The following is a 57,671-nucleotide window of genomic DNA, read 5'->3' as shown; positions in this document are numbered from 1 at the left end:
CATTTGCTCTGTGTGAACCACAAAAGGTTGCTTTTTATTTTCACTTACATCAAAAAATGCCTCTCCATCTAGATAAACATCCCTATTGCCATTATCTGAAAAAACCGTAGGATAACGCAATTTTGTGCCAGCATTAAGATGAACAATAGTACCATCTGAAAGCTCTATTACAAATCGCTTTCCATATGGAATTATCAATTTGTTATATACCAGATTATTAGTTGTATTGGCTTTAGAAGAATATTTTAGTTTATTATACTCTTGTTTTACAATTTTATCGCCTTTGTTATTCGTAATTATGGCCTTCTTACTTTCATCAAGAACTTTCAAACTACCATCTTCTAACTCTAAAACAATTTCAGTGTCAGTGGTAACAATTTGTTGTGTTGTTACATTTTTAACTTTGTCGCTATTGCTTACATAGGTATATATACCAAAGGATGTGGAAAGCAATAGTATTGCTATTGCTGCATATTTTAAAAATTGACCATAACCTTTCTTAGATTCAACTTTATTTTCTGAAGTTGCATTAATAATACGCTGGTAGGCAGTTTCTACGTCAATCTCTCTATAGGCAAAATCTAACCTTTGATTGGTTTTAATCATTTCTTTGAAATAATCCTTGTTTTTAGGATTTTCTAACCACTTCTGAAGGGTACTTAATTCTTCAGATGTAATGGTATTCGAAATAAATTTTATTATTAAATTTTTCAATACACCGAATGTTTATTTACTATATTTTTAGTTATGACGCTTAATTTCTAGTATACCCTTAAAAAAAATTCATTTTTTTTTAATTATTAATTATATATAGGGCAACTTTTACATTATTCGTTTAATTACTGTATTAGAAGAATTAATAATTAGTAGATAACTTCTTCTTTTTTTTTTGCAAAAAAAATGTTAGCTAGGTTTCGAATTCTAACCTTATCTGTTTTTAGGAATAAAACATCTCGTTATACTAAATAGAGGGTAAAAATGAATTTACTATCCACATTTGGTATTCCTTTAAAAAATGTACATTCGGACTTCTATTTCTAGGCTGAGTATTGTTTTTTAGTGTTATAGGCTTTTTACAAGAATGATTAGTATGTTAGTTTAAGTTTTAATTAAAGAATAATATATTATTCTTACTTTTCAATCTTTACTTTAACGTTGAACTGCGAACAGTATCAAATAATTATGATGTGTGAAAATGAATGAAGAAGCTATCTGGGCAAGAGTGCAACAAAACGACAGCCATGCCTTAAAAATGCTTTTTGATTTGCATTACAGACCTTTATGTGTGTATGCATTACAATTCTCACTTAGGCTACCTGATGCAGAAGACCTTGTACAAAGTATATTTATTAAGCTTTGGACCCAGCGAGAAGAGCTAAAAATTAATACCTCAGTAAAATCATACTTATATAAAGCGGTATATAATGCTAGCATACAGAATGTTCGTAAGAATAAAAGAATTGAGCATTCTTTGGTGTCTTTTAAACACAAAGTTCTTCAAGAACAAATAATTGAAGACGATTCTTTACTCTTAGATAAAGTAGAGAAAATTGAAATGGTAATGAGTTTAGTTGACTCGCTTCCTGACCGATGCAAAGAGATTCTTTTACTTAGTAAAAAAGAAGGTTACAAAAACAAAGAAATTGCCGAGAAATTGGATATTTCAATAAAAACTGTTGAATCTCAAATTAGAATAGCTTTTAAGAAAATACGCAAGGGGTACAAAAATAGCAAGCAAATATTATTTGTTTTTTTTCGCTAAAGGTTCTTTTAATCTAAGTCAATTTCAATAAATATTTTTATGTATCACCTATATTTTTATATGCAATATTTTATATTTTGTTTACAATCAACTCTAAACTGTAGTGGCCATCTAATTCTTTAAATTTGCGATATGAACAATACCATATCTATTCGTGTAGCTGATTTTTTAAGGCGCTTCCCTCCTTTTAATGCCATCGACAAAACAGATTTAGAAAATCTTGCTGCAGAAGTTTCTATAGTATATCGCGATAAGGGCAGTGCGGTTTTTCAAACGGATGAGGCGCCTCATGAATGTTTTTACGTGGTTCATAAGGGTGCAGTTATCTTAAACAATAAAGAAAACAATTCGTTACTTGACAAATGTGATGAAGGTGATATCTTCGGATTACGGCCTCTTATAGCCAACGAGAATTATAAAATGGATGCCTTTGCTTTTGAAGAGAGCATTCTATATGCGATACCGTTAAATGCCTTTCGTCCGCACACCCAAAAATATGAGGATGTTGGAAATTTTCTAATCGAAAGCTTTGCGTCCAACACGAGAAACCCGTATTCCATAAAAGAAAAAGGTCAACTGGTTAGTGGTTCTGTAGCACCAAAAATCACACCTACAAACACAGTTCTCTTTGATTTTCAACAAGTCACTTATTCTAAAAAAATAGTTAGTTGTACCAAAACCACTACTATTCAATCTTTAGCTGAACGGATGACCAAAAGAAAAGTTGGCGCAATGTTAGTTCTAGAAGACAAATTGCCAATTGGTATTATTACAGATAAAGACATTCGAAATAAAGTAGCAACCGGATTGTTACCTATTAGTGCAAAGGCTTCTGAAATAATGACTTCGCCTGTAATTACCTACCCAAAAAAAATGACAGTTGCACAGGCACAAATGGCCATGATGAAAAGTAATATTAGTCATTTATGCCTCACAGAAGATGGCACTGTAAACACAGCTGCTGCTGGCATACTTTCTAAGCATGATTTAATGTTGACCTTAGGTAATAATCCTGCGGTATTAATGAAAGCAATTAAAAGGGCTAGAAAGATTAAAAAGATAAAATTAATACGTAAAAGTATTATGAATTTATTGCAAGGCTATTTGGATCAAAATATTCCGATGACCTTGACTTCTAGAATTATTTCAGAGCTCAATGATGCTTGTGTTAAACAAGTTACCAATCTTTCATTAGAACGAATGTCTTCACCGCCTCCGGTGAAATTTTCATGGATTAGTATGGGTAGTCAAGGTAGAAGCGAACAATTACTGCATACAGACCAAGATAACGCGCTAATTTTTGAAGATGTTGAAGAATCAGAATTGGCCAATACCACCAAGTATTTTCTAAAACTAGCAAAACATATCACTAAGGGTTTAATGAAAATAGGGTATGAATACTGCCCAGCCGAAATGATGGGTTCTAACCCTAAATGGTGCCTAAGTTTATCGCAATGGAAAACTGCAGTATCGCATTGGATTGCTAACCCCGGACCTGAAGAAGTTCTTTTGTCATCAATATTCTTCGATTATAATTTAGTTTATGGCGAAAAGGAATTAATTGACCAATTGACCGAACATATTTTTGAGGAGACATCAACATACCCCATCTTTTTTAGACATTTAGCAAGTGGTGCGCTCCAAAATCCTTCTCCTTCCGGATTCTTTAGATCATTTCTCGTAGAAGACGATGGTGCACACAAAGATTTTTTCGACCTAAAACGAAGAGCTTTAATGCCTTTGGTTGATGCTGCACGTTTACTTATTCTTTCGCATAAAATAAAATCAATAAACAATACCGCAGAACGTTTTGAACGTTTAGCCGAATTGGAGCCCAATTCGCAAGAACTTTTTTTAGCCTGCTCATATGCGACAAAAGCATTGTTAAAATTTAGAACAAAACAAGGTTTGCTACATAATGATTCGGGTCGGTTTATAGCATTAGACACATTAAGCAAAGAAGAAAAAATTAAATTAAAAAGAACTTTTAAAACAATTAAAGAATTGCAAGAGCTTATTAAAGTACGTTTCATGGTTGCAAATCTTTTAGGATAATGGGCTTTTTTAAAAAGAGAAAAAAAGATGTACACCTGCCTGACTTTTGGCATACCTATGCAAAAAGTTTTAATGAACCACAACCAGATGATATCAATGCTGTTCGTTTTGTAGTACTTGATACTGAAACTACGGGATTTGACTATGAAAATGACAGAATACTTAGCATAGGAGCATTGTCAATAAAAAACAACACTATTGCAGTTCAAGATAGTTTTGAGATATTTTTAGACCAACATTTTTATCACGCTGAGAATGTACAAATACATGGTATTTTAAGAAATGAAGGCCCCAATTGCATATCTGAATTAGAGGCATTACAACAATTTTTAAGCTTTCTTGGCAACTCTGTTTTTGTAGCGCACCATGTTGGTTTTGATAAAAATATGATTAATTGTGCGCTTGAAAGACATGGCCTTCCTAAATTGCTAAACACATTTCTAGATACATCCGTACTCTATAAAAAAACATTAATCAATTCGCCATTACTGACAAGAAAAGAACAGTATTCTTTAGATGAATTAGCTGAAAAATTTGATATCTCAAAAAGAGACCGTCATACTGCTTTGGGCGATAGTTATATCACAGCAATTGCCTTTCTTAAAATAATTGAAAAACTAAAAAAGAAACCTAAGTTTAGTGTAAAGAAATTATTGAAGTAGCGCTTGTTTAATCATTTAAATACTTCAACACATTTTGTTCAATTCGATTTTGAATATTAGAAATATCTGCCTTTACAAAAGTTTCTCCCGTAATATTTTCGTAAAGCTCAATATAACGTTCAGAAACAGTTTCAATATATTCATCAGACATTTCTGGTACCTTTTGACCCTCAAGACCTTGAAAGTCATTCTTTATGAGCCATTGTCTAACAAACTCCTTAGATAATTGTTTTTGAGCTTCGTTATTATCTTGTCGTTCTTGATACCCTTCAGCATAAAAATATCGTGATGAATCTGGTGTATGTATTTCATCAATCAATACAATTTTTCCATCGCTAGTTTTTCCAAATTCATATTTGGTATCCACAAGAATTAATCCTCTTGATGCGGCTATTTCGGTGCCTCTTTGAAATAACGCTTTTGTATATTTTTCAAGAATACTGTAATCATCCTCAGAAACTATATTCCGCTTAAGAATATCTTCTCTTGAAATATCCTCATCATGATCTCCCATTTCAGCTTTCGTAGCAGGGGTAATTATAGGCTGAGGAAATTTATCATTCTCCTTCATATTATCAGGCATCGCTACTCCGCATAATATCCGTTTTCCTGCCTTATACTCTCTTGCCGCATGGCCTGAAAGATACCCTCGAATTACCATCTCAACTTTAAAAGGTTCGCACGCATGCCCAACAGCAACATTAGGATCTGGAGTCGCTAGCAACCAATTTGGCACAATATCTTCGGTTGCAGCCATCATTTTGGTTGCAATTTGATTTAAAATTTGACCCTTATACGGAATACCTTTAGGCATCACTACATCAAAAGCAGACAAACGATCGGTTGCTACCATTAATAAAAGATTGTCAGCTAAGGTGTAAACTTCACGAACTTTACCTTTATAAATGCTTTTTTGACTCGGAAAATTGAAATTTGTATCTGTAATTGTATTACCCATTCTTCAGGAATCCTTTTTAATTTAACTTTCGTGCTCTATACTTTTGTATGCTGTGATTACCTCTTTTACCAATTTATGACGAATTACATCTTTGTCATCTAAGTAAATGATTTCAATACCTTGTACATTTTTCAATACTAAAATTGCTTCTTTTAGTCCCGAAATTATACGTCGAGGTAAATCTATTTGACCTGGATCACCTGTAATTAGAAATTTAGCATTCTTACCCATTCTGGTTAAGAACATTTTCATTTGTGCATGTGTTGTATTCTGCGCTTCATCAAGAATTACAAAGGCGTTATCTAAAGTACGCCCACGCATAAAGGCCATTGGTGCTATTTGAATGGTACCATTATCTATATAATGCACTAATTTTTCAGACGGAATCATATCACGAAGTGCATCATACAACGGTTGCATGTAAGGGTCTAACTTCTCTTTTAAATCGCCAGGTAAAAACCCAAGATTTTCTCCAGCTTCTACCGCAGGCCTTGTTAGAATAATTCGCTTTACCTGCTTCTCTTTCAGTGCTTTAACAGCTAATGCAACTCCTGTATATGTTTTGCCTGTACCAGCGGGCCCAATAGCAAAAACCATATCGTTTTTCTTGGCCGCTTCTACCAATTTACGTTGATTAACTGTTCTAGCTTTTATTAATTTTCCGCTAACACCATGAACTAAAGTTTCACCGCTCTGTTCCGGAGTTTCATAATCATCCTTTCCATCACTAGTTAAAATACGTTCGATTACATTTTCATCCATCTTATTATATTTAGATACATGTTCGGTTAGCATGTGAAAACGTTTGTCAAATTCTTCTAACAATTCTTGATCGCCGTAAACTTTTATTTTACTACCACGTGCAACAATTTTAAGTTTCGGAAAGTATTTCTTTATTAAATTGATGTTTTCATTTCCCTGACCAAAAAAATCTCTTGGGCTTATTTCTGTAAGTTCTAATTCTAGTTCGTTCAAAGAGTTTATTAATTTTGAATTAATGAAAAAGATAAATTTCGGAAGGCTGTTTTTTTGTTATAATTTTGTTGAACAAATTTAAGTAAAAAATTAGTCTGATTACCCACAAACATATCAACATTGCTGTATGGCAATTATTACTCTTACCACAGATTTCGGATTAAAAGACCATTTTGTTGGTGCTGTTAAAGGCGCTATTTACAAAGAATTGGCTGACGCCAATATTGTTGATATTTCACATAATGTGGGGCCATTTAATATTCAAGAATGTGCTTATATTTTACAAAATTCATACAAGCATTTTCCTGAAGGAACGGTACATGTTATTGGTGTTGATTCTGAGATTACAGAAGAGACAAGGCATATAGCCGCATTATTAAACGGACATTATTTTATTTGTGCCGATAATGGTATTCTAGACCTACTTAAATCTGATGCGCCTCCAACTAAAATTGTAGAAATTGCTATACATAATGCCGATAGTGGCTCTTTTCCTTTAAATGAAGTTTTTGTTCGTGTTGCATGTCATATCGCTAGAGGTGGTACTTTAGAAGTTGTTGGTAAACCGATTAAGGAATTGCATGAAGTACGTGATTTATCACCAAGTGTCACCGATAGTGGAAATAAAATTATTGGCTCAGTATTGTATATTGATAATTACGGCAATGTAGTGACCAATATTCATAAAAACTTTTTTGAGGCATATAGAAAAGGGCGTGATTTTGAAATTCAAGCTAGAGCTAAAGTTCTGACCAAAATTTATAAAAAATATAGTGATATTGTAGATTTTTCGTTGGAGAAAAACCGTCGAAAAGGTGCTGGTGAATTACTGGCCATCTATAATTCTTCGGGCTACATTGAAATTGCAATTTATAAAAGCAATCCTAAAGCTGGCGGTAGCGCATCGTCTTTATTAGGTCTTGAGTATTTAGATGCTATTTCTATAAATTTTAAATAATGTTAGTACGCATCGTAAAACTGACATTTGAAATTGAATACATTCCTGATTTCTTGCAAATTTTTGAAGTGCATAAAGAAAGTATCAAGGATTTTGAGGGATTCATCTCTTTAGAATTGTATCAAGACAAGTCGAATCCGCAGGTATTTTTCACATACAGCCACTGGGATGACGAATCGGCTTTAAATAATTATCGTAATTCTGAATATTTCAAAGCTATTTGGTCACGAACAAAACTATTTTTTGCAGACACCCCAGAAGTTTGGAGTTTAGACAAACTTTAGTTTTTCTTATCATTGCTTTTTGATGTTTTGGTAGTGATTTATTAATTTAGGTTATAAGAAGTTAAAGAGAGTACAAGTGCATATCTATTAAAAATCGGAATAGCAACTTATAAACATTCATTTTTAAGCTAAGCTTTTTTAGAATTATAAAGCAATTAACATCCTAACACTTTTACCGGTGTATTTACAATAAATACAGTGCTTACCATTAGTTATCTGAATAGTAAACACTAGTAAATATCGTTATATTTAGAGTGAAATAATAGGCTTAAAATGTTGATAAGTTTGTTTCATAAAAAAATACAATTCAAATATCTTTGTGTGATTAGGTTGGACGTATTTTAACTTACTGAAACCTCGAAATGTTTAATTTTTCTTAGGAGAAAAAAGCCAAAAAACTAGATCATTCTGATGAAATTTATCGTATCAAGTACTTACTTACTCAAAGAACTCCAGGTTTTAGGAGGCGTTATTAATAATAGCAATACGCTACCCATTTTAGATAATTTTTTGTTCGCCCTGAATAAAGATAAATTGACTATCTCGGCTTCAGATCTTGAAACAACGATGAGTTCTGTAATTGATGTAGATTCTGATAATGAAGGTAACATTGCTGTACCTGCTCGTTTGCTTTTAGATACACTAAAGACATTTCCTGAACAGCCACTTACATTTGTAGTTGCTGATAACAATACCGTAGAGATTAGCTCAGATCATGGTAAGTATGCATTAGCATATGCAGATGGCGCAGAATTTCCGAAAGCGGTAGAATTAGCTGACCCGAGTACTACAACTATTATGGGTGATATTCTAGCAACTGCAATTGACAAAACAATATTTGCAGCGGGTAATGATGATTTAAGACCTGTGATGAGCGGCGTGTTTTTTCAATTCTCTCCAGAAAATTTGACTTTTGTTGCCACTGATGCACATAAGCTTGTGAAATACCAACGAGAAGATGTTTCTTCTTCTGAGGTTGCTGAATTTATTATGCCTAAGAAACCATTAAATTTATTAAAAGGTATTTTAGGTGGTAGTGAAGATGATGTTACAATTGAATACAATGAAAGTAATGCAAAATTTACTTTTGGTAGCACTATTCTAATTTGCAGATTAATTGATGGTAAATACCCTAATTACGAAGCAGTTATTCCGAAAGAGAATCCGAATAAATTGACAATTTCAAGAAGTCAATTTTTAAGTTCTGTTCGTAGAGTTGCAATATTTTCAAATAAAACAACACACCAGATTCGACTTAAAATTGCTGGTGCAGAATTGAATATTTCTGCTGAAGACATTGATTACAGTAATAAAGCGGAAGAACGCTTAACATGCTCGTATCAAGGTGATGATATGCAAATTGGTTTCAACTCAAGATTTCTTACTGAAATGTTGAATAACCTTAATGCTGATGAAGTTTCTGTTGAAATGAGTTTACCGAATAGAGCGGGGATTTTAACGCCAGCTGACGGACTTGATGAAGGCGAAATTGTTACAATGCTTGTGATGCCAGTTATGTTAAACGGCTAGTAAAAAATATATAAAAATTAAAAAATCCGTCTTGGTTTTAAACCTTGACGGATTTTTTGTTCGAGTTAGTAAAATTTTTATATAAACTTCATACTTAACGGGTAATGTGGATCTTCGCCTTTACTCGCTTTAATGGCATTTACTATTGGGAAAATAAAGTACAGAATACCTAACACCATAAAGCCCAATAAACCAAGACCAAAAAATAATATTAATGGAATACAAACTAGCACATAAATAAACATGCTTATTCTAAAATTGATTATTGATTTGCCATTTTCATCCATACCTAGAACGGAGTCTTTTTGAGTAAACCATATTATTAATGGAACAATTAGACCACCAATTCCGGTAACAAAGTCAAGCAATTGACTTAAATGCGTTGCAGCTAATAAACTATTATTTTCTACTTTCATGATTTGTGTTTTATAGGTTGTTCTACTAATATGACGAACAATTTGTTGAATTGTTACAAAACACTCTTATAAATCAAGAACTTATTGCTTATTTACCAGCTTGGTTAGCTTTTCTTTTTCTTTGGCAATTTTAACTTTTGATTTCTCAATCTTAATATTCATTTTATTAATATCATCGGGTGAAAGCTTACCTTTTTGTCTACCCTTTGCTATTTTCACATTGAGCTTATCAATTTTACTTTCTTCCTTTGCAATACTTTTCTTTTTCGAAGAAATGGCATCAGCTAATTTTTCCTTCTTCTTAATCTCTTTTTCAGCTTTCTTTTGAGCCTTTTCTGCCTTTTTTTGTGCTTTTTCGGCTTTTGCAACTTCTTTTTCGGCTTTCTTTTGTGCTTTCTCCTGCGCTTCTATTTTTTCAATTTTTTCTTTTTCAGCTTCTAAATCAAGTGCTTGTAATGCTAAGCTATCTTGTACTACAGCCGTGGAATCAACTACTTGAGCTTTAGCAGCTATCGCAAAAATAAGAGCTATAAAAACAACTATTTTTTTCATGGGAAACATTTTAAATTACACTGTTAACATGGCGTAAAAGTAGGAATTAATAAAATATGAAATGATTACTACTTCTAGTATTTATTTTATATAAATTGATTTTTAGCATCGAAAAATTCTATATGAACTGGTTTACCATTTGTTGTTATCGCTGCAATAAAATCTTTGGCCGGAATGAATGAATGAAGTTGCCAATTCTGCTGTGATTCTTGTGTAGAATTTATTGTAATAAAGCTTGCATTTTCATCGTCATCAATAGTAACTGTGAATGATTTTAATGGATACGACAACCCCTCGCCTACTGCTTTTATAAAAGATTCCTTACGCGTCCAACCTCGATAAAATGCTTGAAATTTTTCTGAATCATTAGTTGCAGATAGCGCTCTTATTTCGTCATCAGAAAAAACATTTTCTGCTAGTTCTAAGGGATCAAAGTCTTTTTTGATTCTTTCTATATCAACTCCTAAATTGTATTCTTTTGAAAATCCGATGATGATTCGATTTCCCGAATGCGAAACATTAAAATCTAAATCAACATTTTTTAAGTACGATGGTTTTCCAAATTCGCTGTACTCAAAAACTATTTCTTTAGGTGCTATACCTAAATAACTTCCTATTAACTTTCTCAATAAAAAACGTGCCGTTATATAAACTGAACGATCTTTATTGAAACGAAACTTACTCGCTTTTAAAAGTTCATCCTTAGATAGAATTTTTGATATTTCATTTAGCTTGTGAATATCATCAATTGCGCTGATTGACCAAATATGAATATGACCTTGCGAAATACTTAAGGGTTCACCAGAACTAATCGACATTTTTTGACTTTTTTAATCTGTAATCGCTTCATCTATTTTTTCTGAAACAAACTGAACATCAGGCTTTTCAAATAAAGTTCTATGGTTTCCTTTTGTGTAATACAATTCAATATTTCCTTCTGCTGAAAGTTCTTTCCACGAATCAATAGTTACTTTTTGAAGTGATTCATGGGGTTTCTCTGTCAAAATTAAGGAAACCTTACCAGGGTGTTTTTTCCACTCATAAGCCAAGCAAATGTTTCTCAAGTTTATTTTAACTTTTTCCAAAGCCTTCTCATTTTCTGAGCCGAACAATTTATACCACATTGGAGAAATGCGCCAAAACCGATCTTCAAAATACAATTTTATACTCGTCAATGGTTTTTTATAAAAACGTTTGAAGAATGAACGAACTCTGGCTCTTACCCGTTCAGAACTTCCCAAAGTCCACGGTGAAGCCATGGTATCCATCACTATAATATTTATTTCTTGATTTAATTTGGCTAGTTGAATTGCCATTTCATTGCCAATAGTAGCACTAAAACAATAGACTAAAACATTATACGGCCCTTCTGGTTGAACCACACGCATTGCTTTAATATAATCAGCCGTCATAGCTTCAATGCTTTCATGCATATCATCATTGCCATCTAACCCTGATGATTGCAATGCATAAATAGGTCTATTAGGCTTTAAATACTCAACAAGTTGATTATAGAAAAACACATGACCCCCACCAGAATGCACACAGAAAATTGGTTTTTTTGTTCCTTCTTTTCGCAACGGAACTAAGAAATCCCACTTCTCGGTGGCATCAACTTTTTCAGCCATACTTTTACAAAGGGCAGCAATAGTTTGATGTTCAAACAATTGATTCGGAGAAATCATCAAACCTTCTTTTCTTGCCTTCGCTATAATTTGAATGCTTAATATGGAATCGCCTCCGATTTCGAAAAAATTGTCATTAATATCTATCGGACTGAAATTCAATACTTCTTCCCAAATAGTAGAAAGTTTCATTTCTGCTTCGGAAAGATCATTATTATTTGTAGTAGGCTTCTTAGAAACCACTTCTTTATATTCTGAAAGTCTATTCTTATCAACTTTTCCATTGGGCAATGTTGGAATTTCATCCAAAGGAACAATTAAAGAAGGTATCATAAAATCAGGAAGATTCTCACTTAAATATGATTTTAACTGAGCTAAATCGAAGTTATCATTTCCCTTTACATATGCGACCAAACGTTTAGTATCACTGCCTTGGTTCTGCTCAGATTTTGACTGCAAAGATTGTTCAACCTTGTGTAGAAAAAGTTCTCTACTCATGGGTGACAATGCCTCGATTCTATTTTTTAGCGCAGTTTCTATCATTACTTTATTGCTTTCACTACTATCATGGTATCAGACCACCACATATCATGTACATCTTCTGGTATTTCTAGTGTTACCTTCTCTATTTGAAAAGATGAAAAATGTTTTAATAATTGACGCTGATGTTCACGACTCAATGAATCTATTTCATTAGAAAAATATGAAAAACTTCCACCAGGTTTAAGATGTTTAGCTGCATCAGGAAAAAAGTGTGCTGCAAAGGTTATGCTCTCATTTACATATTTCATGTATTCTTCTTGATTAAGCGGATAGGTGTGAAAAAAAACACCATCAAATAATCCTACATCATCAATAGTATCTTGCCATAAGCCCTTTACCATTTGTATATCTTTTCCAGGATATTTTCCTTTCCAAACATTATATCTTTCAATTACAGCTTCATTACATTCCATAATTACATGAGATGAAACATCATATGACTGAATCATATCAGAAGCAATACCTCTACCGAAACCTAATTCTAAAATATCACCACCTTTACCACATACAACTCTAGCCATAGCTTGCATAAGTGGAATCTGCCAGTCTTCCATTATCTGTTGATCAGATAGTTCTGCTTGCGTACGATCCGTTACTTCATTTACAGTTTCTCCTGGTACAAAGTTTTTAGCCTGTGTATCAAGTGCAACTAAATCTGCACTAAATTCTTTAATGGCTCTATTCACCATCGTGTTGCGTTGCATATCACGAGGCGGATTTATGAACTTGTCATCTGTAATAGTCAAATTGACTTCAAACTCTTTGGATCTTCTAATTCGCTTCATTTTTTTTCAACTCTTAATTTATACTTTTTCAGTCAGAATATCTCTTTTTGAATCATCTAGATTTTCTATGCTATTTAATATCGTCTCTAACGCCTCAAGACCAATACTCTTTTCAGCAATAGTCAATAATTCATCCATTTCTAGATTATCAAGTGTAGTCGTTTCATCAATGTCTTGTTGATTCTCAACGGCCACAATTACAGTTTCTACAGATTTGCTTTTCGCGATTACATCTTGAATTTCGTTTAATTCAATTCTAAAACCTCTTATTTTAACTTGTGCATCTTTTCTTCCTAAAAACTCAATAGTACCATCTGCTCTGTATCGTGCTAAATCTCCCGTTCTATAAATTCTAGTATTAAAATCTGAACCAGGTTCTAAAGTCACATTGACAAATTTCTCAGCTGTGTCAGTAGGTAAATTAATATATCCTTTAGCCAAACCTTTGCCACTAATACAAAGTTCACCGATAGCCCCAAAGGATACATTTTCTAATTTATCATTTAAGATATGAACATTAGCACCTGCCACTGCTTGGCCAATCGGAATAACTTTATGAGTATCTTTAATTTCAATTTTATGCGCTACGCACCAAACTGTGGCTTCTGTAGGTCCATATTCATTATATAAATCTGTTTGCTGCATTGTGTCAAAATGTTTTTGACAAACTTTAGCTGTACATGCTTCACCGGCAACTATTACGGTTTGAAGGCTTTTTAAATCTGTACTATCTGCATTGTCTAATAATAAGTTATATAGCGATGGCAACATTAAAGTATGACTAACACTATTTTCTTTGATTGTATTGGCCAACAAATCAATATCTTGTTCCATTCGTTTTTCAGATATGACTAGCGTTCCACCGGTACACAATGTCCAAAAAATACCTGCCTTAGAACTATCGAATGCAATAGAAGAAAGTAGTAAAAAACTTTTCGGATCATGCCCGTAAAAATCAGTTCGCCCTAAAGTAGAGTTTGTAATATTCTCATGTGAAATTGGCACTCCCTTTGGCTTGCCTGTACTTCCTGAGGTATAAATTACATACGCGATATCTTCTATTTTACTCTGAGGTAAATTGCTATTATTATTTATACTTTTTACACTGGTTTTATTAATATCAATTATTTCAATGTTGGAGGTCTTAACTATCGATATTTCATTGCCATTACTTAAGATCAAATCAACATTAGAATCTTGGAGCATAAACTCAATTCGTTGTTCAGGATATTCTGGGTCGATAGGTAGATATGCACAGCCAGCTTTTAATATAGCAAGCATACCGATAATCATTTCTGAAGAACGATTCATGCATAAACCAATGATTTTATTTTTTCCATTGGTTTTTGTTAGAATTTGCATTGCAATTTCAGTTGCTCTTTTATCTAAATCAAAATATGATACTGAATCATCCTTATAGCGCAGGGCAATTTTATTAGGATTTTCTTTAGCAACTTTTTCAATATAACTGTGAATGGGTTTTAGTGTGTTAGATTCAAAATCTTTTTCATTTGCCCTATCAAAAAAGATTGTTTTCTCTTTTTTGGTCAACATCGGAATTTGAAAAATCAGTTCATTAGGATTTTGGATTACACCCTTCAATAGCAATTCAAAATGTTCTTGTATTCTATGTATGGTTGTAGCTTCAAAAAGATCTGTATTGTATTCAAATTTTGATGACAGAATTCCGTTTTCTTCATTTACAAACAAGGTCAAATCAAATTTTGATGTGCCCGAATCATAGGTTGTACTCTCTACAGTTAAATCATCACCAAAACTAGGCATTGGCTTTACCGAATTGTACAAAAACATTGTTTGAAAAAACGGATTTGTACTTAAAGACCTTTTCGGCTTAAGCGATTTCACCAACGACTCAAACGGAACATCTTTGTTTTCAAAAGCTTCTAAAGTTGTAGTGCGAACAAGTTCAACCAATTTCTTGAATGATAAATCAGGTTTCAATTTTGTACGCAACACTACAGTATCATTAAAGAAACCCATTAAATTCTCAAGAACTTGCTGGTCTCTATTTGAAACAGGTGAGCCAATTAGAATATCATTCTGTCCGCTGTACTTTGAAAGTAAAATGTAGTAAACTGAAAGAATTAGAACATAAGGGGTGGCACCCAATTCTTTTGATAATACTAATATATTATTAGAAAGTTCAGTACTAAACTGATGCAGTTGTAATGCTCCTTTAAATGTTGGTTTTAATGGTGGTTTAAAGTCTTTGGGTAATTCTAATTGCGGAATTTCTCCTGATAACTTCTCCTGCCAATACCCTAACTGCTTTTCATTTATGGGGTTATTTAATTGCCAATATGCAAAATCTTGATATTGTATAGGCAGTTCTTCAATACCAGTTTGTTCACCTGAAGATAGCTTTAAATAGTAGGAAGCTAATTGTTTATTAAAAACTTCTAACGACCACCTATCGCCTATAATATGATGTAATGTTAAAAAAAGCACATGTTCTTCTTCACTTTTTTTAATTAAAGCTACTCTTAGTAACGGATCGGTTGACAAATCAAACGCCCCATTAGCATCTGTACTTTTAATTTGTTCTACGCTAGTACTAAAATCAGTTTCAGAGAGATTTGTGAAATCATATTCTGGAATTTTCAGCTCAAAATTTGGCGTTAATTTCTGAGATAATTGTCCGTCTTCAAGTATATAGGTAGATCGTAATATATCATGTGTTTCAAACATTAATTGTAATGCATGTTTCAGATGATTGGTATTTAACTTCCCTAAGAAAACATAGGATTCAGAATGATTGTAAAAAGGATTTTCAGGATTAAGTTGCTGAAGAAACCATAGGCGCTGTTGACCATGAGAAAGTGCCATTGGCACTCCTTCAGGAGCTTTACTTATGCCCTTTAGTACTTCTTCATTAAGCCGCTGTTTCCATTGGCTTAAGAGCGATTTTTTAGTTGTTTCTTCCACAATCTTTATGAACTTATTCGTTATGCGATTGGCTTAAGCAACCCGACAGATTCCAGAATTGTTCTAAGAAATGCTCTTATATATCCTTCAATTAAAAGATCTACATCTAATGCTCTTTCTAAGAACCAATAAAGCGATATAACAATCAATAGAATTGATCCATACACCAAAATTTTTGGGTACGATTTTCTCTTTCGTATAAAAAATAATATTGGAAAAATTAATGCTATTATACACAGCTGTCCTATTTCAACACCAATATTAAAGCCCAACAATGAAAAAGTCAAAAATTCTGATGTTAATCCTAAATCTGACAATACGCTTGCAAAACCAAAGCCATGAAATAATCCGAATACAAAAGCAATTACCCAATCCTTTCCATTAAAAATAGGACGAATATTGTGATAAGCTGCCAAACCAATTGAAAGGGCAATCACTGATTCAACCAAACGCGACGGTAGATTAATGATTTCTAAAGACGCTAAACTTAATGTTATGGTATGTGCAATGGTAAAGAATGTAACGACCTTTACAATATATAAAAATGCTGGTTTAAAGTTTTCCACTGGAAACCAATCCCATGTAATAAAACCTGATTTGGCTACTTCACCAGTTGCGACTTTCGGTTCTTTAGAATTTCTAAATCTTCTTACAACTGAAGGAAGAATTAGTGCCAAAAGAAATAAGATATGATCTAACCCAATCCATATGTGATAAATTCCTTGTTCAATCATAGCCATAAACCCTTGCCAAATTGAACTATCCGTTAAAGAAAGTGTGTCTTTAGTTTCATCTGGCGAAAATATCAGAGAAATATTTTTTTCATTATTTATCTTCCCCGCTTTCCAAAAGTGCTCAATTACCAAGATACCTCTATGTGTGTTGTCTTTTTCAAAAACTGCTCTATAGTCAACTTCAAGGTTATCTGGAACCTTTTCAGTATTTTCTAAATCAAAACTCATCAACAAGAAGTTACCCATGCCTAAACGTCTTAAGGCGACCTCTTTATATATAATTTGATGATTGCCATAAGTAGAGGAAAAATCTACTTTGTCTTTAAGATATTCTTGCACTTTAGTTACATACGGTTGTAACTCTTCAAGCGATACATCATTTGCAAAATTGGTACCAAACAATTTATTTATTTCTCTTACATTTAGCTCAAATCGAGCTTCTAGCCCACCTTCTTCGAAGACTCTTAAAAAAATATAACTCTGATTTGGTGCGTGAGCTTGTAAAGAAAATAGTGGAGCAAGAAATAATACTAGCGCTAAAATACGGATGTACTTTGCCATGGATTTGTCAATTAATTAATATTCTTTTTCAGTAGCAATTCGAAACTTTTACATCTCGGAGTTAATGCAATTAACGGATATTTTTTGAGCAATTCATAATTAATGGCTGAAAGAAATACAAAATCATTAATCAACGGCTACACAATACCTTTCATCGGATCTTCTGGAAAATACTAAAAAAATCTTAATAAAAATGATTACATTGACCCACTACTAGTTGCGCTATCAGCCAGTAGTTTAAAATTACTATGAAAAAAGAAACTCAGAAAACCCTGATTTTATCAGGCGATGACGTGAACGCCATTGTTGATAAATTCGGACTTAACAAATTGATGGACAGATTGATATCTGATCTAACGAAGGCGATTGAATCATTTGACCCTCAGCACACTAAAATTCCAATTCGTGATGGTTTTAACTATAAAGGTGAAAACCCTGGTCTAGTTGAATGGATGCCATTACACCAAAAAGGTAAAGAAATTACCATAAAAGTAGTTGGTTATCATCCAAGAAATCCTGAAACGCACTTATTGCCAACCATTTTATCAACTATCTCTTCTTATGACACTACAACGGGTCATTTAAAAGGGTTAGTAGACGGAGTTTTACTAACTGCCTTAAGAACAGGAGCTACATCTGCAATTGCAAGTACATATTTAGCGGATCCAAAAAGCAAAATTCTTGGTCTTATAGGTTGCGGTGCACAAGCTGTTACTCAACTTCATGCCATCTCTAGAGTATTTGACTTGAATCTTATATTGATTAATGATATCGATTCAGAAACAATGGAATCTTTTAAGAACCGATGTGAAATGCTTGATATTAATGCCGAAATTAGGCAAGCTTCATTACTAGAAATTGTCAAAGAAAGTGACATTGTTTGCACTTCTACTTCCATTGAAGTTGGTGAAGGCCCACTTTTTGAAAATATTGATGTCAATTCAAAAATACACATCAATGCTGTTGGCTCTGATTTTCCTGGAAAAACAGAACTCCCTTTAAGTTTGTTGAAAGAAAGTATTGTTGTACCCGACTTTCTCAATCAGGCACTGGTAGAAGGTGAATGTCAACAACTTGAAACAAGTGATATTGGTCCTGATTTAATTGATGTCATTCAAAATAAAGAAAGCAAATTGGATCCTTTCAATCAGAAAACAGTTTTTGATTCTACTGGATGGGCTTTGGAGGATCAAGTTGTTATGAATTTATTTCTTGAATTAGCAGAAAAATTCAACGTTGGTACAGAACTAGAAATTGAGAATACATCAGAAGATGCTAAAAACCCCTATCATTTTATGTTGAAAGCGGTTCAGGTTTAAGATTATTCTATAGGAATATTTATTTCCAATAGTTCCTTATTTCTAATTTCTCTAAATCCCTTTTCTTTTGAATAAAGAGTTGTGGTTTCAATGACCTTTACCTTTACAATTTCATCTTTGCCATCAGAAAATAAATCAGTAGGAAACGTTAATAACATTCTGGGTGGTTGTATATAATCCATATAATTTTCACCGGGGTAACTTTCATTCCAATTACTGACGAAGCGCTGCACAAAGTCAATAAAACTAGACTTTGATTTTTCATTGTAGTATATTTTACCATTTTCTGATTCAAAATTACTAATAGATTCTTCAGATTGTGGTACTCTTAAAAAGCTACTTGTTTGAACATTTGTAGCGCCCCAAAGAATTGGCAATCTTGGTTCATTATTCAAATATTTAAACTTACCTGTGGTAAATTGAAAAACATAAGGGGAAAAAAATTTGGGCGTTAATTGTACTACATTTCCGTTTGCTGTTTCTGCAAAAAATTTATGCGTATAATTTAATGGTGTATCTAACCATGACAATGGTATTGGACGTGACCAAAATTGCCCCATACCAATTAAAAAAAATGCAACTACAAAATACTTTTTTGTAAATAAAATTGAATTTTCCACCGCTTTTTCATTCAAAAAAAAGTATAACACAAGAATTAATATTAGTGACCATAACCAAAAAAATATCCCCGAATAAACCACAATACCCATATGCATGATTATGGCGCCTATCAAACAATATCTTGCCCATTTCAAGTTAATAAACATAAATAATACACCTATTTCAATCGACAATGTGAAGACCTTTAATGGAAAGTTAAAATATTCTAAGAAAGCAGTAGCACTTGAAATAAATTCAGGGCTAGCCCAGCTAAACCAACCATTTCCGTACATTGAAGGCACCAAATAATTAATTTTGTTATATAAAATCCATTCAAAACCTGTGAAAACCTTTCGTATTCCTGATGCAAAATAATGAACCCCAACTAGGCAGCTTACCATAAACACAAAATCTCTATAATTAAAACGTTTAAATACAATTCTGGCAAATAAGAACACTGTAAAGAGAATCAACAATCGAATTGGTAGTAAAGGCGCTGCTAGAGAAAACAATTGTATTACCTCTTCTTGACCAATAATGGGCAATAACATACTGAGAAATGAGACAACGAAGATAGGACGATAAAAAATCAATAAAGCTGTAGCACAAAGTAGAATCCTGTCATAGACATGCCATTGATCAAAATAGTAATTGTAATTATACGTTGAAAAAATCCATGTTAAAATCAAGCCAATTGCAGTTAAAAAAAGACGGATTTGATTACCTTTTTCGAATGATTTCCATGGAATAACCACATGTTTAGCATAGATAATGACTAATAAAATACATAGTATAGGAATATAAATGGTACTTCCTATTTTTTTAAGAAATTCCCAATAAATAAAAGTACTTGAATACGAATCAAAGGGAAGTGATGTGATTCTAAATAATACTTTTTCAATTAAATAAAAAGCTAATACTATTCCGGATATTCTACTAATCAAGTGTAACCAGGGTTCTCTAATCGGATTCTGCTTTTCATTCCAAAAATCAACAAAGAAATTTTTTAGATTTCCTAAAGGCGATTTTTTTTTATCTGCGGTGACATTTTCGATAACCTAAGAATTAGTTCATATTCTCGTTAAATTTAGGTATTTATTAGTTCAAGCGCTTTAGATTCATTTGATTCCCTTGAGAAGAAAATGTATTTTTATAAAAAAAATTGCTGTCAGAATTCCACTCTTCTAATAAAAGTGCTTTTTGATGGTGTTGCTATTACGTCATTAATCGACAATCAAAAATCAACACGGGATAAATCATCGCTAATTGGTGTGTTTTATTTCCCTAGACAATGGGTCGATCTAGTTTTCAGACTACCGTTTTTTAAAGCGTATAAAAATTATTTCAAGTGGAAAAGATTTCAGAAGTTGAGCTAAATACTGTGAATTCCCTTACCAAAAGTCAATCACTACTGTGGATTGGTCAAGAAATGGAACCTGAAAGTCCCATGTACAACATGGTATTAAGCTTTGACTTTAATGGTGAAATTGAAGTTGACCATTTTAAGACTGCTTTTCAAAAGGTTATTAATGAAAGTGATGCCTTGCGAACAGTATTTATTAAAAAGCAAAATAGACCAACTCAAAAAGTTCTCAATGAGTTTATATATGAAATGGAGGTTTTAGATTTCTCTTCAACATCAAAACCCGAAGAAGCATACAAAATATGGGAACAAAAAAGAACAAAACACATTTTCAATTTAGCTAAATGTCTGTTCGACAGCGTTCTAATTAAAATTTCAAATTCACAATTTATATGGTATTTTAATCAGCACCACCTAACTACTGATGCTTGGAGCACTTCTGTGATTTATACTAGAGTGAAAGATCACTATTCACAATTGTGTTTAAATAATTCAAGTAAATTACCTGAAACACCTCAATTTCAGAGCTTTATAAATTATGAAAATGAAAAGAAGAATAAGACCACAGACGTAAAAAACTATTGGAGAGATAAACTTAATTCCGAAGAAATACTTCCTCAATTTTACAATAAGAAAGTCACTAAATCCACAACTGAATCCGTTAGAATTCATCTTAATTTAGGTGCTGAACGTTCTGAAAAATTGCGTCAATTAGGACTTGAAAAAGGAGTAAGATCTTGGACTCCTCAATTAACCATATACAACATATTTCTAACTACATTATATGCTTACCTCTATCGTGTGAGTTCACAACGTAGACTAATTATTGGTTCACCTGCACATAATAGACCAACCAACGATTTTAAACAAACCATTGGAATATTTATTGAGATCTTTCCACTAATCACCGAAATTGATGATGATGAAACTTTTGTTTCTTTACTTGAGAAAGTACAATTAGAGAGTAATGGTTTTCTCAAATATGCTCAGCCAGGTGCTTCACTAGCTGAATTGAATAGAAATTTCAATGTATTTTTAAACTACATAACAGCCACTTATTCTGATTTTAATGGTATTCCAATGCATTCTGAATGGGTGCACCCAGGTCATTCTGATCCTAAGCATCATTTACGAGTGCAAATACATGATTTTGATAATTCTGGTGCAATACAGCTATATTTCGATTTAAATTGCGCAGTTTTTGAGGAGGATAAATATGAGGCTGTTCCACAACACTTTTTAGCTCTTCTTGATGCCTTTATCGAAGACAAACAAGCGAACATAGAAAAGGTAAGGCTAATCAGCCAAGCCGAATACAGAAAAACAATTGTTGAATTTAATGCAAGTTCGCATCAAAATACAAATCAAAATATTATTTCTCAATTTGAGAAACAAGCACTAAAGACTCCTAATTTAACTGCATTAGTTTTTAAGGACTTCTCTTTAAACTATCGTGAGTTAAATGAAAGAGCCAACCAGTTAGCACATTATCTTGTTAGTCAAAATATAGGTCAAGACTCGCAAATAGCATTTTTACAAAAACGGTCGCCAAATTATGTAATTAGTAATTTGGCTGCGTTAAAAGTTGGTGCAACTTTTGTGGCCATTCCAAGTAATTATCCAAAAGAACGAATTGAGTATTTATTAGAAGATAGTAAGGCTAGCCTGCTTATTGGTAGTGATGCTACGCTAGATTCATTTGTTCCTGCAAAGACAAAATCAATAAATATAGACAGCCTTGAAAAGGAGATTCAGAAATACTCTACTGCAAATTTAGAGCTGGATATTTCCGAAAATTCAATAGCCTATTTAATTTACACCTCTGGCTCAACTGGAAGACCTAAAGGAGTTAAAATCATTAATAAAGGACTGACAAATTATATAGCATGGACACATCGTACGTTTGTCAAAGCACCTAACCCAGCTGTGGCTTTATTCACAACAGTTGGTTTTGATATTACACCGAATTCTATTTTTTTACCATTGATTTGCGGAGGTGCTATTCATGTATACCAAGAAACAGATGACGCAGTAGACCTATCTCTTCTTGATGTAATGGAAGACAATAAAGTTGATTATATAAAACTTACTCCATCACATTTAAGCTTTTTAAAAGGGAAGAAATTTCCGATTAGCAAAGTGGATGTCATCGCTGTTATTGGTGAGGAATTTAAAACAGATTTAGGGCAACATATTCACGATGCCTTTGATGGAAAAGTAACAATTTTTAATGAATATGGCCCTGCGGAAGCAACTATAGGCTGCGCAGTTCATAAATTCGTTTCAGGTAGTGATTCTCCAAGTATCCCCATAGGAAAACCAATTCCGAATATGGAAATCTATATATTGGATAAATACTTGAATCCCGTACCGCAAGGTATTCCTGGAGAAATATATATTGCCGGTGTTGGCTTATCTGATGGATATTGGGAACGACCAGATTTAACGCCTATTAAATTTGTTGCCAACCCTTTTGTGCCAGGTACAAAAATGTATCGAACAGAAGATTTAGCCAGAATCAACGAAGATGGAATCTTAGAATTCTTAGGCAGAGTTGATTTTCAGGTAAAACTCAATGGTCATCGCATTGAGTTAGGAGAAATTGAGGCCTTAATAATCGATTTTGAGACTATAAATGACAGTGTTGTATTGTTAGATGAAAGAGATGGTTTAAAAAGTTTAACCGCTTATTTCACGGCTAAAGTCCCGATTGAATTACCTGAACTTCAAAAACATTTGAATCAGAAGTTACCGAGGTACATGATTCCATCTCATTTTAAACAGCTGGAAGAGTTTCCGTTGTCTTCAAATGGAAAAGTTGACCGAAAAATATTAAGAACTTTTGAGACGGCTGTAGTTGATTCGAAAAATGAATATGTGGCTCCCGCGACAGAAATAGAAGAGCTAATTGCTGCAATTTGGCAAGAAGTACTAGGAACTCCTAAAATTGGGATTCATGACAATTTCCTAGAATTAGGAGGAGAATCGCTTATGGCACTTAGAGTAGCATCTCGCATAAAAGAGGTCTTAGAACTAAATATTTCACTCGACCTTATTTTCAAACTGCCTACAGTTTTCAAAATATCTGAGCATATTGAGAACACTATAATAGAACTATTAAATAGTGAATCATCAGGGTCAGTTAAATAAATTGTAATGTAGACCCGTAAAAATATTAAATTAAAAAAAGACTAAAATTTGAATTTCAATTGGACCAAAGAACAGCTTGAATATAAACTCAAGGTTATTGAGTTTGCTAAAAATCATTTGAACAATGATTTGGTGCAAAAAGACCTGAATTGCTCTTTTGCAGCCGATAATTGGCAAAAATGTGCTGAATTTGGAATTCAACAACTAGCAGCCCCAAAGTCTTTTGGAGGGCAATTTGACGAAATTGATATACTTCATGCCACATTAGCCATGGAAGGTTTAGGTTATGGTTGTAAAGACAACGGACTGCCTTTTTCGCTTAATGCGCAAATGTGGACAGTTCAAATGCCTATTTCTCAATTTGGTACTGATTTTCAAAAAGAAAAGTATTTGAAAGGTATGGCCTCCGGTAAATTGATTGGCAGTCATGCTTTAACTGAACCTAATGCTGGTTCTGATGTTTTTAGTATGCAAACGGTGGCTGAAAAAGTTGATGGTGGGTATATTTTGAACGGAAAAAAGCACTTGATTACACTCGGTCCTATTGCTGACATTTCATTGGTTTTTGCGAATGCAAGGCCTAAAATGGGCAAATGGGGAATTACCGGCTTTATTGTTGAAAAAGGCACTAAAGGTTTCAATCAAAGTGAAAATATGGCTAAAATGGGACTTAGAACAGTGCCTATTGGTGAACTTACATTTGACAATTGTTTTGTGCCTGACGAAAACCGTCTTGGTGCAGAAGGAGCTGGCTGGGGTATTACTACGTCAACTTTAGAATATGATCGCTGCTGCATTCTGGCAAGTCAATTGGGTTCTATGGAAAGGCAATTGGATGAGACCGTTAAATTTGTTAAGCAAAGAAAGCAATTCGGTAAATCTATAGGTGACTTTCAATCCGTTTCAAATAGAATTGCGAATATGAAACTGCGGTTAGAAACTTCACGATTGTTACTATATCAGGTAGCTTGGCTGAAAAGTCAAGGAAAATCTGCTATGATGGAAGCTGCCTTACTAAAGTTGCAACTCAGTGAAAGTTTTGTAGAATCAAGCCTTGATGCGATTCGTTGTAATGGCGGTCGCGGGTATTTAACAGAAAATGAAGTAGAACGTGATCTTAGAGATGCCGTAGGAGGCGTTCTGTATGCTGGCACGTCTGATATACAACGAAATATAATCTCAAACCTTCTAGGTTTATAATTAAACTATGATATCAACCTTCCCCCAAAGTTTAAAAGCGGCTGCTTTAAAGCATCCGAAACATACTGCATTTCGTTGTGGAAGTACTGATATTTCATATAATCAACTTGACGAGAAGACGGATCAACTTGCTTCGCATCTATGTTCAATTGGAGTTAAAAAAGGTGACAAAGTAGGTGTCTATATGAATAGATGTATTGAGACTTCAATAGCCATATACGGAATAATGAAAACTGGGGCAGCCTACGTACCCATAGACGCTACCCTACCCTTAACACGTGTAGCATATTTGTTGAATGACTGTGAAATTGAACATTTAGTTAGTATTCCTCTTTTGAATAGAAAACATAGTGCGCTTGCTGCGTATCAAACTCCATTAAAATCAATACTAGGAAGTTCTGCTGAGTTAAATATTGATTCAACTACTTGGGATGACATTTTTAATACTTCTATCCATAACTTAGATGAAGTCAACATTGAAGCTGATGATTTGGCCTATATTATGTATACCTCTGGATCCACAGGGTTTCCGAAAGGAATTATGCATACGCATTATAGCGGATTGAATTATGCTAAACTTTCAATTAACCACTTTAACCTAACCAATGATGACATTTTAGCGAATCACGCTCCGCTTCATTTTGATATTTCTACACTTGGGTATTTTGCTGGACCCCTGGCTTGTGCAACTACTGTAATTGTAACAGATGCCCATACCAAAATGCCAACTAGTTTGGCTAATTTAATAGCGACAGAAAAAATTACTTTGTGGTATTCTGTTCCACTAGCTTTGGTTCAAATGTTACAAACAGGAATTTTAGAACAATTAGACTTAAGTGCATTGCGATTAGTGCTTTTTGGAGGAGAAGTTTTTACAAACAAATACTTATCTGAATTGATGCATTTGCTTCCAAAGCCATCTTTTTATAACATCTATGGCCCTGCGGAAGTAAATCAATGTACCAGTTATCATGTTAAAAATCCACCTGAAGATAAAACAATACTACCTATAGGTAAGGTCTGGGAAGATACCGACTACTTGATTTTTGACAAGAATGATCAAAATGTGGCAGATGGTGAAATTGGTGAACTTTTGATTCACTCAACAACTAGAATGAAAGGATATTGGAATAATCTTGAATTGACAAAAAAATCTTCCTATAATCAAACCTTTGAAAATTCTTTCCGTATATATCATCGAACCGGTGATTTGGTAAGGATAGATGATGCTGGAGAATTACTATTTATGGGTAGAAATGACCGACAAGTGAAAATTAGAGGCTACCGAATAGAAATAGATGAAATTGAAGCCTGTATTGCCCAGAATAATGAAGTTTCAGAGGTGGCTGTTGTTATTGTAGAAACCATTGAAAAAGAAAAGGAAATTTGTGCCATAATCATTAAAAAAGAGAACAGCACGCTAAGCGACAAAGACATAAAAACCTTTTGTAAAGCCCAAATTCCAGTATATGCCGTTCCGCAAAGAATTGAATTTATGGACAGTTTTCCGCGAACGGGTTCTGAAAAAATTGATAGAAATAGAATAATAGAGATGTTAACCAAATAAGAATGACCGAAATAATACTAGAATACATATCAAAAATATTGTCAAACGAGCAGCTAGAAGACGAATTACAAGCTGAAGATGATTTGCTCGGTGGTGGTATTTTAGATTCATTAGGTATGATGAAACTCATTTTGTTCATTGAGGAAAAATTTAATGTAAAAGTTCCACCAGAAGACATGACTATTGAAAATTTCATGACTGTAGACCATATAACCACATATTTAAATAAAAAGTAAAATTTGAATAAAAAGGAAATCATATATAAACGTATTGCCATACTCATGGCAATTTGTTATGTGCTGAACTTGATGCAATATCAGATCGCCCCTGTTTTGCATACAATTTCGCATATTATTGAAATTCCTTCAGGTTTTATCTCACATGAATCATCTTCAATCACTGAGTATGATTCTCATAATCATGTTCATCATGAAACTGAAGATGTAAAACATGAACATCAAATTATTGATGTAATTGATTGGGTTTTGGAAGTTTCCAACGACAGTAACCATTCAGATGAAACTTTGCTTTCAGAGGTTAAGTTCGAAAAACACCTATTTACTTATGAATATGTAAAACATATTGTTTTTAACGTTGAAGTGCATCCTAATTTTTCATCATTCTCAAAAAAGGAAAAAAAGGGACATCCTAATAAAAGTAAACAACCTCCGCAACTTGCCTAGACAACCTCTTTCTAATACAACTAAAAATTTTTAGAAAGCTTCTCAAAAATTTAAAATAACAACTTATTAAAACCGACGTAAAAAGCGCTTCGAGTGGTTTTACGTCTCATAATATTCTATAAATGAAAAATTATATAATTTACATAGTGCTTTCGGTTGTCTTTATGGCAAATTTAAGTGCACACGAATTATCAGGTACAGTTAAGGCACAAGATAACAAACCAATTGATGGTGTTGGTGTATACAACAAAACAACGGGTGGTTATACCTATACTAATGTTTCTGGGTATTTTGAACTGGATGACATTTCAACTGGTGACCGTATTTTTTTCTACAGCCTTGGATATAAAACCCAAGAATTAACGATTCAAGAATCGCAATTAGACAGTACCATTAAGGTTGTACTTGAAGCAGCTGCGGTTTCTTTGGATCAGGTAGTATTGGTTTCAAAAGTGAATGCGATGAGCCATTTTGTAAACGTTGATGTGAAGGCAAATCCTGTGAAGTCATCTCAAGAAATTCTGAGAAAAATACCAGGATTAATCATCGGACAACATGCTGGTGGTGGAAAAGCTGAACAAATCTTTTTAAGAGGATTTGATATTGACCACGGTACAGATATCGCTATTGATGTTGATGGTTTGCCAGTCAATATGGTTTCTCATGCACATGGTCAAGGTTATGCAGATATGCACTTTATTATCCCAGAAACAATTGATAATATTGATTTTGGAAAAGGCGCTTATTATGCTGATAAAGGTAACTTTAACACCGCAGGTTATGTTGGGCTAAAAACCAAAAAGAACATTGATGACAATATGCTTTCAGTAGAAGCTGGTATGTTTAATACACTTCGAACTGTAGGTATGTTGAAATTGTCTGAAGGCGAGTTTAGCAATGCTTATATTGCTTCTGCACTAACATTAACTGACGGTGCTTTTGATTCACCACAGAATTTTAACCGCTTAAACATTATGGCGCGTTATAATTACAACAATCAAGAAAATCAAGATCTGAGCCTTACACTTTCACATTTTCAGAGTAAATGGGATGCCTCAGGTCAAATTCCGCAACGGGCAATTGATCAAGGTTTAATCGGACGATTTGGAGCCATTGATGATACTGAAGGTGGTAATACTAGTAGATCTAACTTTTTAGTAAATCATACACGTCAATTAGATGAACATTCAAGAGTAAAATCAAAAGCCTACATTTCAAAATATGACTTTGAACTATTCTCCAATTTTACATTTTTCTTGGAAGACCCTGTAAATGCAGATCAGATTCGTCAAAAAGAAGATCGTACAATCATCGGAGCCGAAACGGCTTATGAACATTCAATTCATGTTGGTGATCACGATTCACAATTAAAATATGAAGCGGGAATAGGTTTTCGTTATGATGATGTTAATGACGTTCAACTTTCTAGAACTAAAAATAGAAAAGAGCTTTTAGAACGTTTGGCATATGGTAACGTAGACGAAACCAACGGTTATAGCTTTATTAACCTTACGTATAAGAAAAACAAGTGGACGATTAATCCTGGGTTGCGTTTAGACTATTTTAAATTCGATTATGAAAATTTGCTAACAGAAACGTATGACAGTAAAAGTCAAGACAAACTGTTTTTAGGTCCAAAATTGAATGTGCTATTTGCTGCCTCTCCTTCTGTGCAGATTTTTGGTAAAACAGGAGTTGGTTTCCATTCTAATGATACAAGGGTGGTTATAGCAAATGATGCTGATGAAATTCTACCGGCAGCTTATTCTTTTGATGTTGGTGGTATATTTAAACCAACGAACAAAATTGTAATTAATGCAGCTTTATGGAATCTGTTTTTAGAGCAAGAATTTGTTTATGTTGGTGATGCTGGTATTGTAGAACCTAGTGGAAAAACAAGACGTTATGGCGTAGATTTCGGTGTTCGTTATCAATTAACAGATTGGCTTTATGCAAATGGTGATATCAACTACACCTATGCAAGAAGTACCGAAGAACCAGCAGGCGCTGATTATATTCCATTAGCACCAGATCTTACTTCTTCAGGCGGATTATCTTTTAGAGATCTAGGTAATTTGTCTGGAGGAATAAATTATCGTTATATCAAAAATCGTCCCGCGAATGAAGATAATTCTATTGTAGCAGAAGGCTATTTTGTTACCGATATGAATATTAACTATGCCTTGAATAATTGGACATTCGGTGTTATTGTAGAAAATCTTTTCGATACAGAATGGAATGAAACTCAATTTGCAACGGAAAGTAGATTGTTCAATGAAACCAATCCAACAGAAGAGATTCATTTTACACCAGGTATTCCATTTTACCTAAGAGGAAAAGTTTCGGTAAGATTCTAATTCTGTACTTTTGATTAAAATTTGAAAGTGCATTTTAAAGAAAATATCATAGCGCTAGCAACAGCTTCAGGTGCTGGTGCAATTGCAATTATACGCTTATCGGGTGAAGATGTAATTTCTTTAGCCGATAAGCATTTTAAATCAGTACGAGGTAAAAGCTTACTTCAACAAAAAAGCCATACCATTCATTTAGGTCATATTATTGATGGTAAAAAAACCTATGATGAAGCTCTGGTCTCAGTCTTTAAAGGACCAAATTCATATACTGGTGAAAATATAATTGAGATTTCTTGTCACGGATCTCCTTTTATTCAACAACAAATTTTACAATTATTTCTTTCCAATGGATGCAGAATGGCACAAGCTGGTGAATTTACGCTACGTGCTTTTTTAAATGGAAAAATGGATTTAAGCCAAGCGGAAGCAGTGGCCGATTTAATTGCATCTGAAAACGAAGCGAGTCACCAAATTGCAATGAATCAAATGCGTGGTGGTTTTTCTTCAGAAATAAAAAAACTACGAGAACAGCTTTTAAATTTTGCTTCTTTAATTGAGCTAGAACTTGATTTTTCTGAGGAAGATGTAGAGTTTGCCGATAGAACAGCATTTGAAAAATTGCTAATGCATATTGAACAAGTTCTTAAAAACTTGATTGATAGTTTTGCAATAGGTAACGTAATTAAAAATGGAATTCCCGTTGCAATAATTGGTGAACCTAATGTTGGAAAATCAACACTTTTAAATGCCTTATTAAATGATGACCGAGCTATTGTTTCTGAAATAGCAGGTACTACTCGAGACACCATTGAAGACGAAATTGCTATAGGTGGTATCGGATTTCGATTTATTGATACAGCAGGAATTCGTGATACGGCTGATGTTGTAGAAAGTATTGGAATTAAAAAAACTTTTGAAAAAATTGAGCAAGCACAGGTAGTTGTTTATTTAATTGATAGCACCGAATTAAGTGCCAATAGACTTTCTTCCTTACAAATAGAAATCTCAAAAATAAAAAATAAACACCCGCAAAAGCCTTGTATAGTAATAGTCAATAAAATAGACCAATTAGATTCTGAAAGAAAGACTTTTATTCAAAACCAATTACCTGAGGCCTTATTCTTGTCTGCAAAAAACAAAACAGGCCTTGAAGAATTGAAACAAAAATTACTTGGTTTTGTAAATACGGGTGCACTCAGAAATAATGAAACAATTGTCACCAATAGCCGTCATTACGATTCACTTTTAAAAGCCTTATCTGAAATAGAAAAAGTGCGTTTAGGCATGTCTGAAGAGTTACCTAGTGATCTACTAGCTATTGATATTCGCGAGGCCTTACATTACTTGGGTGAAATTACCGGTCAAGTTACCAATGATGAATTGCTGGGTAATATTTTTGCTAATTTTTGTATCGGGAAATAATGATTATTAAAGAACTAATAGGAGATTTTGACATTCTGGGGAAAAACCAAGATGCGGAAGGAAGTGCCTATAAAGGATCACTGAATTTATCACTAGACGTGAATGGTCGTATTGTTGCAGTATGGACGATTGGAAAGAACGAAAGCCAACACGGAACAGGTTTTTTTAAAGATAATATCTTGGTCATTAACTTTAATTATATCGGCGCAAACGATCAAATTTATAAGGGCGTAGTAGTCTACCGCTGTTTAACTAAAGATATTTTAGAGGGGTTTTGGTCAGAAAAACATGGAAATCCGCTTTACTTGGGGACTGAAAACTGTTTTAGACGTAACGAAAATACAAGCGGTATTCATTAAATAATGCGCCCATCACCGAGTACTCCATTTCTTTAAAATCTCATTTAATTCCACAAAGTTTACTTCACCAAGCGCCATTTCTTTCGTGGCTTACGAGATAGTAGATCATTGGCTTCAGAATCACCAATACATTTTTCTTTTTCAGAATCCCACTCTAGTTTTCTTTTCAAGCGATAGGAAATCAAGCCTAAATGCATGGGTAAGGTCATTTTTCGCGCATAGGCCAAATTTGACTCTGGCTGTACTCGTGACTTTACCGCATCAACAAAATTCTGTTGGTGGCCTGGAGAGCGTACCAAGGTCTTTGGTACTTCAGGAATATCAGTTACGGTTTCGCCATTAATCGTTATTTCACGACTGTTGTAATCGCAAATTAAAGTACCTTTATCTCCTTCAAAATAGGCGCCAATACTTCGGTCTGCAGCTCCTGGAACATTCGGTGGTTTACTAGTCCAGTGAATTTTCAAATTTTCAAATTCGTAATCGATATCAATCCACTTAGGAGTGTTCGCAATACCATCGGCTTCTTCACCTCGGGCATCAATACTTTTTAATCCTTTGGGCTCTAAAGCCCAAAAAGCTACATCGGCGATATGACACCAGAAATCAGCAAAGACACCCCCTGAATAATCTAAAAAATATCTATACGTAAAGTGGCACTTTTCAGGTATATAATCAACCAAAGGCGCAGGCCCTAGCCACATATCCCAATTTAAACCTTTTGGCACCGCTAGTGATTTTGGCTGACCCAAATTGGGTGTATCACCACTTTTCCATAAGCGAACTGTTTTGACAGTACCAATGACACCAGACTTAATAATTTCTACAACACGATGGTAATTATCAGTAGCATGAATCTGATTACCCATTTGAAAAATACTATTATTTTTCTCTAGGTTTTTAAGCATCATCTGCCCTTCATTGATATTGTATGATAGTGGTTTTTCACCATAAACATCTTTTCCAGCTTGAAATGCGAGAGTTGCAATTTGTGCATGCCAATGATCGGGCGTTGCACATGTAATTGCATCAATATCTGGCCGGTCTAAAATGTGTCTAAAATCACTGTAACCTTGTACCTTTTTTCCGGGTTGTAGCGTCTCCATGGCTTTTAAACTACTTGCTAGATGCGATTCGTCAACATCGCAAAGCGCTACAACGTCTACTTCAGGAAGCCCAGTAAACCATTTCATGTGATTATTACCCATACCTCCTACTCCGATATGTGCTACGCGCAAGCGATCGCTCGGCGCAAACTTTGCAAATGCAGAAGGTACTACAGTAAGGCCCAAAAGCCCTAAACCACTTTGTTTTATGAATTTTCTTCGTGGTTGATTTTTTATCGACATGTTGTGTTTTTTGGTTCGTATTAAATATAGGTATTCCCAATTACAAAAGCCAATTGCATGATTAAATGAAAACCAAAATAATAAAAATAGTAACCGACAAATGGACTCAGAAAATCGAATCCTTTTAAAATCAATTCTAACTTCTCATAAAACTAAATCATACTTTGGTCGATAATAGAGACTTAACTAATATGATTTAAATTGCTGATTATCTTGACATCTCAGTCAAAACTGTTGAAGCTCAAATTACCAAAGCCTTTCGTATTTTAAAGCTTAAACTGGGAGAAAAATATAAAACCATTTTAATATTAATCTTTGGTGCTAACCAATCGCATTTTCAAAATAGTTTAAATTAATGTTCAAACCAACATTACTACAATAATTATAATCGTTCCATAAGAAATCATGTTTCTGTAGCTCAAAAAAATACCCTTCAATTTTTAAATTGAAGGGTATTAAAATATATTCTAAGAATTAAGATTGTTAGATGTAACTATTTAGCTGAAACACTATCCAAAGCCTTACCTATTAATGTGTTTCCTGATATAATCTCAACTGTTTTATTCTGTAATGCATCATCATGTAAAACTCGAGTTAACACCTGAGCTACATCATCTCTACTAATTGAACCCTGTTCAGTTAATGATTTTTCTAAGGTGATTTTACCTTCTCCTTTTTCATTAGTTAGTGAGCCAGGCCTAATAATTGTATAAGGAATGTTATTTGATTTTAAATATTCGTCCGCATTATGTTTTGCTTTTAAATATTCTTGTAGCTCTGATGCTTTTTCAGGGCTGTCTGCACCCATTGAGCTGAGCATAATGAATTTCTTTAATGAAGCTTTACGAGAGGCATCTACCATTTTTTTTGCTCCCTCTTGATCAACTTCAATTACTTTTTTTCCTCCAGAACCCGCAGTAAATACTACTTTGTCGATATCTTTCATAGTATGTGCGATATCTTCTTCAAGATTACCAAGTACTGTTTTAACTTTTTGAGCTTCAAATTGTGGTATTTGGCTCTCTTTTCGTACCATAGCTATGGGTTCAAAATATTGAGACGCTTTTAATAAATTAACTACTTTTTTTCCGGTGGTACCTGTGGCACCTACTACTAATATATTTTCCATTTTTATGATCTATTTTAAATTATTACGATTTGGTTATTGACTTTACATTCACAAACTCTCTAATACCAAAGCCACCATGTTCTCGTCCGTAACCTGATTCTTTTACGCCACCAAATGGCATATTCGGGTAGGCTAAACCGAAAGAATTGATATGTATCATTCCTGTATCAAAATGATTCTTTGCTAGGTCTATCGCCTTGTCTTCATCATTACTGAAAATTCCGCCACCTAATCCAAATTTACTATCATTGGCAATCCGCATAGCATCTTCATTATCCTTTGCTTTTATCAAAGAAGCAACAGGACCAAAAAGTTCTTCGCTATAAGCAGGTTGATCTGGTGTAATGTTTTCTAATACTGTTGCAGGATAATAAAACCCTGTTGTTTTAGGTATTTCGCCACCACACAAAATTTTTGCTCCTTTTTCAACACTTTTACGTACTTTATTATGGAGTTCTTTTCTTAAATCTTTGCGGGCAATAGGGCCTAAACCTGATTTTTCATTTGTAGGGTCACCGGTTACAACATTTTTCATGATTTCAACAAATTTTGACTTGAACTCCTCATAAACTGCGTCTACCACAATGAATCGTTTAGCAGCGACACAGGTTTCACCATTGTTATAAAGTCGGCCTTGTGCGCAAGTTTCAGCAGCCAAATCAACATCAGCATCATCTAAAACGATATAAGCGTCATTACTTCCTAATTCTAATACGGTTTTCTTTAGTACCTCAGCAGATTTTTTAGCCACATGTCTTCCTGCATCTGAACTTCCGGTCAAGGTAATTCCCCTCACCAATTCATTTTTAATAATCGTATCAGAGACATCATGATCAATAATTAGTACTTTAAATAAATCTTTTGGAAGACCACCTTCATCAAATATTTCTTTCAACTTTAAAGCAGATCCAGTTACGTTTTTGGCATGCTTTAATAAGACGCCATTACCTGCCATCAAATTAACAATAGAATAGCGTATGGCCTGATATAGTGGAAAATTCCATGGCTGTATTCCGTATATTACTCCTATTGGAGCATAGTGAATAGTACCTTTTCCTCCATCAAACAAATCTCTGTGTTCATCTTTTAGTTGTTGCAAACCTGCTGAAGCGGTATAGTTGCATATGCCAACACACAGCTCTATTTCTTGGTAGCTCTGTGCTAATAATTTACCCATCTCTTGGGTCATTAATTGAGCATATGAATCTTTATTCTTCTCTAAAGCTTTTGCGATAGATTGTAAAACTTTGGCGCGCTCTTCTAAAGTTGTTAATTTCCATTTTAAAAAAGCATTGTGACAATCTTCAACCGCTTTATGGGCTTCAGTTTTTGTCATATAATCATAATGTTTTATTGTTTTTTCTGTTGCAGGATTAATAGTATCAAATCCATTATTATTGTCCTTATCGCTCATTATTCACTTTCTTTAATGTTCTTAAAATTTGAACTTATTCAAAAGTAGTTTGATGCTTAAGTGTACGCTAGCTGTATCACTCAAAATGTTGCCGTAAATGGATACTCTTATCATACAAAATATGATAATACTCAATTGCGTGAACTGATATTAACTATACTTTTTTATGAAAACCTGTGAAAAATTCTGTACAAAAACCATTTGAATATCAAAAGAAGATACCTCGTTTATTATCCTTTATAAAGTTGTTAAAGAATACTCAAATCAATTTTTATTCGCTAGTTAACTATTAAAACGAAGTGTTTCAACTTTACTTTAATAGAGTAAACACCAAAAAGTAGAATGTATTTTTGAAAATAAAGCCATACTCTTTTCTCCACTAGAAAAGAGTATGGCTTTTTAAAAGGAGTGTAAATATTGCTTAGTTTTCTTCACATCTAAGTCAATCGACCTTGCTATTTTAGTCAACATTAATAAGCGATAGTCAGCACTAATTTTTACAATGAAGTGTCTAAAATTTATGTGCTTATGTTCAAATGCTTGAAATTAAAACACAATTTATTAACTCCATAATCGGTCATGTGAGCGCTTTTCATTCCATTTCGGAGTAGGCGCGAAATAACTTTTATCTTCATCGTGTAAATGTTTTTTAATTTCATCTTCATTCAGTTCAACACCTAATCCTGGAGCATCAGATGGTACATTCGCAAACCCTTTTGTATAAAGCTCTTGCTTACCTACCATTTTAACTAGTTTTGGCCACCATGGATTGTCAACGCACTGTACAGGCATTTCCAAAGCCAAAAAGTTTTGTGTTGCTGCAGCACAATGAACATTTGCCATAAAAGAAATTGGTGTTCCTGCAAAATGCATTTTCATTGAAACATCACGCTCTTCAGCATAATCCCCAATTTTTTTTGTTTCAAGAATACCACCTGACGTACCCATATCAGGATGTACAATATCTACAGCATGCATATCACATAGTTTTGCGAAACTTTCTTTGCCAAATATATCTTCTCCGGTAATTGTAGGACTGTTGATGGAATCCGTAATCATTTTCAATTGATCCATGCTATCCCATGGTACCATATCTTCCATTGAAGCCAACCGATAAGATTCTAATGCATTGGCCACACGAATACATTCGTTTACATCAAAATGACCAAAATGATCACCTGAAAGCGGAATATCATACCCTACAATATCTCTAATTGTACTAACATAATTTTTTAAAATATCAAGCCCTTTATCGGTTACCATTATTGATGTAAGTGCATGTCTTGTATTTTGATATGAAATGTAGTTATCAAGATTTCTATCTTTAAATCCGGGAATATACTTGGTATTTACTGTCGCCCCTGGTACATCGGCATAGACCTGAATTCCTGGATGCATTTTTAACCAAGTAAAACCCTGTTCTTCAATACGAACCTTGCAGTCTTTTTTAAATTTTTCGACGTCCATATTAGTAGGGTCATGAGCTGGCACATATGCATATAAACGTACTTTTTCTCGATACTTCCCTCCTAACAATTGCCATACCGGTACATTGTATGCTTTTCCTACTAAGTCCCAAAGTGCCATCTCTACTCCACTTACACCACCTGCTTTTCTACCGTGACCACCAAATTGTTTTATGATTTTGAAAATCATTTCTACGTTACAAGGATTAAGCCCGAGTAAGCGACTTTTTAAAAACAATCCGTACCGAGGATCGGCACCATCACGTAACTCTCCCAATCCATATATACCTTGATTGGTATCGATTCTGATAATTACATTCCGCGCATTTGTATAAGAAGTGCCATTATCTAGGGTTGTATAACGTAGATCCGTAATTCTTAGTTCTGACGGATTAGAATACAGGTTTACCTTGGAGGTACTTTGTGCAATGGTATCTTCCATCGACATACCATACATTGCCGATAAAGACATACCACCAAGTGCAACTTTTTTTACAAAATCTCTTCTTTGGTTATTTGGTGGATTACCTGTTGAGACATTTTGATTACTGCGATGGTTTTCTAAATCCTTAGTTTCTTTATTTAGTTTTTGGGTTAGATTTTTCATTTGGTTTTGGTATGTTCATTATTTAAATTGTGTAACAAGAATACTTAGCACTATTGTAATTTATTAATTACAATAGTCTATTTTATGATTAGTTATTTCTTAAATACTAAAAAAGCCGCAATACATGCGGCTTTTTATATTTATAAAAAGGTTAGTATCCAGTATTCTGTTTTAAAACATTGCCACTTAAATCAATGGCATTTATAGGAATAGGAAAGAGCACAAAAGCATCTTTAGCAGCTGCCGCCTTTTGGCCAAAGTTCGGTATAGTACGAGCTTCATTCGCTATATATTCATTGATAACTTCAATCGAATTTCCATATCTTCTAAGATCAAAAAGTCGTTTACCTTCCATGCTTAATTCCATTCTACGCTCATGTCTTACGGCTTTGATAGCAAAAGCTTGATCAGCAAAAGACACATATGGTTCAATTAAATAGTTAGCAGCATCTGTTGTACCATCTTCAGCCTTTATATAAGTCATGTTCTTAGCTCTAAGTCTAACACGATCAACATATGTTACTGCAGTCTCTAAGTCATTAGTTTGTGCTGCAGCCTCTGCTGCCATTAATAATACATCAGCAAAACGAATTATATCATAGTTTATACCAGATGATTGTTGACCCCAAGCACCTGTGGTACCTCTATTTGCATCTTCACCCTCTCTGTACACATTCTTTTTTGGTAAATATGGTCCAGAGATATCAGCAAAAGTAGCTCGAACCCATGAACTTCCTGGCATGGCACCAAAACCATTAAATTCAATACCTCTTCTACCTACAGAATAATCTAATCTTGGATCTAAAGTTCCTGCAAAAGGTGTAAAGGGATCTTCATCATTTAAACCAGCATCATTTGCTATATCAACGTCACTATATGTATCTAACAGTGGTAATCCACTAGCATCAGTTTCAAAAGCGTTTACCATATCTTGAGATGGCTGATAAAAACCACAACAGGTACCCAAAGCACCATCTGCTGGCTGTGTTATCGATCCTGATCTATTACCATTAAACGATTGCCCACTATCGGCAGTAAATTGAATTGCAAAAATTGATTCTATACTGTTTTCACCCGCAAGTGCCCAGTTATCGACATATTCAGCATTTAAATCATATGGGCCATTCAGAATAACATCATTTAATATAGTTAAGGCTGAATCCCATTTTTTCTGCTGTAATAGTGTTTTTCCCATATACGATTTAGCTGCCCATGAACTTGGTCTACCTACATCAGCCTGTGATGCCGGAAGATTATCGATAGCAAACTGGAAATCTGCTTCAATTTGTTCCCAAATTGGACCTGGATTTGGTTGATTAAATTCAGTTGCTGCATAATTCTCTTCGGATATGTAAGGAACATTACCGAATGATACTTGTAGTTCAAAATTAAAATGGCCTCTCAAGAATCTAGCTTCAGCAAGTTGATTGGTTAAATCAACATCTTCTATAGTCGAGATTAATGAAATAACGGCGTTTGCGCGGTTAATACCAGCAAAAAGAGCTTCCCACTTTCCTAAGAAGAATGAATTACTCGTATTCCAATTAAAAACTTCAAGTGCGAAAAGATCAGGCTGATCACTATCTGTACTTCCTTTATGTGCTTCATCAGCAATAACATCCATCCACCAGTTGTCCCCTACTACACCAAATTGATTTCCAGTTCTAGTATTACTTTCGCCATCCAAAGTAGAATAGGCACCAATTAGCAATAAATCCACTCCTTCGGCATTAGCTAAAGCCTCTTCACTTAAGGCTCCAACTGCGGGCAATTCTGTAAAACTATCGTTGCAAGCCAAAACACCCATGAAAAGGCATGCATAATAAATTATTTTCTTTTTCATTTTTTATAATTTTATGTTAAGTCCTAATGTCATAATTCTTGGTTGTGGAGAAATTCCATTATCCACACCCAATGTTAGGTTATCGAATGAAATTATTTCTGGATCCCATCCATCATATCCGGTTAAAGTAAATAGATTAGAACCCTGAACGTAAATTCTAAAAGAATCTATTCCATATTTGCCTAAAACATCGTTAGGAATGGTATAACCAATTTGTAAGTTTTTCAATCTCATGTACGAACCATCTTCTACAAAAAATGAGTTCGAATTTGCTTCGTTACCTTGAATTGTAGCACTTAATGCTGGTAAAGATGGATTCGTATTTGTAGGTGTCCAAGAATCTAAAACTCTAACACTTCTGTTTCCATTTACAAATGATGGAAAATCAGTAAATATTTTGTTTTGATTATAAATGTCATTCCCTTGTGATCCTTGTAAGAAAGCTGATATATCAAATCCTTTGTACCCCGTAGATAAATTAATACCGTAGGTGAAATCTGGATGAGGGCTACCAATGAAAGTTCTATCAGCATCTGTTATATCTCCGCTATTATCAATATCAGCAAAGGTAAATCTACCAGTATTATCATAACCTGTTTGATTAAGTCCATAGAATGAAGAAATTGGTCTACCAACTTCAGTTCTTGTTACAATGCCTGAGGTAGTAAAAGAATCACCCAATTGAAAATCTGAAATCAATTCTATTACTTCGTTCTTGTATTTTGAAATATTAGCTGAAATTCCATATGAGAAACCTGACTCCGTTTCATTGTCAAAACTTAAAGAGAAATCAAAACCTTTATTAACTACAGTTCCTAAGTTTACTAATGGAGCATTGGCATCAATAGCAGTACTACTAATTAAACTTAAATCTCTATTCACCAAATCTTTGGTTTCAATATTAAAATATTCGAATTCTAAATTTAAATTATTATTAAAAAGTCCTAATTCAATTCCAGCATTTGTGGCGACACTTGTTTCCCATTTTAAATTTGGGTTTCCAATATCTTGTAAAAAAGCACCTGTAGCAATTGAACTACCATTAATAGCGTAATTCGATTGAGATTCACTTAATACAGAAATATTTATGGTTGGATTATCAGCTGGTAATGTTTGGTTACCTAATTCACCATACGAACCTTTCAATTTTAAGCGAGAAATAATTCCATCTTGAGGAAAAAAGTCTTCATTACTTGCTAGCCATCCTGCACTAACCGATGGAAAAGTTTGACTTTGATTATCTCCTAAAAATCTAGAAGATTTGTCATTTCTCACAGTTGCGGTCAAAAAGTATTTACCATCATAGTTATAAGCTGCTGTTCCGAAAATAGAGTATAATGAGCTTGAAGTATCAAATGCATCATTAAAACTAGGTGTTCCACTACCATTGTTTAATAGGTAATAATCAGGTGTTTCAAATAAGTAGCCATTAACATTAACTTGTTTACCTCTACCTGTATTTTTTACTGCTTCTATCCCAACTAAGGCATTTAAACTATGTTTATCAAATGATTTAATATAATTCAAAGTGTTTGTCCAAGTCCAAGCATATCTTATTTCGTCTAACTCTGTTAACTTATTAGTTGCTTGTGGTTCTCCGTGTTCTGGATCTAAAGACTGAAAAATTCTTTGATTATAAACATTTGCAGTAGCACTAAGATTGGTTTTTATTGTCAACCCATCTAAAAGTTCTGCAGACGCATACACATCTCCGATAATATTTAGATTTTTATTGTAATCGTTACGTGATCTAAACAACTGCGCAGCAGGACTATTTACGTTTCCTGTGTTTGCAGATGTAAGTGAACCCGCAAAATCACCTTCATCATCATATACTGGAATAAGCGGATTCATTCGTTGTGCATCTACCAAAAAATTTGGTGTATTACCATTTGAATACGTGACACTTAAATGTTCTCCTATAGTAATCTTATCTGACAATCTGAATTCAGAATTTAATCTTGTAACTGCTTGTTTAAAACCAGTATGTAATTGTACACCTTCTCTGTCTAAATAGGAAGCGGAAAGATAGTATCTACCCGTATCAGATCCATTTTGAAGTGAGATTGAAGCGCTTTGTGTTGATGCAGTTCTTAGAATTGCATCTAACCAATCTGTTCCTCCTGGTTTAACCGTTGCAGTTCTTGCAGCACGAACAATAGGATCATAAGATTCTACTCTAGTATAATTTTGAAGGGTAGCAGGAACTACAGCAGAAGACCCACTTCCATATTGTACATGATTAAATGCAACACCATCGTTTGTAAAACTTTGATAAAGCATATCTCCATGTTGTTGTGCATTTAACAATTTCGGTACATTTACCGCTTGTGAAAACCCAGTATATGTATCTACTGAAATTACTGGCTTTGACATATTGTAGCTACCACTTTTAGTAGTAATAATAACTACACCATTAGAAGCTCTTGCACCATAGATTGCTGCTGCACCATCTTTTAAAACATTTATTTGGTCAATATCATTTGGACTAATACCGTTTAAAAAATCTGCGTTTTCGGTTTGAACACCATCTATTATATACAATGGATCAGTGTTATTACTTGATCCAAAACCTCTAATAGTAATCTTCGGTGCAGAACCTACATCTCCATTACTTACTACAGATACACCTGACACCCGACCTTGTAAAGCTTCTGCAGCGTTTACTATTGGTGCTTTGGTTGCTTCTGAAACATCTACTGTAGCCACTGAGCCAGTGATATCGCCTCTAGTTTGTGTTCCATACCCTGTAACAATAACTTCATCTAATGCTGCGGCATCCTCCTGAAGTGTCACATTTACTTCTGAATTACCATTTACTGCAACTTCTTGGGTTGCAAAACCAATGTAACTTATAACTAAAGTAACATCTGTGTCAACTTCAATGGTATAGTTACCATCAAAATCTGTTTGGGTACCATTAGTTGTTCCCTTTTCAACAACAGATGCACCGGGTAATGGTGAACCTGAATCATCGGTTACCGTACCAGAGATTGTTGTCTGAAATATATTTGCGTTAACTTCTATAGAAGTATAGATAGTGTTATTTGCCAAGACCCCTTGGGTCACAAAGCAAACCATCATTGATAAAAACCCTAACTTAAAGAAAGCGAACTTTCTTTTGGATTTAACCAATGTGAAATCATTTTTTTGGTTCATAATAGTTGTTTAGTTAATGTTAATTATTGAGTTTCAATTCCTTTTCCTGTTGCTGCGTAATAGATTCCACCGTACAAATGTTCGCGAAACCAATTATTTTTATATACATTATTAATATGCCCCAGTGCAGTATAAAATGAGCGACCTCCATCAAATTCATGATACCATGAAATAGGATGAACAGCCATACCCTCACCTACTCTATCTATGGTGCGATTTCCGTTTTTATCTAAATCTCTATTTTTCCAAGTGACTTTTGCATCGTATGAATTTTCATCAATTAATATGAGATTATGAAGACCACTAACCTTGTCTTCACTAAACTCATACCATTCGTCAGTAAACAAAAGTGTATCAGGAAAGTGTTCCAATCCTGGGAAATTATGATCAATTATTTTAAGTTTTGCCGTTTGTTGTAATGGGTGAATGTGAAACATTCTTCCGACTAGCTTGGTATACCATGGCCAGTCATATTCGGTATCTGAAGCCGCATGAATGCCAACATATCCGTTTCCTGATTGAATGTATTTTTCAAAAGCCAATTGTTCTTCGTTATCAAAAATATCTGCTGAAGTATTTAAGAAAATAACTGCATCATAATTTTGCAAAGACTCTTCAGTAATACTTTGTGCATCTTGTTGTCTTACTACCTCAAAATTATGCGTGGCCGCTAACTCATTTATAGCCACAATACCATGATCAATAGATGCATGATGCCAACCAGCAGTTTCTGTTATCAATAATACTTTAAATTGACTTTGAGCTATTATGCTTTGTGATATAAGCATACCAATTAGGGTAAAAACAATATTTCTAAATTGGTTTTTTTTCATTCTCATTTTTAAATTTTTAAGCAATTTTAATAGTAATACACGGGGCAAAACACTCCCCCGTGTATTTTCAAACTAACTTAACAAACTCACTTTTTTCATTTTGTTGACTGTTCTACTTTCTATTGTATTTTGTCAACTTTTTAAAAATTATTTTTTTGAATTACTTACAAATGCAATGTGCTTACTATCTGGCGACCATGAATTCACATTAATTGTTCCTTGCCCTCCATAGAGATGTGCTACTACTTTTGGTACACCACCAGAAACCGGCATTAATCGAAGCATTACTTGTTTATATGATGGGTGCGAATTCAATTCAATATCCGGAGCAAATGATATAAATGCGATCCATTTTCCATCTGGAGATATGTGTGGAAACCAATCATTATATTCGTCAAACGTAAGCTGTTCTTTATTGCTTCCATCGGGTTTCATTCTCCACAATTGCATAGTTCCACCATTTTTAGAACCGTTGTAATAAATGTATTTTCCATCAGGAGAATATTCGCAGCCATCAACATGCTCCAATTTTTTATTGTCTGTTAATTTAATTTCCTTACCACCTTTAATACTTTTCTTATAGATATTATATACATCACCGCCATTACGCTTTGCCACATAAACCACATCTTTATTATTTGCAGACCAGCCATGTAGATATGATGGTGCTTCTGTTGTTACTGCCTTTGGTTCGCCACCAGTTAATGGTAGAACAAAAACATTTGAGCCTTCACCATCATTATGACTAATGCCCAACAACTTACCATCAAATGAAATGCAATGGTCATTGTTTAATTTGTCGGCCGCACCTGTATTTAATTTTGAAATATCACCGCCAGATGTGGGAATTGTATATAATGACCCTTCCATATTAAAAAGTAGATTCTTACCGTTTGGCATCCAGTTCGGAGCTTCGAAACGACTCTCTTTTTCGTAAATTACTTTTCGTTTGCCATCAAAAACATTCATGGTCTCCATACGACAGCCAATCCACCCTTCTTCATTTGGATTATATGATGCTGCAACGGGCTGATCAATTCGAACATTCCAAACCTTGGCAGTCTCAATAGTATCTACCTCATGAGAGCCAATAACAATCCCCGTAAAAGCCTCTTCTGGCATAAAGGGTAAATCTTTAGAGCTAATTTCTTGTAAAGGTTCACCAGCATGTGCAGCTCTAACAATAAAAGTATTACCTCGTCTTTCTAATTGTATTATTTCATAAAAGCGTTTAGGTGCCCAAACATCATCTTCGGGGTTTCGCATATCAGCACCTTTTCTTTCGCGCCATTGGCCTGCCGTTAACCCATCACCATGAATAAAACCGCCTACCATTACAGAATTATCATCTTCTGAAGCACGCGTCATCCAACCTATTTTTCGATGTGCCTCATTATAACCTTCAAATTTAAAATTGGCAGTTACAATAAAATCACCTTTTATTTTATTGTATAAATAACGATGTTCATCACGTTGACCCCAGATATTATATCCAGCTCCTTTTATCGTATATGTTTGTGTGGCATCATCGTAAGTTGCTGAGCCCTCTAATTTTGGTTCACCAATATCTTTATTGTATTGAAAAACGCCTATTGCATTTTCTTGAGAGATTGATATTTGCCATACACAAAGGCAAATCAGAATTGAAATTCTTTTTACAAGTTTCATTAAGTGTTGATTAATTATGGTTGATTAATTATGGTTGATTAATTTTAGACAACACAATTCTAAAAATTATATCAGGCATGCAGGTAGAATTACTGTTTTTACAGGTAGAAAATATATCCAGCCCCTATAAAGCATGGTGTTTCTGGAATGTCTAATTTTATTTGGATTGAAAGATATTCCCAATACATTCAATGCCATTAGTTTGATGAAATACTTGAATTAAAATGAACACACCATTTATGAAGAAATCAAACGGAATTTATAACTGAATACTTTTAAAGTATAGCGTATGTATTGTGAAGTGAGTGAAAATTGAGGCTTAAAATTAGAAACTAGGGGTTTGACTATACATCAGAAATTTGTTCTGATTGTTCTTTTTTTTCTGCAAGTAAAACTGATGGACTTTTACCGTAATATTTTTTGAATAAAGTGCCAAAATATTTTGCATCAGAAAAGCCTACATTATAAGCCACTTCACTTACATTATAGTTTAATGTCAACAACATTGACATTCCCTTTTTCAAGCGAATGGTTCTTATAAACTCATTGGGAGAAATATCAATCAAACCTTTAATTTTATGATAAAACGAAGTTCTACTCATTCCCATTGCCTCACACATATCTTTGATCGAAAAATTTTCATCACTAATATTTTCTTCTACCAATTGCGTAAGATCATTCATGAAATTATCATCTAATTTGTTGCTAAACTCAATTTCATTGAGGTTATAATCATGGATAAGAAACTTATTTTTTAAGACGGACCTATTCTTTAATAAACCCTCCATTTTACTAAAAAGCAATTCATAATCATAGGGTTTGGTTATGTAATCATCAGCGCCACTCTCCAATCCTTGAATGACATTTTCTTTAGAACTTAACCCTGTTAAAAGTATAACAGGTATATGACAAGTGTCTATTTTTTTCTTTAAGTTCATACATAATTGCAAACCATTCATCTTTGGCATTATCACATCGCTTATCACTATATCTGGTTGCTCTTTTTTTACCACTTGTAAAGCTGATAAGCCATCACTAGCTGTCAACACTTGGTATTTATTACCCAATTTTTTCTTGCTAAATGCTAATAATTCTTGATCATCTTCAACTATCAATACTTTGATACTAGGCAATGTTTGCGGTTCTTCTATACCATGTAAAGTGTCTTGATTTTCCTCTCTATTTTCAATTTCTCCCATTGTTTTTTCAAATGGAAAAATAAAAGAAAACGTAGACCCTTTTTGTGATGATTCTTCTAAAACAACTTTACCCTCAATCATTTTAGCCAAATCTTGGGCTAAAACCAATCCTACTCCAGTACCCAAATTACCAGATTCTTTGGCAGCGGGTGTTCTATAAAACAGCTTAAATATTTTTTTGCTTTGAGATTTAGAAATTCCTATACCAGAATCTACAACGCTAATCTTACATTTCTGATTTGCTACTATTAATTTAATAGACACATTACCTCCTTCATTTGTATACTTAATTGCGTTTGAAAGTAAGTTGCCTACAATTTTGTCTAATATTTTTTCATCAGAAATTATTTTGAATTCATCGATTTCATGATTAAAAGTTAAGTTTATATTCTTCTTATCAGCCAATATTTTAAATGCGAAAATTTTATCATTTAAAAATCTAATAAGATCTATTGAAGTATTGATTACTGTTTTTTTACGTAAACGAAAATGTCTAAAATCTAAAAACTGTACCATTTGAAGATTTACCTTTTCGGTATTTTTCAATGCAATTTGAATACCTTGAAGCATAGCGCTATCCATTTTTACATTATTCAGCAAATCAGTTAATGGGGCTTTAATTAACATTAATGGTGTTTTTATTTCATGTGCAATATTTACCAAATAATGTAATTTTTCTTTTGCGTTTTTTGATTTTACTCTTAGTGTATTTAAATAACCAAATAATAACATAATTAATACGGCCAAAAGAAAATATAAAAGGTAGGCCCAATACGTTTGCCAAAATGGCGGATTGATAGTAATTATTAGTTGCCTTTCGTTGGCAATAAGTTCTTGTTGTTGACCTAATAATCGTAATTTAAAAATGTACTTTCCTGGATTTAAATTTGTATAACTAGCACGGGTTACTTCTTTAACATCAATCCAATCTTCATCAAAATTCTCTAATTTCCATTGAAAGCTACCTTGATCAGAATGTATAAAATCTATACTTGAAAAACCTATTGAAAAAGAACTCTGATCATTGTTTAAATTAATTTCTTCAGTTTCATTTAGTGGTGATTTTAATGGGGAATTTTCACCATTTAAAACTCGCTTGTGATTTAGGTAAAACTCACTAAAAACTAAGTTTTTTTGAGAAGTAGTAGAATAGACCTTTTCAGGATTGAACATTATCACCCCATCATTGGTGCCAAAGTACAATTGATTATTATTTAACAAGGCCACGTTATAATTAAAATCGATTGAAATTATTCCATCAGATTCTGAAAAGTGACTAATATTCATTTTGTTATCAATCTTACTAATGCCCTTTGAAGTGCTTACCCAAACATCTTCTTGATGTGCCGCTACAGAAAATATTCTGTTTGAAATTAACCCATCATCTGCGGTTATTCTTGTAACAGTATTCTTAAAAAAATTGATTAAAAAAAGTCCTTTATAGCGTGTGCCTACCCATAGTTGCTTATTCGCATCAATCGCTAAACTTGAAATCATTGCTGTTTTTAGTTTTGAAGACTCAATAATTTCAACATCTTCAAATATTCGTTTTTCCTTGTCAAATATTTTCAAACCAGATGATGTTCCGATTGCTAGTTTTTTTGCAGAAAAATCTAATAATGTTTGTACCTGTCCTGAGATTAACGAATAATTTTCAATAGTATCATCTTTTATTGAATATCTAGTAATTTGCTGCTGAATATCATCACTCAACCAAATTTGACCGTCATCACCCACATGAACCTTATTATAATCATGCTGGCTTAATTCTTCCGGAAAGTCTTTTGTACTATAATACAATCCATCTTGTCCACGCTTAAATAGCACTAGAGAATCAGTATATGATGTTGCCCAAATATTTCCTTGTTTATCTGAACTAATACTTTTAGCATTGGAGATATGCTTTTCATTATTTGTATAAATATCTAAATGTTGCCAAGTTTTATTAGCTGAGTTATATACATTTATGCCTTTATCTGTTCCAAAACCGATTATACCTGGCCCAATATTGCTTGATGAAAAAACTACATTGTTTGTTATTGAATTTTCATTATTTGGCATATGGCTTATAGATTGAAACTTTGCCATTTCAGGACTATATACATTTAAACCGCCACGCCAAGTAGAAATAAAAAATACACCTGCCTTATTTCGAAATACATGTTGTACAGATTTGGTATTTAAAAAACTATCATCACCAATTTCATCAGATATTTTCTTTGTTACTTTTTGATCTTCAATATTCCAAATAATTAAACCTTCGCCATCGATACCTAATATAATTTCATTTTGACTAAATCTCTCGATGCTTCTAAGGTATATCCCTTTTAACTTAGGAAATCCTTGAGGTTTAATAAAATCAAAATTCACTAAATTAAAAGCACAAAGCCCTAATTTATTTGACCCCAACCATAACCTATTATTAATTTCATCAAAAAAAAGTGAACTTATTACAGACCCTTTAATGCCCATATTTTTTGAATAGGTTACATCTAATAAATCATACAGAACCGTTTTACTGCTGTCTAATACCTGAATACCAACATCAGTTGCCAAGTAGTAACGCTTCAAATTATCTTGGGTAATAGCGGTATTTTTTTCCTTAATTGAATCTATTCTTCGTGTAAATTTCGTTTCAGGATGTAAAACTAATGTGCCATTTAAAGTACCAAACCACAAGTCGTTTTTATGGTCTATATAAAAGGTTTGAACGGCGACATCTACAATATCTGTTAATGTATGGAATAATTCAAATTCATCAATACCTGGATTATATTTATAGACTAATCCACTTAAAGTGGCAACCCAAATTTGATTGTTTGAACCGATATTAATATAATGAACTACATCATTTACCTTCCGATATTCAAATAAATTTGGTAACGTATATTGTTTAAAATTTATACCATCAAATCGATCAACGCCTTCTTCTGTGGCTATCCAAATAAAACCATCTTTATCTTCTATGGTTGAAAAAACAGTATTACTATTAAGCCCATCTCTGACACCATATTTTTGGAAATCTGAAAATTGAGGAAAGCAAAATACTGACCAAAAAAAAACAAATAAAATTAGACAACCCTTGGGCATGGTTTCAAGCTTTAGTTATATTTTAAACTTATTGAGCCAAAATAAGGCGCATTCAGTATGCTGAAAATTAGGTGTTATTCAAATAAATATAGTAGAAAAATAATCTTTACTGGTAGTTATATTATCAAACCTCATTCAATTTTCATGACATTTTAGAATGTTCATTTTTTTTTAATTGATTAAGAAAGTTTTATTAAAGCTACAATATATGGTGTAATATAATCTTTTTGAAATTCTATTGACACTAGAATAAACTTAAATCACCCATATTTATATTCTTGAAAGTTAAAGGGCACATCAACCTTCAGCGGTATATTCTACATTAGATTTCCCTATAATTATTAATCGTAAAATTGAAGGTCAAATTAAATAAAAAGAAGCTTTAAAATTGTAAAACACCACTACATAATTGTATAAAGCCATCAAATATCCCTACCACAGATTACTTCGAAAAGTCTTTTTTACCACTCTGTGTTTTTATTACTTAAAATTAGTTTACGAATGAAAATGCTTCGTTTCATATAAAACCAATATTCAAACTAAAAAGTTCTTATGTTTTCAGCGAAAATATCAGAATAAAAATAAGTGCAATTCTTACATCATTGCAGAATACCAAATATGTTAGCTTATGTGGGCATTCAAAATATAATTAATTAAAAATTAAGTATTTACTTCTTTTATAAAAAGCGAATTCTAAGGCTCAAGGTCTACAGTTAGACATCAAAAAAGTGCATTTTGACGACACTTTTGTAGGAATTTACAACAATTTGTTATTGGGTATTTCTTATAAATATACATTTGTTTTTAGTCATATATATAAGGTATTCTTTTAAATAGAATTACAGTTCTAATTCTATACTAATAAACCTACTTAACCATTCCAAAAATTAAAATAATGAGAAACTATAAGCCTCGTGCATCTTTTTCAAAAAATGTGGTTTTTTTAATCACAGGTATTACAATATTTCTAAGTACTACAATAACTACAGCACAGTCAGTAGGTATAAACACCCTCACCCCTGACCCATCCGCGGCTTTAGACATTGAATCTACTACTGGGGGATTACTAATACCTCGAATGACAACCGCGCAAATTGCTGCGCTGGTTAATCCAGCTGATGGTTTATTAGTTTTTAATACGGATATCGGTAATACTGAGATGTTTGTACAAGGTGCAAAATATGAACTATTCAATAGGGAAGTTACAAACTCCATTACTGTTCTTTCAGGTCTTGAACCTTCACTTTGGTTAGGTATTCCTATTGGTTCTAATATTGTTGAGTTTTTAGGTTTGACCGCTCATCGCTTTAGAATGGATCTATCAAATGCTAGAGAAATTAGGATTATGGCAAATGTTACAGGTTTGACACTTGGTGTTGGTGGAGGAACTCTCGATATAAAATTACAATATTCTACGGATGGAACAAATTGGAACTATGTTAATAGTACTTCGTTTGGCCCAGGCATTTCTTTATCAATTAACGGTCTAATCGATTCATCTTGGATTGAAATTGATGCTGGTGCACAACAAGATGTTCAATTACGTTTGGTTGGTGAAACTACGGGGATTATTGTATCTGCAGGACTGGGATTAGTAGTGGTAGAAGCAAGATAGCAATTTGGCTAACAGCGTCAACTAAATTTAACTTCCAACTACATTTCCATGAAAATCAATTACTTTTTAAGCCTCTTTCTATTTCTTAATATCTCTATAGCATTAGCTCAAAACGGGCTTAATGTTGTAGGTGGTACTGTTTCGGTATCTGGTGGTGCCACTATTAGTGTGGTAAATGGTAACTTTCAAGTTTCTAACGAAGGTCAAATAAAAAATGACGCCCTAATTAGTGTAGGTGGTGATTGGTTAAATAACAATACGGGTGCAGCATTCACTGCTGATTCTGAGGGAACTGTAAGTTTGAATTCCACAACTTCTGCAATTATTGGTGGTACAACATCCACCATTTTTTACAATCTAATTTTAGATGTAGATGAAGTTACCTTAGAAGTTAACACTATTGTTGGAGGTAATATTTCTGGCACCAATTTAGGTGTCTTAGATTTAAAAAATACAGCATTAAATCTAAATTCAAATACACTACAAATTACAAATGACCTAATTTCTGCATTAATTACAAATGAAGGCTTTATAGTTAGTGAAGATGTTTTAAATGAAAGTAAAGTTATTTGGCAAACATCAGCTACAGGTGGTTTATATACTGTACCTTTTGGAACTGCCATAGGCGAATCAATACCCTTAGCTATTGAACGTGCTTCTGGTGATTTAGGTACAATTACTGTATCAACCTATCCTGTAGGACTCAATATGTTGCCCTACCCCACTGTGCCGGAAGCCGTCCTTAATATGGTGGATTCTGATGCCAATGACATTAGTGGGAATGCCGTACAGCGTTTTTGGCAACTAGACAAATCAGGAGCGGGTGCAGCTAATATAACCATGACTTACGCAAACTCAGAAGAACCTGTTTCAGGAGAAAATGGTTTGTCTGCTTTTAGATATGATACCAGTGTAGATAACTGGGAATTAAAAGGAGCATTGACACGAGATTTTGCTAATAATACGGTTACAGTTTCCAACGTTAGTGAATTTTCTCCTTGGATATTGGCGGGAGGAACCCCAGAAGATATTGATGGCGATGGAATTGCTAATGCTGATGATCTTGATAATGACAATGATGGTATTTTAGATACTGATGAGGGTGTTTGTATACCAAATCAATCTGGTAACTGGGGTGGTACTGTTACAAATGTGACTTATGACTATGGTGATGGTCTAATAATACGCATGACCACCGCAGCAATTGAAGGTTTTGCCCTAGGTAGTTTTAATGCAGGTGGTGCTGGTTTTTGGTCTGAGGACTTAGCAGGTGATCCTTCTATTCAATGTGATTTTCAATTTGGTGAAAGTGTTACTATTAGTTTTGAAGATAGTTCTGGTAACCCGGTACAAGTCACCAATCCTATTATTCATTTCGACAGAATTGGTGGCTCAGCAAATAATGTTCAAAATTCCGCAGAAATTTCACTTCAAGATGGACTAACTTGGATGACCCTTGCTGGTACTAATGATTTTTCTACTACTTCTACAACAGCAAGAGACGCTGGTGCCGGAGTTACAGATGGTAATGCTGCAAATGGATACACAGCAGAATCTTCTATGAATGATGCTAGTGGTACTGCTGCGGGTAGTTTACAGATTCAAGCAACCATAAGTACTTTTACACTAAATTTTCCAGCTGCAACTACTACAACAGGAACTGCTGACGGAATAGAAATGATTGTTTTTGCTTGTAATCAAATTGATGATGATAATGATGGTATACCTAATTTCTTAGATCTTGATAGTGATGGTGATGATTGTCCCGATGCTATGGAGGGTTCTGGTAGTTATAGTTACGATGATATCGATAGCAATGGATCTTTAACAGCTACACCAAATAGTTCGGGAATTCCTGGAGGGACCTCACAAGGTATCGGTACTTCACAAAATAATTCGCAACAATCTGCTGAATGTACCGAATGTCACCCTAGTCACCCTTCATATACAAATAACGATTCAGATACGGTTGGAAATAATTGTGATCTAGATGATGACAACGATGGTATACTTGATATTGATGAATTAAATTGTGCTCCGTTCGGATTGGTTTGGTCCGACCACTATGTAGTAGGTGGAGATACCGGGTCGGGTGATGACCCTACTATTAATGCTGCTTCCCCTCCATTAGTATTTGATGGTGTTACAATTACAATAGATCGTACTTCAAATACCACTGGTAACTGGAAAGTCAATACTGGCTATGTTCCTTCCGGATATACTTGGTTACAAGCAGCTATTTTAGACGGAGAATCAGTTCACACTTTTGAATTCACAGAAAATGTCTACAACTTAGCCTTCACGCTACTTGATATTGATACTGGTCCTAACTTCACGGACCAAATGTATATCGAAGCCTTTTCAGATGGTGCCGCTTATCAAATGATGCCTGTAGACTATGTATTAGCGGGCACAAGTATATCTTATGATGGCAACAATACATTTACAGGAGGCGGAACTGATGAAGATTTACAAATAAACTTCTCCGTCCCTATAAATAAAATAGTTATCCATTATAGACAGGACGGTAGCAACCCCTCAGCTAATCAAGGTTCAGGTATAGCAGATTTATCTTTCTGTGTACCCGAAGATCTTGATAACGATGGAATTAGAAACTATTTAGATATTGACAGCGATAACGATGGTTGTAACGATGCCATTGAGGCGGGTCATTTAGATGCAGATAATGATGGCGAAGTAGATGGTTCTGGCTACGATGCAAATGGCCGAGTAACAGGTGCTGCCACAGCATATACTGGCACTAATGCTGGCGTTACCACAGCTGCAGAGACTAGCATCGACACTGCACCTACTAACCAAGAAGAACGCGTAGGTGATAATGCTACATTTACGGTTGTAGCATCTGCTTTAGAAGCTTCTACTTATTCCTCAGGAACCCCTATGTATGATATTAATGCTAACGGAGGCTTAAGCTATCAATGGCAAGTAAGTACAAATGCTGGTTCTACTTTTTCTGATATATCTGGGGCTACCAATTCCAGTTTAACAGTTTCAGATGTTACACTTCTCATGGATGGTAACATATATAAAGTATTGGTTTCGCATGATAACAATGCATGTCCTGAAGAAGCTCAGGCTACCCTTTCAGTAATCAATAATATTGATGCTATTAATGATTCAGAAATAATTACAGCAGTAGAAGGATTTTTCGGTGTAACAGATGTACTTAATGTTTTAGATAATGATGAAATAAACGGTGCAATTCTAAACCCCGCTAGTGTTACCATAACACCGGTAACAAATGGTCCATTAACCGTTAATGGTGATGGTTCTGTTGATGTTGCTAGTAATACTACTCCTAATATTTATACAGTTGACTATCAAATATGTGAGGCTTCTAATCCAACAAATTGTGATATTGCAACTGTAACCATAACTGTTGGTCCTAATAGTCTGCCAACTGCGCAAGATGATGAATTTACGGCTATAGAAGACAGCTCCAATAATGATTTAGATGTTTTAGCTAATAATGGAAATGGCGCTGATAATTTTGGCCTTGATGGTCCAAATTCTGGCACAATAACCTTGCCTTCTGTTACAACTGCTAATGGTGGAACTGTATCGGTAAATGATAATAGCACACCAAATGATCCTACAGATGATTCCATTATCTACACACCTGCACTAGATTTCGTAGGTGATGATACATTTGACTATACAATTACAGATGCTAATAATGATTCTTCAACTGCAACAGTGACTGTTACAGTTAGTACATTACCGCTAGTTGCCGTGGCCGATGACTTCTCAGGAAGTCCGGTAAACGGATTTACAGGTGGTGATGCTGGTGATGTAACCATCAATGATACCTTGAACGGTGTTGCGGTGGATGATAATGACATCAATATTACCATTACTGATATTGATGGATTAACAGGCGTAACCATTGCGACCGATGGAACGATTACCGTACCTGCAGGAACAACTGCTGGGTCTTATGATGTAGAATACAGCATTTGTGAAAAATTAAATACATCGAACTGTGATACCGCTATTGCAACTATCGTAGTTTCAGCTGCTCCTATTGTTGCTGTTGCCGATGATTTCTCAGGAAGTCCTGTGAACGGATTTACTGGTGGTGATGCTGGTGATGTAACCATCAATGATACCTTAAATGGTGTTGCCGTGGACGATAATGATATCAATATCACCATTACTGATATTGACGGATTAACAGGCGTAACCATTGCTACCGATGGAACGATTAGCGTACCTGCAGGAACAACTGCTGGGTCTTATGATGTGGAATACAGCATTTGTGAAAAACTAAATACATCTAACTGTGATACCGCTATTGCAACTATCGTAGTTTCAGCTGCTCCTATTGTTGCTGTGGCCGATGATTTCTCAGGAAGTCCTGTGAACGGATTTACGGGTGGTGATGCTGGTGATGTGACCATCAATGATACCTTAAATGGTGTTGCCGTGGACGATAATGATATCAATATCACCATTACTGATATTGACGGATTAACAGGCGTAACCATTGCTACCGATGGTACCATAACTGTACCTGCAGGAACAACTGCTGGTTCGTATGATGTGGAATACAGTATTTGTGAAAAATTAAATACTTCAAACTGTGATACGGCTATTGCTACAATCGTAGTTGCTGCTGCTCCTATTGTTGCTGTTGCTGATGATTTCTCAGGAAGTCCTGTGAATGGATTTACAGGTGGTGATGCTGGTGATGTAACCATCAACGATACCTTGAATGGTGTTGCCGTGGATGACAACGACATCAATATTACCATTACCGATATTGACGGATTAACCGGGGTGACTATAGCAACCGATGGAACGATTAGCGTACCTGCCGGAACAACTGCTGGGTCTTATGATGTGGAATACAGCATTTGTGAAAAACTAAATACTTCTAATTGTGATACGGCTATTGCAACTATCGTAGTTTCAGCTGCTCCTATTGTTGCTGTTGCCGATGATTTCTCAGGAAGTCCTGTCAACGGATTTACGGGTGGTGATGCTAGTGATGTGACGATTAATGATACTCTTAATGGTGCCCAAGTTGATGACAATGATATCAATATTACAATAACCGATATTGACGGATTAACAGGCGTGACTATTGCACCCGATGGTACGATTACGGTACCTGCAGGAACAACTGCTGGGTCTTATGATGTAGAGTATAGTATTTGTGAAAAATTAAATACTTCCAATTGTGATACGGCTATTGCTACGATTGTAGTTTCAGCTGCTCCTATTGTTGCCGTGGCCGATGATTTCTCAGGAAGTCCTGTCAATGGATTTACAGGTGGTGATGCAGGTGATGTGACCATCAATGATACCTTGAACGGTGTTGCCGTGGATGATAATGATATCAATATTACCATTACTGATATTGACGGATTAACAGGCGTAACCATTGATACCGATGGTACCATAACTGTACCTGCAGGAACTACTGCTGGGTCCTATGATGTGGAATACAGTATTTGTGAAAAATTAAATACATCGAACTGTGATACCGCTATTGCAACTATCGTAGTTTCAGCTGCTCCTATTGTTGCTGTTGCCGATGATTTCTCAGGAAGTCCAGTAAACGGATTTACGGGTGGTGATGCTGGTGATGTAACCATCAACGATACCTTGAACGGTGTTGCCGTGGATGATAATGATATCAATATCACGATAACTGATATCGATGGATTGACAGGTGTAACGATTGCAACCGATGGTACGATCAGCGTACCTGCCGGAACAACGGCTGGTTCGTATGACGTTGAATACAGTATTTGTGAAAAACTAAATACTTCCAATTGTGATACCGCTATTGCAACTATCGTAGTTTCAGCTGCTCCTATTGTTGCTGTTGCCGATGACTTCTCCGCCAGTCCAGTAAACGGATTTACAGGTGGTGATGCTGGTGATGTAACCATCAACGATACCTTGAACGGTGTTGCTGTGGATGACAATGATATCAATATTACAATAACCGATATCGACGGATTAACCGGTGTAACGATTGCAACCGATGGTACGATTACCGTACCTGCCGGAACAGCTGCGAACACCTACAATGTAGAATATAGCATTTGTGAAAAACTAAATACATCTAACTGTGATACCGCTATTGCTACGATTGTAGTTTCAGCTGCTCCTATTGTTGCTGTTGCTGATGATTTCTCAGGAAGTCCAGTAAACGGATTTACAGGTGGTGATGCGGGTGATGTAACGATTAACGATACCTTAAATGGTGCCCAAGTTGATGACAATGATATCAATATCACGATAACCGATATTGACGGATTAACCGGTGTAACCATTGCAACCGATGGTACGATTACCGTACCTGCAGGAACAACGGCTGGTTCGTATGACGTTGAATACAGTATTTGTGAAAAACTAAATACTTCCAATTGTGATACCGCTATTGCAACTATCGTAGTTTCAGCTGCTCCTATTGTTGCTGTTGCCGATGACTTCTCAGGAAGTCCAGTAAACGGATTTACCGGTGGTGATGCTGGTGATGTAACCATCAATGATACTTTAAATGGTGTTGCTGTTGATGACAATGATATCAATATCACGATAACGGATATTGACGGATTAACTGGTGTGACTATTGCAACCGATGGTACGATTACCTTACCTGCAGGAACTACTGCTGGTTCGTATGACGTGGTCTACAGCATTTGTGAAAAATTAAATACTTCTAATTGTGATACGGCTATTGCAACTATCGTAGTTGCTGCTGCTCCTATTGTTGCTGTTGCGGATGATTTCTCAGGAAGTCCTGTGAACGGATTTACAGGTGGCGATGCCGGAGATGTAACCATCAATGATACTTTAAATGGTGTTGCTGTTGATGACAATGATATCAATATCACGATAACGGATATTGACGGATTAACTGGTGTGACTATTGCAACCGATGGTACGATTACCTTACCT

The 57,671-nt window shown here is 34.3% G+C and carries 37 protein-coding genes (1 of these 37 cut by a window edge); 17 read left to right on the top strand and 20 right to left on the bottom strand.

Translation table 11 applies throughout. The features are described 5' to 3' along the window. On the bottom strand, positions 1-714 hold the 5' portion of the coding sequence (locus JQC67_RS11785; RefSeq protein WP_203253009.1) for a FecR family protein. 462 nt of this gene lie to the left of the window's left edge; only the first 714 of its 1,176 coding nucleotides appear in the window; it begins with the start codon at positions 712-714; the stop codon falls past the left edge of the window. Between the two features lie 481 nt (positions 715-1,195). Here JQC67_RS11785 and JQC67_RS11780 point away from each other — a divergent pair, with 481 nt between their 5' ends. From JQC67_RS11780 to JQC67_RS11770, 3 genes are all read left to right on the top strand, one after another. Then, entirely contained in the window at positions 1,196-1,762 is a 567-nt protein-coding gene (locus JQC67_RS11780) for an RNA polymerase sigma factor (protein WP_203253008.1), read from the top strand. A 132-nt stretch (positions 1,763-1,894) separates the two neighbouring features. After that, positions 1,895-3,817, top strand: coding sequence for a DUF294 nucleotidyltransferase-like domain-containing protein (locus JQC67_RS11775; protein WP_203253007.1), 1,923 nt, complete (start codon positions 1,895-1,897; stop codon positions 3,815-3,817). Next, positions 3,817-4,479, top strand: a complete 663-nt coding sequence (locus JQC67_RS11770) for a 3'-5' exonuclease (RefSeq protein ID WP_203253006.1) — start codon at positions 3,817-3,819, stop codon at positions 4,477-4,479. The genes JQC67_RS11775 and JQC67_RS11770 overlap by 1 nt, the downstream gene beginning before the upstream one ends. Before the next feature lie 7 nt (positions 4,480-4,486). Here the strand turns inward: JQC67_RS11770 and JQC67_RS11765 are convergent, their stop codons facing one another. Both JQC67_RS11765 and JQC67_RS11760 read right to left on the bottom strand, forming a co-directional pair. Further along, on the bottom strand, positions 4,487-5,437 hold the full coding sequence (locus JQC67_RS11765; RefSeq protein ID WP_203253005.1) for a phosphoribosylaminoimidazolesuccinocarboxamide synthase: 951 nt from the start codon (positions 5,435-5,437) through the stop codon (positions 4,487-4,489). Positions 5,438-5,458: 21 nt separating this feature from the next. Beyond that, entirely contained in the window at positions 5,459-6,412 is a 954-nt protein-coding gene (locus tag JQC67_RS11760; protein WP_203253004.1) for a PhoH family protein, read from the bottom strand. A 127-nt stretch (positions 6,413-6,539) separates the two neighbouring features. Here JQC67_RS11760 and JQC67_RS11755 point away from each other — a divergent pair, with 127 nt between their 5' ends. The 3 genes from JQC67_RS11755 (at position 6,540) to dnaN (ending at position 9,184) form a co-directional block, all read left to right on the top strand. Further along, positions 6,540-7,370 (top strand): SAM hydrolase/SAM-dependent halogenase family protein, encoded by an 831-nt coding sequence (locus JQC67_RS11755; protein WP_203253003.1) that lies wholly within the window; start codon positions 6,540-6,542, stop codon positions 7,368-7,370. After that, positions 7,370-7,654 (top strand): putative quinol monooxygenase, encoded by a 285-nt coding sequence (locus tag JQC67_RS11750; protein ID WP_203253002.1) that lies wholly within the window; start codon positions 7,370-7,372, stop codon positions 7,652-7,654. The genes JQC67_RS11755 and JQC67_RS11750 overlap by 1 nt, the downstream gene beginning before the upstream one ends. A 411-nt stretch (positions 7,655-8,065) precedes the next feature. Continuing rightward, the gene (gene dnaN, locus JQC67_RS11745) at positions 8,066-9,184 is read left to right on the top strand and encodes a DNA polymerase III subunit beta (RefSeq protein WP_203253001.1); all 1,119 of its coding nucleotides are present in this window, start codon (positions 8,066-8,068) and stop codon (positions 9,182-9,184) included. A 77-nt stretch (positions 9,185-9,261) separates the two neighbouring features. Here the strand turns inward: dnaN and JQC67_RS11740 are convergent, their stop codons facing one another. The 7 genes from JQC67_RS11740 to JQC67_RS11710 form a co-directional block, all read right to left on the bottom strand. Next, positions 9,262-9,600: a DUF4870 domain-containing protein gene (locus JQC67_RS11740; RefSeq protein ID WP_203253000.1), complete on the bottom strand. Its 339-nt coding sequence runs from the start codon at positions 9,598-9,600 to the stop codon at positions 9,262-9,264. 81 nt (positions 9,601-9,681) lie between these two features. Further along, on the bottom strand, positions 9,682-10,152 hold the full coding sequence (locus tag JQC67_RS11735) for a hypothetical protein (protein WP_203252999.1): 471 nt from the start codon (positions 10,150-10,152) through the stop codon (positions 9,682-9,684). Between the two features lie 86 nt (positions 10,153-10,238). Further along, entirely contained in the window at positions 10,239-10,970 is a 732-nt protein-coding gene (locus JQC67_RS11730; RefSeq protein ID WP_203252998.1) for a 4'-phosphopantetheinyl transferase family protein, read from the bottom strand. 12 nt (positions 10,971-10,982) lie between these two features. Beyond that, a complete protein-coding gene (locus tag JQC67_RS11725; RefSeq protein ID WP_203252997.1) occupies positions 10,983-12,320 on the bottom strand; it encodes a thioesterase domain-containing protein in 1,338 nt (445 codons plus the stop codon). Next, positions 12,320-13,105 (bottom strand): class I SAM-dependent methyltransferase, encoded by a 786-nt coding sequence (locus JQC67_RS11720; protein WP_203252996.1) that lies wholly within the window; start codon positions 13,103-13,105, stop codon positions 12,320-12,322. Before JQC67_RS11720 ends, JQC67_RS11725 begins: the two co-directional genes overlap by 1 nt. 18 nt (positions 13,106-13,123) lie before the next feature. Then, entirely contained in the window at positions 13,124-16,051 is a 2,928-nt protein-coding gene (locus tag JQC67_RS11715; RefSeq protein ID WP_203252995.1) for a non-ribosomal peptide synthetase, read from the bottom strand. 20 nt (positions 16,052-16,071) lie between these two features. Then, the gene (locus JQC67_RS11710) at positions 16,072-17,346 is read right to left on the bottom strand and encodes a HupE/UreJ family protein (protein WP_203252994.1); all 1,275 of its coding nucleotides are present in this window, start codon (positions 17,344-17,346) and stop codon (positions 16,072-16,074) included. A gap of 248 nt (positions 17,347-17,594) precedes the next feature. Between JQC67_RS11710 and JQC67_RS11705 the strand changes: the two genes are divergently transcribed. Then, entirely contained in the window at positions 17,595-18,665 is a 1,071-nt protein-coding gene (locus tag JQC67_RS11705) for an ornithine cyclodeaminase family protein (protein WP_203252993.1), read from the top strand. Positions 18,666-18,667: 2 nt separating this feature from the next. Here the strand turns inward: JQC67_RS11705 and JQC67_RS11700 are convergent, their stop codons facing one another. Next, positions 18,668-20,209, bottom strand: a complete 1,542-nt coding sequence (locus tag JQC67_RS11700; protein ID WP_203252992.1) for a hypothetical protein — start codon at positions 20,207-20,209, stop codon at positions 18,668-18,670. 404 nt (positions 20,210-20,613) lie between these two features. Here JQC67_RS11700 and JQC67_RS11695 point away from each other — a divergent pair, with 404 nt between their 5' ends. The 8 genes from JQC67_RS11695 (at position 20,614) to JQC67_RS11660 (ending at position 31,363) form a co-directional block, all read left to right on the top strand. Further along, the gene (locus JQC67_RS11695) at positions 20,614-23,778 is read left to right on the top strand and encodes a non-ribosomal peptide synthetase (protein ID WP_203252991.1); all 3,165 of its coding nucleotides are present in this window, start codon (positions 20,614-20,616) and stop codon (positions 23,776-23,778) included. A 48-nt stretch (positions 23,779-23,826) separates the two neighbouring features. Next, positions 23,827-24,978, top strand: a complete 1,152-nt coding sequence (locus JQC67_RS11690; RefSeq protein WP_203252990.1) for an acyl-CoA dehydrogenase family protein — start codon at positions 23,827-23,829, stop codon at positions 24,976-24,978. Between the two features lie 7 nt (positions 24,979-24,985). Next, on the top strand, positions 24,986-26,545 hold the full coding sequence (locus JQC67_RS11685; RefSeq protein ID WP_203252989.1) for an amino acid adenylation domain-containing protein: 1,560 nt from the start codon (positions 24,986-24,988) through the stop codon (positions 26,543-26,545). A 2-nt stretch (positions 26,546-26,547) separates the two neighbouring features. Then, positions 26,548-26,781 (top strand): acyl carrier protein, encoded by a 234-nt coding sequence (locus JQC67_RS11680; protein ID WP_203252988.1) that lies wholly within the window; start codon positions 26,548-26,550, stop codon positions 26,779-26,781. 3 nt (positions 26,782-26,784) lie between these two features. After that, complete coding sequence (locus tag JQC67_RS11675) at positions 26,785-27,228, top strand: hypothetical protein (RefSeq protein WP_203252987.1); 444 nt, start codon at positions 26,785-26,787, stop codon at positions 27,226-27,228. A gap of 122 nt (positions 27,229-27,350) precedes the next feature. After that, positions 27,351-29,585 (top strand): TonB-dependent receptor, encoded by a 2,235-nt coding sequence (locus JQC67_RS11670; RefSeq protein ID WP_203252986.1) that lies wholly within the window; start codon positions 27,351-27,353, stop codon positions 29,583-29,585. Between the two features lie 27 nt (positions 29,586-29,612). After that, positions 29,613-31,004, top strand: a complete 1,392-nt coding sequence (mnmE, locus tag JQC67_RS11665) for a tRNA uridine-5-carboxymethylaminomethyl(34) synthesis GTPase MnmE (RefSeq protein ID WP_203252985.1) — start codon at positions 29,613-29,615, stop codon at positions 31,002-31,004. Next, entirely contained in the window at positions 31,004-31,363 is a 360-nt protein-coding gene (locus JQC67_RS11660; protein ID WP_203252984.1) for a hypothetical protein, read from the top strand. Before mnmE ends, JQC67_RS11660 begins: the two co-directional genes overlap by 1 nt. Positions 31,364-31,422: 59 nt before the next feature. Here the strand turns inward: JQC67_RS11660 and JQC67_RS11655 are convergent, their stop codons facing one another. From JQC67_RS11655 to JQC67_RS11615, 9 genes are all read right to left on the bottom strand, one after another. Beyond that, positions 31,423-32,712 (bottom strand): Gfo/Idh/MocA family protein, encoded by a 1,290-nt coding sequence (locus JQC67_RS11655; protein WP_203252983.1) that lies wholly within the window; start codon positions 32,710-32,712, stop codon positions 31,423-31,425. A 493-nt stretch (positions 32,713-33,205) separates the two neighbouring features. Continuing rightward, on the bottom strand, positions 33,206-33,841 hold the full coding sequence (locus JQC67_RS11650) for an SDR family oxidoreductase (RefSeq protein WP_203252982.1): 636 nt from the start codon (positions 33,839-33,841) through the stop codon (positions 33,206-33,208). Between the two features lie 22 nt (positions 33,842-33,863). Beyond that, a complete protein-coding gene (locus tag JQC67_RS11645; protein ID WP_203252981.1) occupies positions 33,864-35,255 on the bottom strand; it encodes an NAD-dependent succinate-semialdehyde dehydrogenase in 1,392 nt (463 codons plus the stop codon). Between the two features lie 561 nt (positions 35,256-35,816). Beyond that, the gene (locus JQC67_RS11640; RefSeq protein ID WP_203252980.1) at positions 35,817-37,328 is read right to left on the bottom strand and encodes a mandelate racemase/muconate lactonizing enzyme family protein; all 1,512 of its coding nucleotides are present in this window, start codon (positions 37,326-37,328) and stop codon (positions 35,817-35,819) included. A gap of 151 nt (positions 37,329-37,479) precedes the next feature. Continuing rightward, a complete protein-coding gene (locus JQC67_RS11635) occupies positions 37,480-39,171 on the bottom strand; it encodes a RagB/SusD family nutrient uptake outer membrane protein (RefSeq protein ID WP_203252979.1) in 1,692 nt (563 codons plus the stop codon). Between the two features lie 3 nt (positions 39,172-39,174). Beyond that, the gene (locus JQC67_RS11630) at positions 39,175-42,330 is read right to left on the bottom strand and encodes a SusC/RagA family TonB-linked outer membrane protein (RefSeq protein ID WP_238934611.1); all 3,156 of its coding nucleotides are present in this window, start codon (positions 42,328-42,330) and stop codon (positions 39,175-39,177) included. 23 nt (positions 42,331-42,353) lie between these two features. Further along, complete coding sequence (locus JQC67_RS11625; RefSeq protein ID WP_203252978.1) at positions 42,354-43,169, bottom strand: ThuA domain-containing protein; 816 nt, start codon at positions 43,167-43,169, stop codon at positions 42,354-42,356. A 141-nt stretch (positions 43,170-43,310) separates the two neighbouring features. Further along, the gene (locus tag JQC67_RS11620) at positions 43,311-44,831 is read right to left on the bottom strand and encodes a TolB family protein (RefSeq protein ID WP_203252977.1); all 1,521 of its coding nucleotides are present in this window, start codon (positions 44,829-44,831) and stop codon (positions 43,311-43,313) included. Positions 44,832-45,175: 344 nt separating this feature from the next. Continuing rightward, a complete protein-coding gene (locus tag JQC67_RS11615; protein ID WP_203252976.1) occupies positions 45,176-49,120 on the bottom strand; it encodes a hybrid sensor histidine kinase/response regulator transcription factor in 3,945 nt (1,314 codons plus the stop codon). Positions 49,121-50,015: 895 nt separating this feature from the next. On the opposite strand from JQC67_RS11615, the gene JQC67_RS11610 reads away from it, so the two are divergent. Both JQC67_RS11610 and JQC67_RS11605 read left to right on the top strand, forming a co-directional pair. After that, positions 50,016-50,735: a hypothetical protein gene (locus tag JQC67_RS11610; protein WP_203252975.1), complete on the top strand. Its 720-nt coding sequence runs from the start codon at positions 50,016-50,018 to the stop codon at positions 50,733-50,735. Between the two features lie 48 nt (positions 50,736-50,783). Further along, positions 50,784-57,671 (top strand): beta strand repeat-containing protein (locus JQC67_RS11605; protein WP_203252974.1); only part of this gene is annotated, 6,888 nt, incomplete at its 3' end.

Origin of the sequence: Aurantibacter crassamenti (assembly GCF_016811105.1) — a bacterium.
Classification (GTDB): Bacteria; Bacteroidota; Bacteroidia; order Flavobacteriales; family Flavobacteriaceae; genus Aurantibacter_A; species Aurantibacter_A crassamenti.
The sequence above is the reverse complement of the archived record's forward strand: the minus strand, read 5'-3'. Positions and strand labels throughout refer to the sequence as shown.

Bases quoted from the DNA above. Each gene is read 5' to 3' on its own strand.
- JQC67_RS11680 (WP_203252988.1), top strand. From the start codon at position 26,548: ATGACCGAAATAATACTAGAATACATATCAAAAATATTGTCAAACGAG.
- JQC67_RS11610 (WP_203252975.1), top strand. From the start codon at position 50,016: ATGAGAAACTATAAGCCTCGTGCATCTTTTTCAAAAAATGTGGTTTTT.
- JQC67_RS11685 (WP_203252989.1), top strand. From the start codon at position 24,986: ATGATATCAACCTTCCCCCAAAGTTTAAAAGCGGCTGCTTTAAAGCAT.
- JQC67_RS11755 (WP_203253003.1), top strand. From the start codon at position 6,540: ATGGCAATTATTACTCTTACCACAGATTTCGGATTAAAAGACCATTTT.
- JQC67_RS11645 (WP_203252981.1), bottom strand. From the start codon at position 35,255: ATGAGCGATAAGGACAATAATAATGGATTTGATACTATTAATCCTGCA.
- JQC67_RS11670 (WP_203252986.1), top strand. From the start codon at position 27,351: ATGAAAAATTATATAATTTACATAGTGCTTTCGGTTGTCTTTATGGCA.
- JQC67_RS11780 (WP_203253008.1), top strand. From the start codon at position 1,196: ATGAATGAAGAAGCTATCTGGGCAAGAGTGCAACAAAACGACAGCCAT.
- JQC67_RS11650 (WP_203252982.1), bottom strand. From the start codon at position 33,841: ATGGAAAATATATTAGTAGTAGGTGCCACAGGTACCACCGGAAAAAAA.
- JQC67_RS11640 (WP_203252980.1), bottom strand. From the start codon at position 37,328: ATGAAAAATCTAACCCAAAAACTAAATAAAGAAACTAAGGATTTAGAA.
- dnaN (WP_203253001.1), top strand. From the start codon at position 8,066: ATGAAATTTATCGTATCAAGTACTTACTTACTCAAAGAACTCCAGGTT.
- JQC67_RS11620 (WP_203252977.1), bottom strand. From the start codon at position 44,831: ATGAAACTTGTAAAAAGAATTTCAATTCTGATTTGCCTTTGTGTATGG.
- JQC67_RS11765 (WP_203253005.1), bottom strand. From the start codon at position 5,437: ATGGGTAATACAATTACAGATACAAATTTCAATTTTCCGAGTCAAAAA.
- JQC67_RS11750 (WP_203253002.1), top strand. From the start codon at position 7,370: ATGTTAGTACGCATCGTAAAACTGACATTTGAAATTGAATACATTCCT.
- JQC67_RS11660 (WP_203252984.1), top strand. From the start codon at position 31,004: ATGATTATTAAAGAACTAATAGGAGATTTTGACATTCTGGGGAAAAAC.
- JQC67_RS11775 (WP_203253007.1), top strand. From the start codon at position 1,895: ATGAACAATACCATATCTATTCGTGTAGCTGATTTTTTAAGGCGCTTC.
- JQC67_RS11710 (WP_203252994.1), bottom strand. From the start codon at position 17,346: ATGGCAAAGTACATCCGTATTTTAGCGCTAGTATTATTTCTTGCTCCA.
- JQC67_RS11740 (WP_203253000.1), bottom strand. From the start codon at position 9,600: ATGAAAGTAGAAAATAATAGTTTATTAGCTGCAACGCATTTAAGTCAA.
- JQC67_RS11625 (WP_203252978.1), bottom strand. From the start codon at position 43,169: ATGAGAATGAAAAAAAACCAATTTAGAAATATTGTTTTTACCCTAATT.
- JQC67_RS11735 (WP_203252999.1), bottom strand. From the start codon at position 10,152: ATGAAAAAAATAGTTGTTTTTATAGCTCTTATTTTTGCGATAGCTGCT.
- JQC67_RS11655 (WP_203252983.1), bottom strand. From the start codon at position 32,712: ATGTCGATAAAAAATCAACCACGAAGAAAATTCATAAAACAAAGTGGT.
- JQC67_RS11615 (WP_203252976.1), bottom strand. From the start codon at position 49,120: ATGCCCAAGGGTTGTCTAATTTTATTTGTTTTTTTTTGGTCAGTATTT.
- JQC67_RS11730 (WP_203252998.1), bottom strand. From the start codon at position 10,970: ATGTCGATTAGTTCTGGTGAACCCTTAAGTATTTCGCAAGGTCATATT.
- JQC67_RS11635 (WP_203252979.1), bottom strand. From the start codon at position 39,171: ATGAAAAAGAAAATAATTTATTATGCATGCCTTTTCATGGGTGTTTTG.
- JQC67_RS11770 (WP_203253006.1), top strand. From the start codon at position 3,817: ATGGGCTTTTTTAAAAAGAGAAAAAAAGATGTACACCTGCCTGACTTT.
- JQC67_RS11705 (WP_203252993.1), top strand. From the start codon at position 17,595: ATGAAAAAAGAAACTCAGAAAACCCTGATTTTATCAGGCGATGACGTG.
- JQC67_RS11720 (WP_203252996.1), bottom strand. From the start codon at position 13,105: ATGAAGCGAATTAGAAGATCCAAAGAGTTTGAAGTCAATTTGACTATT.
- JQC67_RS11725 (WP_203252997.1), bottom strand. From the start codon at position 12,320: ATGATAGAAACTGCGCTAAAAAATAGAATCGAGGCATTGTCACCCATG.
- JQC67_RS11630 (WP_238934611.1), bottom strand. From the start codon at position 42,330: ATGAACCAAAAAAATGATTTCACATTGGTTAAATCCAAAAGAAAGTTC.